46 protein-coding genes and 1 riboswitch (1 of these 47 running past the window's edge) are annotated in these 57,671 nt (G+C 51.8%); of the genes, 24 read left to right on the top strand and 22 right to left on the bottom strand.

Annotated elements, in window-relative coordinates:
- From hslU to priA, 5 genes are all read right to left on the bottom strand, one after another.
- Positions 1 to 938: the 5' portion of an HslU--HslV peptidase ATPase subunit gene (gene hslU / locus HEN21_RS13055; RefSeq protein ID WP_001293348.1), read on the bottom strand. The gene continues 394 nt to the left of window position 1, outside the view; 938 of the gene's 1,332 nt are visible here — the first part of the coding sequence; its start codon is at positions 936 to 938; its stop codon lies off the left edge, out of view.
- A gap of 9 nt (positions 939 to 947) precedes the next feature.
- On the bottom strand, positions 948 to 1,478 hold the full coding sequence (gene hslV / locus HEN21_RS13050) for an ATP-dependent protease subunit HslV (RefSeq protein WP_000208242.1): 531 nt from the start codon (positions 1,476 to 1,478) through the stop codon (positions 948 to 950).
- 92 nt (positions 1,479 to 1,570) lie between these two features.
- Positions 1,571 to 2,530 (bottom strand): cell division protein FtsN, encoded by a 960-nt coding sequence (gene ftsN, locus HEN21_RS13045; protein ID WP_000068842.1) that lies wholly within the window; start codon positions 2,528 to 2,530, stop codon positions 1,571 to 1,573.
- Between the two features lie 91 nt (positions 2,531 to 2,621).
- Positions 2,622 to 3,647 (bottom strand): DNA-binding transcriptional regulator CytR, encoded by a 1,026-nt coding sequence (cytR, locus tag HEN21_RS13040; RefSeq protein ID WP_000644886.1) that lies wholly within the window; start codon positions 3,645 to 3,647, stop codon positions 2,622 to 2,624.
- A gap of 155 nt (positions 3,648 to 3,802) precedes the next feature.
- A complete protein-coding gene (priA, locus tag HEN21_RS13035) occupies positions 3,803 to 6,001 on the bottom strand; it encodes a primosomal protein N' (RefSeq protein ID WP_176252161.1) in 2,199 nt (732 codons plus the stop codon).
- A gap of 203 nt (positions 6,002 to 6,204) precedes the next feature.
- Between priA and rpmE the strand changes: the two genes are divergently transcribed.
- Complete coding sequence (gene rpmE / locus HEN21_RS13030) at positions 6,205 to 6,417, top strand: 50S ribosomal protein L31 (RefSeq protein ID WP_000710770.1); 213 nt, start codon at positions 6,205 to 6,207, stop codon at positions 6,415 to 6,417.
- A 70-nt stretch (positions 6,418 to 6,487) separates the two neighbouring features.
- Here rpmE and pgtA read toward each other — a convergent pair whose 3' ends face one another.
- The 4 genes from pgtA to HEN21_RS13010 form a co-directional block, all read right to left on the bottom strand.
- Positions 6,488 to 7,768, bottom strand: coding sequence for a two-component system response regulator PgtA (gene pgtA, locus HEN21_RS13025; protein WP_000132857.1), 1,281 nt, complete (start codon positions 7,766 to 7,768; stop codon positions 6,488 to 6,490).
- Positions 7,769 to 7,770: 2 nt separating this feature from the next.
- Complete coding sequence (locus tag HEN21_RS23300) at positions 7,771 to 9,738, bottom strand: ATP-binding protein (protein WP_016231504.1); 1,968 nt, start codon at positions 9,736 to 9,738, stop codon at positions 7,771 to 7,773.
- Positions 9,735 to 10,967 carry an ABC transporter substrate-binding protein gene (locus tag HEN21_RS13015; RefSeq protein WP_176252160.1) on the bottom strand — a complete coding sequence of 411 codons (1,233 nt, stop codon included), beginning with the start codon at positions 10,965 to 10,967 and terminating at the stop codon, positions 9,735 to 9,737. Before HEN21_RS13015 ends, HEN21_RS23300 begins: the two co-directional genes overlap by 4 nt.
- Before the next feature lie 155 nt (positions 10,968 to 11,122).
- Entirely contained in the window at positions 11,123 to 11,377 is a 255-nt protein-coding gene (locus HEN21_RS13010; RefSeq protein ID WP_286135153.1) for a hypothetical protein, read from the bottom strand.
- A 373-nt stretch (positions 11,378 to 11,750) separates the two neighbouring features.
- Here HEN21_RS13010 and pgtP point away from each other — a divergent pair, with 373 nt between their 5' ends.
- Positions 11,751 to 13,136 carry a phosphoglycerate transporter PgtP gene (gene pgtP / locus HEN21_RS13005; protein WP_176252159.1) on the top strand — a complete coding sequence of 462 codons (1,386 nt, stop codon included), beginning with the start codon at positions 11,751 to 11,753 and terminating at the stop codon, positions 13,134 to 13,136.
- 34 nt (positions 13,137 to 13,170) lie between these two features.
- Here the strand turns inward: pgtP and HEN21_RS13000 are convergent, their stop codons facing one another.
- Positions 13,171 to 13,779 (bottom strand): YiiX family permuted papain-like enzyme, encoded by a 609-nt coding sequence (locus tag HEN21_RS13000; RefSeq protein WP_176252158.1) that lies wholly within the window; start codon positions 13,777 to 13,779, stop codon positions 13,171 to 13,173.
- Positions 13,780 to 13,975: 196 nt separating this feature from the next.
- Positions 13,976 to 14,293, bottom strand: coding sequence for a met regulon transcriptional regulator MetJ (gene metJ, locus HEN21_RS12995; protein ID WP_000852812.1), 318 nt, complete (start codon positions 14,291 to 14,293; stop codon positions 13,976 to 13,978).
- Between the two features lie 276 nt (positions 14,294 to 14,569).
- Here metJ and metB point away from each other — a divergent pair, with 276 nt between their 5' ends.
- On the top strand, positions 14,570 to 15,730 hold the full coding sequence (metB, locus tag HEN21_RS12990) for a cystathionine gamma-synthase (RefSeq protein ID WP_176252157.1): 1,161 nt from the start codon (positions 14,570 to 14,572) through the stop codon (positions 15,728 to 15,730).
- Positions 15,731 to 15,732: 2 nt separating this feature from the next.
- Positions 15,733 to 18,165: a bifunctional aspartate kinase/homoserine dehydrogenase II gene (gene metL, locus HEN21_RS12985; protein ID WP_176252156.1), complete on the top strand. Its 2,433-nt coding sequence runs from the start codon at positions 15,733 to 15,735 to the stop codon at positions 18,163 to 18,165.
- 91 nt (positions 18,166 to 18,256) lie between these two features.
- Here the strand turns inward: metL and HEN21_RS12980 are convergent, their stop codons facing one another.
- Positions 18,257 to 18,397 (bottom strand): hypothetical protein, encoded by a 141-nt coding sequence (locus HEN21_RS12980; RefSeq protein ID WP_000660583.1) that lies wholly within the window; start codon positions 18,395 to 18,397, stop codon positions 18,257 to 18,259.
- A gap of 75 nt (positions 18,398 to 18,472) precedes the next feature.
- Between HEN21_RS12980 and metF the strand changes: the two genes are divergently transcribed.
- The 3 genes from metF (at position 18,473) to yijE (ending at position 22,874) form a co-directional block, all read left to right on the top strand.
- Positions 18,473 to 19,363 (top strand): methylenetetrahydrofolate reductase, encoded by an 891-nt coding sequence (metF, locus tag HEN21_RS12975; protein ID WP_000007526.1) that lies wholly within the window; start codon positions 18,473 to 18,475, stop codon positions 19,361 to 19,363.
- A 328-nt stretch (positions 19,364 to 19,691) separates the two neighbouring features.
- Complete coding sequence (katG, locus tag HEN21_RS12970) at positions 19,692 to 21,872, top strand: catalase/peroxidase HPI (protein ID WP_176252155.1); 2,181 nt, start codon at positions 19,692 to 19,694, stop codon at positions 21,870 to 21,872.
- A gap of 96 nt (positions 21,873 to 21,968) precedes the next feature.
- Positions 21,969 to 22,874 (top strand): cystine transporter YijE, encoded by a 906-nt coding sequence (yijE, locus tag HEN21_RS12965; protein WP_176252154.1) that lies wholly within the window; start codon positions 21,969 to 21,971, stop codon positions 22,872 to 22,874.
- Positions 22,875 to 22,900: 26 nt separating this feature from the next.
- Here yijE and HEN21_RS12960 read toward each other — a convergent pair whose 3' ends face one another.
- From HEN21_RS12960 to ptsP, 4 genes are all read right to left on the bottom strand, one after another.
- Positions 22,901 to 23,518: a DUF1287 domain-containing protein gene (locus tag HEN21_RS12960; RefSeq protein ID WP_176252153.1), complete on the bottom strand. Its 618-nt coding sequence runs from the start codon at positions 23,516 to 23,518 to the stop codon at positions 22,901 to 22,903.
- A gap of 274 nt (positions 23,519 to 23,792) precedes the next feature.
- Complete coding sequence (gene gldA, locus HEN21_RS12955; protein ID WP_176252152.1) at positions 23,793 to 24,896, bottom strand: bifunctional L-1,2-propanediol dehydrogenase/glycerol dehydrogenase; 1,104 nt, start codon at positions 24,894 to 24,896, stop codon at positions 23,793 to 23,795.
- Positions 24,897 to 24,906: 10 nt separating this feature from the next.
- A complete protein-coding gene (gene fsa, locus HEN21_RS12950) occupies positions 24,907 to 25,569 on the bottom strand; it encodes a fructose-6-phosphate aldolase (protein ID WP_000424833.1) in 663 nt (220 codons plus the stop codon).
- An 11-nt stretch (positions 25,570 to 25,580) separates the two neighbouring features.
- Positions 25,581 to 28,082: a phosphoenolpyruvate--protein phosphotransferase gene (gene ptsP, locus HEN21_RS12945; protein WP_176252151.1), complete on the bottom strand. Its 2,502-nt coding sequence runs from the start codon at positions 28,080 to 28,082 to the stop codon at positions 25,581 to 25,583.
- A gap of 308 nt (positions 28,083 to 28,390) precedes the next feature.
- Here ptsP and HEN21_RS12940 point away from each other — a divergent pair, with 308 nt between their 5' ends.
- Genes HEN21_RS12940 through HEN21_RS12920 form a run of 5 tightly spaced genes read left to right on the top strand, consistent with a single transcriptional unit; the run spans position 28,391 to position 33,340 of the window.
- Entirely contained in the window at positions 28,391 to 29,470 is a 1,080-nt protein-coding gene (locus HEN21_RS12940; RefSeq protein WP_001004466.1) for a PTS fructose transporter subunit EIIC, read from the top strand.
- 14 nt (positions 29,471 to 29,484) lie between these two features.
- Positions 29,485 to 29,805: a PTS fructose-like transporter subunit IIB gene (locus HEN21_RS12935; protein ID WP_000161265.1), complete on the top strand. Its 321-nt coding sequence runs from the start codon at positions 29,485 to 29,487 to the stop codon at positions 29,803 to 29,805.
- 50 nt (positions 29,806 to 29,855) lie between these two features.
- Positions 29,856 to 32,153: a formate C-acetyltransferase gene (locus HEN21_RS12930; RefSeq protein ID WP_176252150.1), complete on the top strand. Its 2,298-nt coding sequence runs from the start codon at positions 29,856 to 29,858 to the stop codon at positions 32,151 to 32,153.
- Positions 32,119 to 32,997: a [formate-C-acetyltransferase]-activating enzyme gene (locus HEN21_RS12925; protein WP_000204107.1), complete on the top strand. Its 879-nt coding sequence runs from the start codon at positions 32,119 to 32,121 to the stop codon at positions 32,995 to 32,997. The genes HEN21_RS12930 and HEN21_RS12925 overlap by 35 nt, the downstream gene beginning before the upstream one ends.
- Before the next feature lies 1 nt (position 32,998).
- Positions 32,999 to 33,340, top strand: coding sequence for a PTS fructose-like transporter subunit IIB (locus HEN21_RS12920; RefSeq protein WP_176252149.1), 342 nt, complete (start codon positions 32,999 to 33,001; stop codon positions 33,338 to 33,340).
- Here the strand turns inward: HEN21_RS12920 and HEN21_RS12915 are convergent.
- From HEN21_RS12915 to argE, 4 genes are all read right to left on the bottom strand, one after another.
- Positions 33,327 to 34,178 carry an AraC family transcriptional regulator gene (locus tag HEN21_RS12915; RefSeq protein ID WP_000274606.1) on the bottom strand — a complete coding sequence of 284 codons (852 nt, stop codon included), beginning with the start codon at positions 34,176 to 34,178 and terminating at the stop codon, positions 33,327 to 33,329. The two genes, HEN21_RS12920 and HEN21_RS12915, sit on opposite strands and share 14 nt — an antisense overlap.
- Before the next feature lie 214 nt (positions 34,179 to 34,392).
- Complete coding sequence (locus HEN21_RS12910; RefSeq protein ID WP_000556330.1) at positions 34,393 to 36,126, bottom strand: phosphoethanolamine transferase CptA; 1,734 nt, start codon at positions 36,124 to 36,126, stop codon at positions 34,393 to 34,395.
- A gap of 180 nt (positions 36,127 to 36,306) precedes the next feature.
- A complete protein-coding gene (gene ppc / locus HEN21_RS12905; protein ID WP_176252148.1) occupies positions 36,307 to 38,958 on the bottom strand; it encodes a phosphoenolpyruvate carboxylase in 2,652 nt (883 codons plus the stop codon).
- Positions 38,959 to 39,308: 350 nt separating this feature from the next.
- Positions 39,309 to 40,460: an acetylornithine deacetylase gene (gene argE, locus HEN21_RS12900; RefSeq protein ID WP_032226759.1), complete on the bottom strand. Its 1,152-nt coding sequence runs from the start codon at positions 40,458 to 40,460 to the stop codon at positions 39,309 to 39,311.
- A gap of 153 nt (positions 40,461 to 40,613) precedes the next feature.
- Between argE and argC the strand changes: the two genes are divergently transcribed.
- The 6 genes from argC to oxyR all read left to right on the top strand — a co-directional run bounded on the left by argC (position 40,614) and on the right by oxyR (position 48,053).
- Positions 40,614 to 41,618: an N-acetyl-gamma-glutamyl-phosphate reductase gene (gene argC / locus HEN21_RS12895; RefSeq protein ID WP_000935357.1), complete on the top strand. Its 1,005-nt coding sequence runs from the start codon at positions 40,614 to 40,616 to the stop codon at positions 41,616 to 41,618.
- Between the two features lie 7 nt (positions 41,619 to 41,625).
- Entirely contained in the window at positions 41,626 to 42,402 is a 777-nt protein-coding gene (gene argB / locus HEN21_RS12890; protein WP_001362445.1) for an acetylglutamate kinase, read from the top strand.
- A gap of 60 nt (positions 42,403 to 42,462) precedes the next feature.
- Entirely contained in the window at positions 42,463 to 43,836 is a 1,374-nt protein-coding gene (gene argH, locus HEN21_RS12885) for an argininosuccinate lyase (RefSeq protein ID WP_176252147.1), read from the top strand.
- A 482-nt stretch (positions 43,837 to 44,318) separates the two neighbouring features.
- The gene (manD, locus tag HEN21_RS12880) at positions 44,319 to 45,533 is read left to right on the top strand and encodes a D-mannonate dehydratase ManD (protein ID WP_176242516.1); all 1,215 of its coding nucleotides are present in this window, start codon (positions 44,319 to 44,321) and stop codon (positions 45,531 to 45,533) included.
- Positions 45,534 to 45,599: 66 nt separating this feature from the next.
- A complete protein-coding gene (locus HEN21_RS12875) occupies positions 45,600 to 46,883 on the top strand; it encodes an MFS transporter (protein WP_000382176.1) in 1,284 nt (427 codons plus the stop codon).
- Between the two features lie 252 nt (positions 46,884 to 47,135).
- Positions 47,136 to 48,053 (top strand): DNA-binding transcriptional regulator OxyR, encoded by a 918-nt coding sequence (gene oxyR / locus HEN21_RS12870; RefSeq protein ID WP_001025945.1) that lies wholly within the window; start codon positions 47,136 to 47,138, stop codon positions 48,051 to 48,053.
- Here oxyR and sthA read toward each other — a convergent pair.
- Positions 48,036 to 49,436 (bottom strand): Si-specific NAD(P)(+) transhydrogenase, encoded by a 1,401-nt coding sequence (gene sthA / locus HEN21_RS12865; RefSeq protein WP_001120822.1) that lies wholly within the window; start codon positions 49,434 to 49,436, stop codon positions 48,036 to 48,038. The genes oxyR and sthA overlap by 18 nt on opposite strands.
- 329 nt (positions 49,437 to 49,765) lie before the next feature.
- Between sthA and HEN21_RS12860 the strand changes: the two genes are divergently transcribed.
- The 4 genes from HEN21_RS12860 to HEN21_RS12845 all read left to right on the top strand — a co-directional run bounded on the left by HEN21_RS12860 (position 49,766) and on the right by HEN21_RS12845 (position 53,404).
- Positions 49,766 to 50,932 carry a M20 aminoacylase family protein gene (locus tag HEN21_RS12860; RefSeq protein WP_176252614.1) on the top strand — a complete coding sequence of 389 codons (1,167 nt, stop codon included), beginning with the start codon at positions 49,766 to 49,768 and terminating at the stop codon, positions 50,930 to 50,932.
- A 42-nt stretch (positions 50,933 to 50,974) separates the two neighbouring features.
- Positions 50,975 to 52,291, top strand: a complete 1,317-nt coding sequence (locus tag HEN21_RS12855; protein WP_000125447.1) for a citrate-proton symporter — start codon at positions 50,975 to 50,977, stop codon at positions 52,289 to 52,291.
- Between the two features lie 103 nt (positions 52,292 to 52,394).
- Positions 52,395 to 53,045, top strand: coding sequence for an HTH-type transcriptional repressor FabR (gene fabR, locus HEN21_RS12850; protein ID WP_001309117.1), 651 nt, complete (start codon positions 52,395 to 52,397; stop codon positions 53,043 to 53,045).
- Positions 53,045 to 53,404: a YijD family membrane protein gene (locus HEN21_RS12845; protein ID WP_000806411.1), complete on the top strand. Its 360-nt coding sequence runs from the start codon at positions 53,045 to 53,047 to the stop codon at positions 53,402 to 53,404. The genes fabR and HEN21_RS12845 overlap by 1 nt, the downstream gene beginning before the upstream one ends.
- A 39-nt stretch (positions 53,405 to 53,443) precedes the next feature.
- Here the strand turns inward: HEN21_RS12845 and trmA are convergent, their stop codons facing one another.
- Positions 53,444 to 54,544, bottom strand: a complete 1,101-nt coding sequence (trmA, locus tag HEN21_RS12840; RefSeq protein WP_176252615.1) for a tRNA (uridine(54)-C5)-methyltransferase TrmA — start codon at positions 54,542 to 54,544, stop codon at positions 53,444 to 53,446.
- Positions 54,545 to 54,657: 113 nt separating this feature from the next.
- Positions 54,658 to 54,848: riboswitch (cobalamin riboswitch) on the top strand.
- Between the two features lie 65 nt (positions 54,849 to 54,913).
- Here trmA and btuB point away from each other — a divergent pair.
- Both btuB and murI read left to right on the top strand, forming a co-directional pair.
- Complete coding sequence (gene btuB, locus HEN21_RS12835; RefSeq protein ID WP_176252616.1) at positions 54,914 to 56,758, top strand: TonB-dependent vitamin B12 receptor BtuB; 1,845 nt, start codon at positions 54,914 to 54,916, stop codon at positions 56,756 to 56,758.
- Complete coding sequence (gene murI, locus HEN21_RS12830; protein WP_176252617.1) at positions 56,703 to 57,560, top strand: glutamate racemase; 858 nt, start codon at positions 56,703 to 56,705, stop codon at positions 57,558 to 57,560. Before btuB ends, murI begins: the two co-directional genes overlap by 56 nt.
- The last annotated feature ends 111 nt before the right edge of the window (positions 57,561 to 57,671 follow it).

Here is a 57,671-nt window from a genome sequence, read left to right as displayed (position 1 = left end):
GCTACCTGGAATGCACCAGAAGCGATAAACAGAATGTGGTCAGTTTTGACCATCCCGTGTTTGGTAGAAACGGTGCAACCTTCTACCAGCGGCAGCAGGTCACGCTGAACGCCTTCACGAGAAACATCCGGACCAGAAGACTCGCCGCGCTTACAGATTTTGTCGATTTCGTCGATAAACACGATCCCGTGCTGTTCAACGGCGTCGATAGCGTCTTGCTTCAGTTCTTCCGGGTTAACCAGTTTCGCCGCTTCTTCTTCAATCAGCAGCTTCATGGCGTCTTTGATTTTCAGCTTACGTGCTTTTTGCTTCTGACCGCCCAGGTTCTGGAACATGGACTGCAACTGGCTGGTCATCTCTTCCATTCCCGGAGGCGCCATAATTTCAACGCCCATCGGTGCTGCGGCAAGATCGATCTCGATTTCTTTGTCATCGAGCTGGCCTTCACGCAGTTTTTTGCGGAATGCCTGACGGGCAGCGGACGGCTCCTGCTGCTGTTCGGTCTGTCCCCAGTTGTTTTTAGCTGGTGGGATCAGCACGTCGAGAATGCGCTCTTCTGCCAGTTCTTCAGCGCGATAGCGGTTTTTCTCGATAGCTTGTACACGCACCATTTTCACGGCGGCATCGGTCAGATCGCGGATGATAGAATCGACTTCTTTACCCACATAACCGACTTCGGTGAATTTGGTCGCTTCAACTTTGATGAACGGCGCGTTTGCCAGTTTTGCCAGGCGACGGGCGATTTCAGTTTTACCGACGCCAGTCGGGCCGATCATCAGGATATTTTTCGGAGTCACTTCATGGCGCAGCTCTTCGTTGAGCTGCATACGACGCCAGCGGTTACGCAGTGCAATCGCCACGGAACGCTTGGCGTTATCCTGGCCAATGATGTGCTTATCAAGTTCGCTGACGATTTCGCGTGGGGTCATTTCAGACATGGGAGATCCTTACGCTTTGTAGCTTAATTCTTCGATGGTGTGGAAATGGTTGGTATAGATGCAAATGTCGCCTGCAATATCCAACGCCTTTTCAGCAATTTCACGGGCGCTAAGTTCAGTGTTTTCTAACAGCGCGCGCGCCGCAGCCTGGGCGTAAGGGCCGCCGGAGCCGATAGCAATAAGATCGTTTTCTGGCTGCACCACGTCACCGTTACCGGTGATGATAAGCGATGCAGTTTCATCCGCGACTGCCAGCAGTGCTTCAAGTTTGCGCAACATGCGATCGGTACGCCAGTCTTTTGCCAGCTCAACGGCGGCTTTGACCAGATGGCCCTGATGCATTTCCAGTTTACGTTCAAACAGTTCGAACAGCGTAAAAGCATCCGCAGTACCGCCTGCAAAGCCCGCGATGACTTTGTCGTTGTACAGACGGCGGACCTTTTTCACGTTGCCTTTCATTACGGTATTGCCCAACGTGGCCTGACCATCACCAGCGATGACCACATGGCCGTTACGGCGTACGCTTACTATAGTTGTCACGAGCTGACCCCTTGGTTACGAATACAGAGTACAAACCCCGTACAAAAGTACGGGGCATAATGCAATTATAGATGGGGGGGATTTTGAGGGTTTCAACCCCCGGCGGCGAGCCGAATGCAGTTTGTATGACCCGCCATCTTCAGGCGATTGAGGGTGCTGTCTGCGTTCTCTTTGCCTTTCACCGGGCCAATGACCACACGATTCCAGCCATTGTTGGTGGTAATTTTCGAGTCAAAACCTTCGAACGCCAGCTGAGCACGTACCGTCTCTGCCTGTTCTGCGCCTCTGAACGAACCGCACTGTACCATCCAGCGGCGTTCATCTTTTTTCTCTGCTGTCGGTTTTGGCGCGTCAGCTGCACGAGCAACTGGCGCAGCTTGCTGCGGCTTCGACTGCGCGGTAGTGTGCGCAGGGGTTTGCAGCAGATCCTGGTACGGCTGCTGAGTAGAAGCCGGTTTTGACTGGCGCGGCTGCGACTGAACCGGCGCGGCTTGCGACGTACGCGTCTGTTGTTGCCAGCTTTGTTCGGTCGTACGCGACTGCTGAGCCAGGCGTTGCTGTTCCGCTAACTGCTGCGCCTGACGCTGGCGTTGTAGCGTTTGCTGGCGCTGTTCTGGCGTTTGCTCATTCCACGGAACTTCAACTAACTGCGTTGGCTGCTGGCGCATATCGGCCTGCATTTGTTCAAGAAGCTGGCGCTGTTCTGGTGTCAGTTGCTCCGGCGTTTTTACTTCACCACCGGCAGAAGGTTCTGTTGGCGCACGCACACCCGGCTGGCGACTTTCCAGCTCTTTAATGTAGCGCCAGCGTTCTTCCGGTTTCGGAGGTAGTCCGTTTCCGGTCACTTTCTGGCTTTGCAGCGTCTCGGACTCTTCTTTCTTGTGATGCGTAATGAAGTACAGACCACCGATAAAGGTCACAAGAACGGCGGCAGCAATAGCGACCATTGCGGGAGAAACCGCAGGCAGATTTCGTTGCTTTTTCCGTGAGGTACTCTTTTTTCGCCGCGAAGGTGCCGGTTGGCTGCGGCGTACATAATCTCGTTGTGCCACTATCGTTTCGCTGTATTTATTCGTTCGTCAGCCCGCCATGTTACTTAAGCGGCGGGCCTTTGACCAGTCACGGAAGCCTTAAAGGTTTACTTTAAGTCAATGTGCGTGTCGATCCCCGGATAATAAGCTCGCAGTCCATTAAACGTGAGCCGCTGCCGACCGTTTGCCCCTGCATTTGGTCAAGCAATAACAACATTGCCTCCCGACCAATTTCATAGCGCGGCTGTGCGATGGTTGTCAGTGGCGGATCACAAAATTGCGTCAGGTCGATGTTATCAAAACCGATTATGGAAAGGTCATCAGGAATTTTCAGCCCCTGACGTTTCGCCTGCGAAAGCGCGCCAAGTGCCATCACATCGCTATGACAGAAAACAGCAGTTGGCGGTTGCGGAAGGTCAAGCAACTGCTGCATGGCTTTACTTCCGGCGTCGAAGGTGAAGTCGCCACGGGCGATATATTGTGGATCAACCATAATTCCGCAGCGACGCAGCGCCTGAACGTAACCTTGCAGGCGATAGTGACACAGCGGCATTTCTTCCGGACCAGCAATACAGCCGATCAATTTATGCCCCTGTTCATACAGGTAATTTACCGCATCAAATGCAGCAGTCAGGTTGTCGATATGAACTGTAGGCAGTTCCAGCTCCGGTGCAAATTCGTTCGCCATCACCATCGGCGGCAGATTACGCTGTTCCTCAATGCTGGCATCAAACGGCAGCCTTGAACCAAGCAGCAACATGCCATCAATTTGCTTAGTGATTATCAAATCGATAAAGGTTTTTTCCTGCTGGTTTTGATGTGCACAGTCGCCAATCAGTACCAGATATCCATGACTTGCTGCCGTAATTTCGATACCGCGAATAATTTCGCTAAAGAAGGGATCGCAGATATCCGGGACAATCACCAGAATGGTGCGGGACTCATTACGCTTGACGTTACGCCCCATCGGCTGCGGTAAATAACCCACTTCCCGGGCGGCTTTTTCAACCCGGTTACGAGTCGCCAGGGAGACCTTATCTGGATTCATTAACGCTCGGGAGACGGTCGCCGTAGAGACTTTTGCTTTCAGGGCGACGTCTTTCATGGTTGCGGCAGTTTCCTGCTTCTTCGCTTTCACACTCACTCCTCGCCTGGCACGTCAGGCGTACTACATCCGTGTTTACTTCACATCGGCAACATTTTTAGCAGATAGCGCGTGAAAACGGTTACAGAATTTTCATGAAAAGTGTGATGAATATTTAATTTTTCGATCCGCCTCGCATCGTTAGCGGTTTAACCCTCAATAGGATCGACATCCAGCACCCATTTCACTTTCCGTGAATCCGGTATTGTATTAATAAGCGCCAGTGTACCGTTAATGATGTGCTGTAAGCGCACGCGGGAAGGATGTTGCAGCAGGATTTGCCAGCGCCAGCGACCGCCGCGTTTAGGTGCCAGTGCCGGAACCGGACCGAGAACCCACAGTTTGTCATCCGCCAGCGGACTGGAGAGGATGAGATTTCGCAACTGTTGCAGGAACAGCGGCGCGTGCTGATTGTTATGATCCTCCGCGCGCACAATCACGTGGCTGGTCCACGGTGGTAGTTGCATCATTCGTCGTTCGGCCAGCGCCTGTTCCGCAAAGGCGTCGTAGCCTTTATAGAGCAACGTTTGCAAGAGAGGATGTTCCGGATGATGTGTTTGCAGCACCACTTCGCCCTGTTTACCCGCGCGCCCCGCACGACCGGCGACCTGGGTGTAAAGCTGGGCGAAACGTTCTGCGGAACGAAAATCGGCAGAAAACAGCGCGCCGTCCACGTCCAGTAACGCCACAAGTGTGACATCCGGAAAGTGGTGGCCTTTCGCCAGCATTTGTGTGCCAATCAAAATCCGCGCGCCGCCGCGATGCACTTCCGCCAGTTGCTGCTCCAGCGCGCCTTTGCGACTGGTAGTGTCACGATCAATACGTGAAATGGGTACACCAGGGAACATCGGGGCAAGCGTCTGCTCAAGCTGCTCGGTGCCCAGGCCCACGGGCACAAGATGCGTGGAGCCGCAGGAAGGGCACTGACGCGGCACTGGGCGCTGGCTGTCGCAGTGATGACAGCGCAGATGCTGCTGCGCCTGATGCAGCGTGTAGTAGTGATCGCAACGTGGGCATTCGGCTATCCAGCCACAGTCGTGGCACAGTAGCGCAGGCGCAAAGCCACGGCGGTTAAGAAAGAGAATGACCTGGTTATTGGCCTGTAAATGCTGGCGCATACGGGTGATTAACGCCGGAGCCAGCCCCGCCTGCACCTTCTGACCTTTTAAATCCAGCACGTGTTGAATTGCCGGACGCGCATTACCCGCCCGACGCGTCAGGCGCAGCAGACGATATTTTTTCTGCTGCACGTTGCATAACGTTTCAAGTGCCGGCGTTGCCGAACCGAGAATAATTGGGATTTGCTCGCTGTGCGCGCGATACACCGCCAGGTCGCGGGCATGGTAGCGCCAGCCTTCCTGTTGCTTGTAGGAGCTGTCATGTTCTTCGTCGATGACAATCACGCCGAGATTTTTAAACGGCGTAAACAGCGCGGAGCGGGTGCCGATGACAATCGCCGCCTCGCCATTTTTCGCTTTCAGCCACGCCGAAAGACGCTCGCTGTCGTTCAGACCGGAATGCAGAACTTCCACGGGCGCATTAAACCGTTCACGAAAACGGGCGATAGTTTGTGGTGTCAGGCCGATTTCCGGCACCATTACCAGCGCCTGTTTGCCCTGAGCGAGCACGTTTTCCAGCACGCTGAGATAAACTTCTGTTTTACCGGAGCCGGTGACGCCCGCCAGCAGCCAGGCGGAAAATGTATCTGCCGCGCTATGGATGGCACCAACGGCGGTGGCTTGTTCAGTATTTAGTCGCAACCGCTCGCCAGAAACGGCATAGTTCGTTCGCCAGTCAATAAATTCCGGTGTTTCGCTTGCCAGTTCGCACAAACCTTTTTTACGCAGCGCCTGCAACGCGGCATCATTAAATTCGAGCGTGGCAACCTGGTCGCGCCAGATTTTCCCTTGCCGCAATGCCGCCAGCGCCTGTTGTTGCTTTGGCGAACGTTTCAGGCTGTTAATATCCACCGCCTGACCTTGCTCGGTGGCAAACCAGTACCACATGGGCGCGTTCGCCGCAGGCCGCCCCTGGCGCAGTAAAATCGGCAAGGCATGAAACAACACATCGCCAATTGGATGATGATAGTAATCCGCCGCCCATAGCAGTAATCGCCAGACGGAGTGAGTAAACACCGGCTCAACGTCCAGCACTTCAACTACCGCTTTTAGCTCGTTGAGCGGCAGCTCGCTGACATCGCTAACTGACACCACAATCCCGATGCGTTCTTGCTGTTTACCAAACGGCACGCGCACGCGACACCCGGCTTTAACCGTCATGCCTTCAGGCAGCAGATAGTCAAAGGTTCGGGGAAGCGGAACGGGCAAGGCAACGTGAGCAACGGGCATAGCATCATCCTGACTTGAAATTCGGTGGAACAGTATACACATTGCCGTAGAGGAGTGCGGATCAGTTTGCATACGCTGGTTAATTTCTGTATGATTCGGCGCCTTTGATACGAAATGATCGTATTGAAACTATACTTTAAACATCGCGTGGTGTCTGGCGTTAGGGCTGGAAGAGCGACGCGGCCTTAAACCGAGGTTTTCCCATGAAAAAAGATATTCACCCGAAATACGAAGAAATTACTGCTAGCTGCTCTTGCGGTAACGTAATGAAAATCCGCTCCACCGTTGGTCATGACCTGAACCTCGACGTGTGCAGCAAGTGCCACCCGTTCTTCACTGGCAAACAGCGTGATGTTGCTACCGGTGGCCGTGTTGACCGCTTCAACAAGCGTTTCAGCATCCCGGGCAGCAAATAAGACCGGATTTCCGAAAAAAGCGCCGCACGGCGCTTTTTTTGTGCCTGAAAACCTACATTAGCAACATAACTCATTGAGTTTGTGTCTTTTTATCTTTCTTCTCATAGCGAAAATCCATTTTATCAATACCGTATTTTTTCATGCGTAAATACAGCTTTTTTCTGGGTATCTGAAAGTAATCGGCAACGTCGTTGATACGACCCTGATGGAAGTTGAGTGCATCAATAATTATTTGTCTTTCATAAGATTCTACGAGTTCATCCAGCGGGGCTGGATCCGTCTCCATCATCTGCAAACTGACCGAATCGTCCAGCATTAAAACGCCGACTGCCACCAGTTCTGCCGCATTCACCAATTCAATAATATTACCAGGCCAGGTACGCGCCATCAGTCGCTTATAAAAAGCTTTTCCCAACAGCGGCTGCTGGCGATTTAATCGTTTACAGGTGAGGGTCAGATAATGGTGAAAAATAGGTTCAATATCCCCCGGTCGCTGGCTGAGTGGTGGGCATTCAATGTGGGTGAGTGAAAAAAGAAAATACAATGCAGGAATAATTTTTTGTGCGGCAGCCAGTTCAGCCAGAGGGCTTTGATTAACAACAATCAGACGAAATGACCGATCCTGGGGTCTTTCCTGGTACTGGATCAAGGCGCGCTGATTTTCTGGCGTTAAATGCTCAAGTTCTTTTAATAACAGCGTGCCACCTTTTGCTTCTTTCACCCATTCTTCCAGGGGCTGCGGGCTATTGGCGCTGAGTGTGCGTTCAATTAAAGGCCTTTCCTTGCGAGAACTAAATTGATGAAGATAGTGGGCGGCTAATGTTCTTCCTGTGCCAGGTTCGCCGTAAAAGCAGACGGGAAGATCGGTTTCTGCCAGCGTTTCAAGCTGTTGACGTGTCTGGCGAATCCAACCACTGTTACCGATTAAGTGCCGATTAAACTGAGCGTGTCGCCATTTTTTTTGTTCCAGATAAGCCTCACGTTCAGCCAGTGCTTTTTCGATAAGTGAGAGAAATTGTTCCGGATTGATCGGCTTTTGCAGGAAATCCCACGCTCCCTTTTTTACTGCTTCAACTGCCATGGGGACATCGCCATGCCCGGTGATCATCAGAATGGGAAGATTAGGGTCAATCAGCATTATTTTTTCCAGTAGCGTAATGCCTGAAATATCCGGCATACAAACGTCGCACACCACGATGCCTTCCCACGTGTTTTGCAGTAATTGTAGAGCCTCAGAAGGGTTGCTACAGGTACATACGACATAACCCTCTTGTTGTAAGAGAGTGCTGTAGGCTTGCAGAACATCATTGTCGTCATCAATTAACAGAATTGTTGGGGTGGTGTCTGTCATGCTTAAAGTTTCCTGAAACGTAGAATAACCAGCGCATGGCGGTCGAGAGTTGACGCGATATATAACTCTCCCTGGCACTGGCGCATAATAGAATGGCTAATCGAAAGGCCAATACCCAAACCTACAGCTTTGTCCGTGGTAAAAGGCGTTAATAGTCGATCAGCCAGATGCACTGGCCAGCCTTTTCCATTATCAGCAATATATAGCGTTACAGTGGAGGCTTCTTCTTCAAAGCTGATGGTTATTGTGGGTGATTGCTCCAGAGTGGCTTCCAGGGCATTCGTAAACAAATTAACTAAAACTTGTTGAATCAAAACATCATCGCCATAAACGGCAGGGAAATTATCAGGGTAGTGAAGAGAGGCCTTCAGTGGTCGATGTTTCAATGCCAGAAGTTCCCAGGATGAATAAATTACCTGCTGTAAATTGATTGCACCGCCAGCCAGTTCACTATCTCGACGGCGGGCAAAGTTGCGCAATCTTTTAACGATGTTATCCATGCGCTCGACCAACGATCGCATTGTGACAATATAATTTTTCACCAAACCAACATCTTGTTGTTCCAGCGCGCGGTTGGCGCTGAAAAGATACATAGATAATGCATTAAGTGGTTGATTAATTTCATGTGCCAGTGTTGTCATTGTCTGCCCAACCACGGCCAGTTTTGCAGTTTGGATCAATTCACTTTGTGTTGTACGAAGGTTTTTTTCTGTCGCAATACGCTCGCATATTTCCTGTCCCAGTTGACGTTGCTGTTGATTAATTTTTTCAATAGTCTGGCGGAGCAGGTTGGCAATTCTCCCAAGTTCATCGTTGCCGGAGACCGGGATATCAGCATCGAGTTCACCATTGCTTAACTTGACAACGGCATCATTCAATAACTGAAATCGGCGGATCATTCTGGGACGAATGTAGAGGTAATTTACCAGAATGACGAATAGTAAGGCGGTAACCATAGCCGCCAAAATCAATAGCCCGCTGATTTGCATTATTTTTTCCAATCGGAGATTGAATGTTTGCAATTGTTGATGGCTATTACCTAATTGCGCTTCTAATTGAGCGCGTATTTGCGTAAATACACGCTCTTTATCCCCGATAGTACTCATGAGTGTTTGTTGAGCTTGTTGCCAGGCGGCCAGGGTTCCGGGTAGATAATTTTGCTGAGTACCCAACTCCCACAAGGAATAAACTGTCTGGTGTAATGTAATGGTACTGGAATAAGAAGATAACGACCGCACATTTTCGTCAATGCTGTGTTTCAAAAAATTCAAATACTGAATATGTTGTTTTAACGCGCCTATATCTCCGCTATGCGTGTTAAGCATCTCCTTTAGCGTACTGACGATTTGGGTTTCTATATGTGAAAGTTCGAAAACGAGCTGCAATTCTTTTTGAATGGTTTGCTGAGCATTTTGCAAACTCTGTTTTTCGGGTAGATCTTTTCGTTGGCTGAGTTGATTTAGCAACGACGATTGTTGCCAACTTAAATCCTGAGTAAGTGAGTTGAGTTCATTATTAAAGTCATCATGCAGCCAGTTAACTCTTGAGGATATAACGTCGAGTTTCCCTTTTTCCTGATTGTTGTTGTTCAATGCGTTATCGAGCTTGTTAAGCAGTCTGGCACTACTGGCGACCTGTTGGTTAAGCGCACGTTGATGTACTGAATCAAGATGAGGGTTAATAGCCTTAATTTTTTGTAGCCGTTGTTCAATCTGCTCCCTTACCTGAAGACGACTAGCGGTATTGGTTGTCTGTTGTAGCTCATTAAATTCGTTTACCAATGCGGTGAGGTTTTCTTCAAAAAGAAATGAAGCCTGAATCCTCGGGAAATAATCATCAAGCGCGTAGCGAACCTGAGAATTTTGTTCATACCAGGAATAGAGGCTGACTACGCTAACGAATAGCGTAAGAACGGCGCTAAAAACAAAGGCGAGCCGTAAGCTCGTCCCTATAGTATGTAGTTGTTTCACTTTAACGACTCAAGTTGTGTGTTCACCAATTGCTGCTGATGCAGGAAAAACTGCTGCCATGCCATGAGCTGAGCTTCACGAAAGCCTGATTGCAGTTCGAATTGCTGCAGGTACATGGCATTAACGGACTGCTCCGGGGTAACAGGAACTGCTGTTAATAATGCACGCACATCTGGCAATTTACGCTTAAGCCGATGTTCTGCGGCATATAATGATTTCCAACTGTTTTGAAGCTCGGTAAGGCGAAAAGTAATCGCATTATCAAATAACAGTTGCACAAGCTTTTGACGCTGCATAATCAACGGATAATCAAGGGAAGGGGTGGCAAATAATCGCAGTTGTTGATCCGCGAGTGGAGTACCGGAGGGTAGCGGATATACCGGATACTTTCCTGAATCAGAATCGCTTAATGCCTGTTGTCCTTCCTGGCTCAACAAAAAATTAATAAAACGCCCCGCCTCCTGTGGATGTTTACTACCGTTTGCGATGGCAATAAACATTGGTGCTGCGCGAGAGTTGGGGAAATAACTGAAACGTAAAGTTGAATTATTAAGCAGTACGTTAGCGTAATTGTCGATGACTGGACCAGCGTCTCCCAGCCCTGTACTGATCTTATTTGCTACGCCAAAGCTGCGTGATGAAATGGTAGCGAGATTACCGCCTATTTTCAGTAGAGTACCCCAACCATTACTCCATCCTTGTTGTTGCAGGAGATCTTCAATCATCAGATGTGTGGTATCTGAACGTGAAGGGCTGCTCATTAATAGTGTTCCTTGATAACGTGACCTGCTCAATTCCTTCCATGAAGTAGGTACTGGCTCATTTTTATCTTCCAGATGCGCCACATTAATCAGGATGCCATAGCCCGATACTGCAACCGCAACGGTGGTTGAACGAATAGATTCGGGTACTAACTTTCTGCTTGTTTCTATTTGATTATTAAATGGCTGGAGCAGATTTTTACTTTGCAACCGCTGTAGCAACATGGGAGATGAACTCAGTACCAGATCAATATTTTCACCCAATGGATTTTCTAGCAGGCGCTCAATGGATGCACTGGTTCGGTTAAGCGTTCGGATTTTGGTTGCCAGTGGTTGTTTTTGCCATTGACTGATAATGTGCTCCGTCGCTTCCGAAGAAAGCGTTGTAGCAATCACCAGCTCTTGCGCTGAGGTGACATTGACACATAAAACCCAACAGATTAATGCTCGCTGTATAATACGAATCATGTCAAAAATCCTATTAACGAGAGAAAAACTCTTACGCTGTAATTCATATCATTATCCGTTAGCTAATATACACAATGACTGTAAGACGCTGATGTCAGTATCGGAAATTTCATTAATTCAGATGTAACTAGCGTCACTATATCTGGAAGCGGTTATCAAAAAAAGATCAATATTGCACCTCTGAACATGTGTATCTTACGGAAATAGCGATTGTTACGGCTATTCCCGGTAATTAATTTCGACATTTGTGCTATCGGATTCAGGCCCTGACCGGATTCTATTGTTTCTTTGCGCCAGCCTTCAGAAGTCGGAAGAATGGCTTTAATTCGAGCGCAAATGTACTTGTCACGAGGGATAACATGAAAATGTTTAAGCCCTGCTTGTTGTTGAACGGTGATGGAAATTTTCATGTTGTGTAGCATGATCCTCCAACAGGGTAAAATCGAGCCTCTTCAATGATCACGTATATGGATACAAAATATGTGACTGACCTCAAAAACTGAAAAAATTAATAAAAGTAATTATTTTTTTATTGGGGCTGTTGTAACCCGTTAATGCTGAAATAATGGCTTCGTTCTATTTTGAGATATAAAAATGGGAAAGAAATGGAACATGACATTTGTATTTTTGAGTCAGTTTTGACTCATATGCCCTGTATTGTAACTTAAACTCACTTGCTTCACTATCTTCAAAACCAATGAAGCAAGGGCTTTTGCAATACTCATCAGAGAGTAGCAACTGGCATTGCTGTTTTAAATAACTCTATGAACTGGAAGGTGATATATGCTTTCTCTATTGAAACCTAAAGTGGCAACACATCAGGTTCCTGAAAGTGAAATAAAGAATACCTATAATCGTTATCGTATGCAGGCGCTATTTAGCGTGTTTATCGGTTATCTTTCGTATTATATTGTCAGGAATAACTTTGTTCTCTCCACACCTTATTTAAAGCAAGATCTTAATCTGTCTGCGACTCAAATAGGTCTACTTAGCAGTTGTATGCTGATCGCCTACGGTATTAGTAAAGGGGTAATGAGTAGTCTGGCAGATAAAGCGAACCCTAAAGTTTATATGGCTGTGGGGTTGGTTCTTTGTGCTCTCGTTAACGTGGCGCTTGGTTTTAGTTTTGCGTTCTGGATGTTTGCGGGACTTGTTATTTTAAATGGTCTCTTTCAAGGGATGGGGGTTGGTCCTTCGTTTATTACAATAGCCAACTGGTTCCCTCGTAAAGAACGAGGCATCGTCGGTGCGGTCTGGAATATTTCACACAATGTTGGGGGCGGTATTGTTGCTCCGATTGTTGGTGGTGCATTTGCTGTGCTGGGTACTGAACACTGGAAAATAGCAACATATGTTGTTCCAGCGATTGTCTCTGTTGTCATTGCTATCGTGGTACTGATGTCAGGTAAAGGTTCGCCCGTAAGTGAAGGTTTGCCGCCATTAAGCGAAATCGTCCCGGACGACATTAGCATTAAAGCAAAAGATGAGCGTGCGCCGGAAGATATGACTGCCTGGCAAATTTTTTGTACCTATGTGCTAAAAAACAAGAATGCATGGTTCGTCTCTTTCGTTGATGTTTTTGTCTATATGGTGCGTTTCGGAATTATCAGTTGGTTGCCTATTTACCTGTTAAGTGTGAAACATTTTACGAAGACTGAAATGAGCACGGCATTTTTAATCTTCGAATGGGCGGCGATTCCAACTACGTTATTTGCTGGCTGGTTGAGTGATAAATTATTTCATGGTCGCCGTATGCCACCCGCTATTATCAGTATGGTATTGATTTTCTTCTGCCTGCTGGGCTACTGGAAAAGTGACTCTCTGCTCTCTATTACCATTTTTGCTGCCTGCGTAGGCTGCCTTATTTATGTTCCGCAGTTCCTGGCTTCTGTTCAGACAATGGAAATTGTCCCCAGTTTTGCCGTGGGTTCTGCAGTCGGTTTGCGTGGTTTTATGAGCTATATTCTTGGCGCAACGCTTGGAACAAGTCTGTTTGGTGTTATGGTCGATCAGGTTGGTTGGGATGGCGGTTTTTATCTTCTGCTTGCTGGTGTTATCTGCTGCATTATTTTCTGTACGTTAACGCACTTTGGCGCGATCGCCATGGAACGACAGCGTCAAAATGACGTTGCTGAATTTTCGCAAGAGCTTCAGACCAGCAAAAGTTAGGTTTTAGGGGGCCAGTTATGATGCGATTGGCCCATTACCATGAAAACAGCGACCATTCTTTAGCAACGGTAGTGAGTTGCGGCGCATCGAAAACGGCTTGCGGTGAGACGACTGTTTCTTCAAGCGGGATATTTTTGCCGTAGCGTTCTTTGAGCTTTGCCTGAACCAGCGGGTTACTAAGATCGAACTCTTTTAGTTTTTGCTGCTCACCCACGCGCATTCCCAGCGCGTTCTGATAAACCTTCCACACCACTTCCGAACAGTACTGGCGATCGTCGCTCCACGAAAAACTGAAGTCATACGGTTTACCCAGATAACGTTTTGCCGTTTGCGCCAGTTTTTGCTGTTGTTCGGTTGTTAACCCACCTTCAACGCGGCGAACAATATATTTGCTATCTTCACCGTGGGCGATCCACTGCTTGAGCGGGGTGTATTTCACCGGGCCGACCGCTTCAAAGACGTAGGGCTTGTTGTTGCGCATCACCAACATACCGGTGTGGCTGTAATCGGAATCGGTCGCCAGTTGGATTGCTTTACTTTGCGATGAGCGAGAAATTTGAAAGATGATGTCGCCGGTTTGCGGTTGCCAGGCAAGGGCAGGCACAGAAACCAGCAGGCCGGGGAGCAGAAGCCTGTTTTTCATAGTTAAACGTCCATGTATAAAAAGCGGTGGGTTAGAGCAGAGCCGCTGACAACGTGCTCGTTGTTTATGCCGGATGCGGCGTGAACGCCTTATCCGGCCTACAAGTTCGTGCAAATTCAATAAATTGCAATATGACGTAGGCCTGATAAGCGTAGCGCATCAGGCGATTCCACTCTCCGCGCCGCTCTTTTCCGCTTTAGTATTCCCACGTCTCCGGGTTAATTCCCATCTCACGCATGATCTCTTTTGCCGCCTCCGGGATTTCGTCGCTGCGCTCTTTACGCAGATCGGCATCATCCGGCAGAGGTTGCCCGGTAAAGGCATGCAGAAACGCTTCGCACAGCAGCTCGCTGTTAGTAGCGTGACGCAGGTTGTTCACCTGACGACGCGTGCGTTCATCGGTGAGGATTTTTAACACCTTAAGAGGAATGGAAACCGTAATCTTTTTGACTTGTTCACTCTTCTTACCGTGCTCAGCGTATGGGCTGATATATTCGCCGCTCCATTCAGCCATGAGATACTTAATCCTCTTCGTCAATAAATTGAGACCAGACCACACAGTTTATAAGGGCACTGGTCATAAACCCGCATAGTTTACCGCACAGGCGCTACCGTGACATCGTGTAATGCGCCTGCCAGTGTGATAATGCATATAATTTTAACGGCAATTTCGGATTTGCTCAATCTATACGCAAAGAAGTTTAGATGTCCAGATGTATTGACGTCCATTAACACAATGTTTACTCTGGTGCCTGACATTTCACCAACAAAGCCCAGGAAACTTCATCACATGACGCGTAAACAGGCCACCATCGCAGTGCGTAGCGGGTTAAATGACGACGAACAGTATGGTTGCGTTGTCCCGCCTATCCATCTTTCCAGCACCTATAACTTTACCGGATTTAACGAACCACGCGCGCATGATTACTCGCGTCGCGGCAACCCAACGCGCGATGTGGTCCAGCGTGCGCTGGCAGAACTGGAAGGCGGTGCAGGTGCGGTGCTAACCAATACCGGCATGTCAGCTATTCACCTGGTCACGACCGTCTTTTTGAAACCCGGCGATCTGCTGGTTGCGCCGCACGACTGCTACGGCGGCAGCTATCGCCTGTTCGATAGCCTGGCAAAACGCGGTTGCTATCGCGTGTTGTTTGTTGATCAGGGTGATGAGCAGGCATTACGGGCGGCACTGGCAGAAAAACCTAAACTGGTGCTGGTAGAAAGCCCAAGTAATCCATTGTTACGCGTCGTGGATATTGCGAAAATCTGCCATCTGGCAAGGGAAGTCGGGGCGGTGAGCGTGGTGGATAACACCTTCTTAAGCCCGGCATTACAAAATCCACTGGCATTAGGTGCCGATCTGGTGTTGCATTCATGTACGAAATATCTGAACGGTCACTCTGATGTGGTGGCGGGCGTGGTGATTGCTAAAGATCCAGACGTGGTTACCGAACTGGCCTGGTGGGCAAACAATATTGGCGTAACGGGCGGCGCGTTTGACAGCTATCTGCTGCTGCGCGGTCTGCGTACTCTGGTGCCGCGTATGGAGCTGGCTCAGCGCAACGCGCAGGCGATTGTGAAATATCTGCAAACCCAGCCGTTGGTGAAAAAACTTTATCACCCATCGCTGCCGGAAAATCAGGGGCATGAAATTGCCGTGCGCCAGCAAAAAGGCTTTGGCGCAATGTTGAGCTTTGAACTGGATGGCGATGAGCAAACGCTGCGTCGTTTCCTGGGCGGGCTGTCGTTGTTTACGCTGGCGGAATCGTTAGGGGGAGTGGAAAGTTTAATCTCTCACGCCGCAACCATGACACATGCAGGCATGGCGTCAGAAGCGCGTGCTGCCGCCGGGATCTCCGAGACGCTGTTGCGTATCTCCACCGGTATTGAAGATGGCGAAGATTTAATTGCCGACCTGGAAAATGGCTTCCGGGCTGCAAACAAGGGGTAAAAATGAGTGTGATTGCGCAGGCAGGGGCGAAAGGTCGTCAACTGCATAAATTTGGTGGCAGTAGTCTGGCTGATGTGAAGTGTTATTTACGTGTCGCGGGCATTATGGCGGAGTACTCTCAGCCCGACGATATGATGGTGGTTTCCGCCGCCGGTAGCACCACTAACCAGTTGATTAACTGGTTGAAACTAAGCCAGACCGATCGTCTCTCTGCGCATCAGGTTCAACAAACGCTACGTCGTTATCAATGCGATCTGATTATCGGCCTGTTACCTGCCGAAGAAGCCGATAGCCTCATTAGCGCCTTTGTCAGCGATCTTGAACGCCTGGCGGCGCTGCTCGACAGCGGTATTAACGACGCGGTGTATGCGGAAGTGGTGGGCCACGGCGAAGTGTGGTCGGCGCGCCTGATGTCTGCGGTGCTTAACCAACAAGGACTGCCTGCGGCCTGGCTTGATGCCCGCGAGTTTTTACGTGCTGAACGCGCTGCGCAACCGCAGGTTGATGAAGGCCTTTCGTACCCGCTGCTGCAACAACTGCTGGTGCAGCATCCGGGCAAACGTCTGGTAGTGACCGGGTTTATCAGCCGTAACAACGCCGGTGAAACGGTGCTGCTGGGGCGTAACGGTTCCGACTATTCCGCCACCCAAATCGGTGCGCTGGCAGGCGTTTCCCGCGTAACTATCTGGAGCGACGTCGCCGGGGTATATAGCGCCGACCCGCGTAAAGTGAAAGATGCCTGCCTGCTGCCATTGCTGCGTCTTGATGAGGCCAGCGAACTGGCGCGTCTGGCGGCACCTGTCCTCCACGCCCGTACTTTACAGCCTGTATCCGGTAGTGAAATCGACTTGCAACTGCGCTGTAGCTACACGCCGGATCAAGGCTCTACACGCATTGAACGCGTGCTGGCTTCCGGTACAGGAGCGCGTATTGTCACCAGTCACGATGATGTCTGTTTGATTGAGTTTCAGGTGCCCGCCAGCCAGGACTTCAAACTGGCGCATAAAGAAATCGACCAGATCCTGAAACGCGCGCAGGTGCGTCCACTGGCGGTTGGCGTGCATAACGATCGCCAGTTGCTGCAATTTTGCTACACCTCGGAAGTGGCGGACAGTGCCCTGAAAATTCTCGACGAAGCGGGATTACCTGGCGAGCTGCGTCTGCGCCAGGGGCTGGCGCTGGTGGCGATGGTCGGGGCGGGCGTCACCCGTAACCCGCTGCATTGCCACCGTTTCTGGCAGCAACTGAAAGGCCAGCCGGTCGAATTTACCTGGCAGTCCGATGACGGTATCAGCCTGGTGGCAGTACTGCGTACCGGCCCGACCGAAAGCCTGATCCAGGGGCTGCATCAGTCCGTCTTCCGCGCGGAAAAACGCATTGGCCTGGTCCTGTTCGGCAAGGGCAATATCGGTTCCCGCTGGCTGGAACTGTTCGCTCGTGAGCAGAGTACGCTTTCGGCGCGTACCGGATTTGAATTTGTGCTGGCAGGCGTGGTGGACAGCCGCCGCAGCCTGTTGAGTTATGACGGGCTGGACGCCAGCCGCGCGTTAGCGTTCTTCAACGATGAAGCCGTCGAGCAGGATGAAGAGTCGTTGTTCCTGTGGATGCGTGCTCATCCGTATGATGATCTAGTGGTGCTGGACGTGACCGCCAGCCAGCAGCTTGCCGATCAATATCTCGATTTCGCCAGCCACGGTTTCCACGTTATCAGCGCCAACAAACTGGCGGGAGCGAGCGACAGCAATAAATATCGCCAGATCCACGACGCGTTCGAAAAAACCGGGCGTCACTGGCTGTATAACGCCACCGTCGGCGCAGGCTTGCCGATCAACCATACCGTGCGCGATCTGATCGACAGCGGCGATACCATTTTATCGATCAGCGGGATCTTCTCCGGCACGCTCTCCTGGCTGTTCCTGCAATTTGACGGTAGCGTGCCGTTTACCGAGCTGGTGGATCAGGCGTGGCAGCAAGGGTTAACTGAACCTGACCCGCGTGATGACCTTTCCGGCAAAGACGTGATGCGCAAACTGGTGATTCTGGCGCGTGAAGCGGGTTACAACATCGAACCGGATCAAGTGCGCGTGGAATCGCTGGTGCCTGTCCATTGCGAAGGCGGCAGCATCGACCATTTCTTTGAAAATGGCGATGAGCTGAACGAACAAATGGTACAACGGCTGGAAGCGGCCCGCGAAATGGGGCTGGTGCTGCGCTACGTGGCGCGTTTCGATGCCAACGGCAAAGCGCGTGTGGGCGTGGAAGCGGTGCGTGAAGATCATCCGCTGGCATCACTGCTACCGTGCGATAACGTCTTTGCCATCGAAAGCCGCTGGTATCGCGATAACCCGCTGGTGATCCGTGGGCCAGGCGCAGGGCGCGATGTCACCGCTGGGGCGATTCAGTCGGATATTAATCGGCTGGCGCAGTTGTTGTAATTTCAGGAGCCCAATAAGGCATAATGCACATGCTTATTGGGCTTAACATAATTTACCTAATTATCCTTGCGTTGTAAGCCGGATAAGGCGTTCACGCTGCATCCGGCAAGAAGCAATAAATCCGTCTGCCAGGTTTCTTGTAATTCCCATCCTGAATCTTTTTCATCTTCCCTGATTTTTCCTCACCATCATTGGTCATTTTTCGGTTGACGCCCTTCGGCTTTTCCTTCATCTTTACATCTGGACGTCTAAATGGATAGATGTTCACAACACAACATATAACGATAAGCGATTGATGAGGTAAGGTATGAGCTTTTTTCACGCCAGCCAGCGGGATGCCCTGAATCAGAGCCTGGCAGAAGTCCAGGGGCAGATTAACGTTTCGTTCGAGTTTTTCCCGCCGCGTACCAGTGAAATGGAGCAGACCCTGTGGAACTCCATTGATCGCCTTAGCAGCCTGAAACCGAAGTTTGTCTCGGTGACCTATGGCGCGAACTCTGGCGAGCGCGACCGTACACACAGCATTATTAAAGGCATTAAAGATCGCACTGGTCTCGAAGCTGCGCCGCATCTCACCTGCATTGATGCGACTCCCGATGAGCTGCGCACCATCGCTCGTGACTACTGGAATAACGGCATTCGCCATATTGTGGCGCTGCGTGGCGACCTGCCGCCGGGAAGCGGTAAGCCGGAAATGTATGCCTCTGACCTGGTGACGCTGTTAAAAGAAGTCGCTGATTTCGATATCTCCGTGGCGGCGTATCCGGAAGTTCACCCGGAAGCGAAAAGTGCCCAGGCAGATTTGCTTAACCTGAGACGTAAAGTCGATGCCGGTGCCAACCGTGCGATTACTCAGTTCTTCTTCGATGTCGAAAGCTACCTGCGTTTTCGCGATCGCTGCGTCTCGGCGGGTATCGATGTGGAAATTATTCCGGGCATTTTGCCGGTCTCTAACTTTAAACAGGCGAAGAAATTTGCCGACATGACTAACGTGCGTATTCCGGCGTGGATGGCGCAAATGTTTGACGGTCTGGATGACGATGCTGAAACCCGCAAGCTGGTGGGTGCGAATATCGCCATGGACATGGTGAAGATTTTAAGCCGGGAAGGGGTTAAAGATTTCCACTTCTATACGCTTAACCGCGCTGAAATGAGTTACGCGATTTGTCATACGCTGGGTGTTCGACCTGGTTTATAAATATTGTGGCTTTTGTGAAAATCACACAGTGATCACAAATTTTAAACAGAGCACAAAATGCTGCCTCGAAATGAGAGAGGGAAAATAAGGTAGTCAGCCTTGTTTTCTCCCTCCTCCCTTGAAGGATGCGAAGCTAGAACCCTTTTTTATAAAGTATTTGTCCTAAATCGGACATAATCAAAAAGGCTTAATTACGATCAATTTGATCTACATCTCTTTAACCAACAATATGTAAGATCTCAACTATCGCATCCGTGGATTAATTCAATTATAACTTCTCTCTAACGCTGTGTATCGTAACGGTAACACTGTAGAGGGGAGCACATTGATGAGCACGTCAGACGATATCCATAACACGACAGCCACCGGCAAATGCCCGTTCCATCAGGGCGGTCATGACCAGAGCGCAGGTGGGGGCACAACCACTCGCGACTGGTGGCCAAATCAACTCCGTGTTGACCTGTTAAACCAACATTCTAATCGTTCTAACCCACTGGGTGAGGACTTTGACTACCGCAAAGAATTCAGCAAATTAGATTACTACGGCCTGAAAAAAGATCTGAAAGCCCTGCTGACAGAATCTCAGCCGTGGTGGCCTGCCGACTGGGGCAGCTATGCGGGCTTATTTATTCGTATGGCCTGGCACGGCGCGGGGACTTACCGTTCCATCGACGGACGCGGCGGCGCAGGTCGTGGTCAGCAACGTTTTGCACCGCTGAACTCCTGGCCGGATAACGTTAGCCTCGATAAAGCGCGTCGCCTGTTGTGGCCAATCAAACAGAAATATGGTCAGAAAATCTCCTGGGCAGACCTGTTTATCCTCGCGGGTAACGTGGCGCTGGAAAATTCCGGCTTCCGTACCTTCGGTTTTGGTGCCGGTCGTGAAGACGTCTGGGAACCGGATCTCGACGTTAACTGGGGTGATGAAAAAGCCTGGCTGACCCACCGTCATCCGGAAGCACTGGCGAAAGCACCGCTGGGCGCAACCGAGATGGGGCTGATTTACGTTAACCCGGAAGGCCCGGATCACAGCGGCGAACCGCTTTCTGCGGCGGCAGCTATCCGCGCGACCTTTGGCAACATGGGGATGAACGACGAAGAAACCGTGGCGCTGATCGCGGGTGGACACACGCTGGGTAAAACCCACGGTGCCGGTCCGACATCTAACGTTGGTCCTGACCCGGAAGCTGCACCGATTGAAGAACAAGGTTTAGGCTGGTCGAGCACTTACGGCAGCGGCGTTGGCGCAGATGCCATTACCTCTGGTCTGGAAGTAGTCTGGACGCAGACGCCGACCCAGTGGAGCAACTATTTCTTCGAAAACCTGTTCAAATATGAGTGGGTACAGACCCGCAGCCCGGCTGGCGCAATCCAGTTCGAAGCGGTAGACGCACCGGAAATTATCCCGGATCCGTTTGATCCGTCGAAGAAACGTAAGCCGACGATGCTGGTGACTGACCTGACGCTGCGTTTTGATCCGGAGTTCGAGAAGATCTCTCGTCGTTTCCTCAACGATCCGCAGGCGTTCAACGAAGCCTTTGCCCGTGCCTGGTTCAAACTGACGCACAGGGATATGGGGCCGAAATCTCGCTACATCGGGCCGGAAGTGCCGAAAGAAGATCTGATCTGGCAAGATCCGCTGCCGCAGCCGATCTACAACCCGACCGAACAAGACATTATCGATCTGAAATTTGCGATTGCGGATTCTGGTCTGTCTGTCAGTGAGCTGGTATCGGTGGCCTGGGCGTCTGCTTCTACTTTCCGTGGTGGCGACAAACGCGGTGGCGCCAACGGTGCGCGTCTGGCATTAGCACCACAGCGCGACTGGGATGTGAACGCTGCAGCCGTTCGTGCTCTGCCAGTTCTGGAGAAAATCCAGAAAGAGTCTGGCAAAGCTTCGCTGGCGGATATCATCGTGCTGGCAGGTGTGGTTGGCGTAGAGAAAGCCGCAAGCGCCGCAGGGTTGAGCATTCATGTACCATTTGCGCCGGGTCGCGTCGATGCGCGTCAGGATCAGACCGACATTGAGATGTTCGAGCTGCTGGAGCCGATTGCTGACGGCTTCCGTAACTACCGCGCTCGTCTGGATGTTTCCACCACCGAGTCACTGCTGATTGATAAAGCACAGCAACTGACGCTGACCGCGCCGGAAATGACTGCGCTGGTGGGTGGGATGCGCGTACTGGGTGCCAACTTTGATGGCAGCAAAAACGGCGTCTTTACTGACCGCGTGGGCGTATTGAGCAATGACTTCTTTGTGAACTTGCTGGATATGCGTTACGAGTGGAAAGCGACCGACGAATCGAAAGAACTTTTCGAAGGCCGTGACCGTGAAACCGGCGAAGTGAAATACACTGCCAGCCGTGCGGATCTGGTATTTGGTTCTAACTCTGTCCTGCGCGCGGTGGCAGAAGTTTACGCCAGCAGCGATGCCCACGAGAAGTTTGTTAAAGACTTCGTGGCGGCATGGGTGAAAGTCATGAACCTCGACCGTTTCGACCTGCTGTAATCTGATCTCCTTCAGCGACTGCCTTTCAGGCAGTCGCTGAAGTTTCTTTACCGGCGTATAGTGTCGCTAACAAAACTACTACACGCTGGATCTCTCATGCCTACTACGGGAAAGAGCAACCCACTGGCAATCAGTGGCCTGGTTGTGCTCACACTTATCTGGAGTTATAGCTGGATTTTCATGAAGCAAGTTACCAGCTACATCGGTGCCTTCGACTTTACCGCCTTACGCTGCATTTTCGGCGCTCTCGTTCTGTTCATCGTCCTTTTATTACGTGGTCGTGGGATGCGCCCGACGCCGTTTAAATACACTTTAGCCATTGCCCTGTTACAAACCTGCGGGATGGTAGGGCTGGCGCAATGGGCACTGGTCAGCGGCGGTGCGGGAAAAGTGGCTATCCTGAGTTATACCATGCCGTTCTGGGTGGTGATTCTCGCGGCGTTGTTTCTCGGTGAACGACTGCGACGCGGGCAATATTTCGCGATTCTGATTGCTGCCGTTGGTTTATTGCTGGTGTTGCAGCCGTGGCAACTCGATTTCTCCTCAATGAAAAGCGCCATCCTGGCAATCCTCTCCGGCGTCAGTTGGGGGGCGAGCGCGATTGTTGCTAAACGCCTTTATGCCCGCCATCCGCGCGTGGATTTATTGTCATTAACATCCTGGCAGATGCTTTATGCGGCGCTGGTGATGAGTGTGGTCGCTTTACTGGTGCCGCAACGTGAAATTGACTGGCAGCCCACCGTGTTCTGGGCGCTGGTATACAGTGCGATTCTGGCGACGGCGCTGGCCTGGAGCTTATGGTTGTTCGTGCTGAAAAACTTACCCGCCAGTATCGCCAGCTTAAGCACACTGGCGGTTCCCGTTTGCGGGGTACTCTTTTCCTGGTGGCTGCTCGGTGAGAATCCCGGCGCGGTTGAAGGTAGCGGTATTGTGCTGATTGTGCTGGCACTGGCGCTGGTGAGCCGTAAGAAAAAAGAAGCCATCAACGTAAAAAGGATCTGAAGCGTATCTTTACTGGGTGCTATCGCTTATTTAGCAAAATACCGGTAGTGCCCGACAATCCGCCAGCTAAACAGCACGTCTTCTTCCTGCGCGCCTGCACCAATGTTATGAATCACCAGCGGTGTGCCGTCGCGGGCAAAACCATCTGAAACCACGCCAATATGCGCCAGCCCGTTATCTAATCGCCAGGAGACAATATCGCCCGCTTGATAGTCACTGGCGTTTTTGCTGGTGGGGCGTGTTTTATCATGGCGGGTAAACCAGGTTTCCAGGTTCGGCACCCGACGGTGATCGATGTTGCTGTCAGGGCGTTTTAACTGCCACTTTTGTGGATAATCGGCAAAATTCTTCGCCATATCTTCGTGCACCAGCTTCTGCAAATCGACCTTCTGGCTGCGCAGGGCGCGGATCACTACATCGGAGCATACGCCGCGCTCCTGCGGGACATCGCCGCCAGGATAGGTAAGCTGCACATATGCCGGATCGTAAAACAGCGTACTGCCAATTTGCTGTCGGGCGCCATCCGCGATGGCAAGGTTGGTGTTGGCCTGAATTTGTACCACGGTTGGTGGAACAGCGGGAGATTTTAAGGAGTGGCTGGTAAAGGCTGTCAGAAGGCTGACCAGCGCCAGTGAAGCTTTCATCTGTTTCGTCCGTGAAAATAAGAGTCACAGATTCGACCTTCCGGGCTGACGATTGTTCTGTGGAGAAAGTGTCCAGAAGCGGATAAAAAACTCCCGAACAACGTGGGAGTTTCAGATTACTGGCACAGAGTGCCGGATGCGGCGTGAACGCCTTACCCGGCCTACAAAAGCACGCAAATTCAATATATTGCAGGGATTGCGTAGGCCTGATAAGCGTAGCGCATCAGGCAATTTTGCGTTCAAACTCCCGGACAAGCCGGGAGTTTGGCATAGGTTATTCCCACTCTTGCAGGAAACGCTGACCGTACTGGTCGGCTACCAGCAGTGCGGCGTAAACCTGATCTGGCGTTGCGCCGCCTGGCATGTTGTGAATAGTTTCACCTTCCGCACAAGATGCTTCCGCTACAATCCGCATTTTCGCCGGAATATCTTCTTTAATATCTAGTTGCGCCAGGGTAATTGGCAGACCAACGGCATGACACAGCGCCGCGACGGTTTCGATTTCCTCAACCGGCGCGTTTTCCAGCACCAGCTGTGTCAGCGTACCAAACGCCACTTTTTCGCCGTGATAATAGTGATGCGCGTCCGGGATAGCGGTCAGGCCGTTATGCACAGCGTGTGCCGCAGCCAGACCACCGCTTTCAAAGCCCACGCCGCTCAAATAGGTGTTCGCTTCAATCACGCGCTCCAGCGCCGGAGTTACCACATGCTGTTCGGCGGCGAGCATCGCTTTTTCGCCTTCTTCCAGCAGGGTGTTGTAGCACAGTTCAGCCAGCGCCAGCGCCGCCTGGGTGCACTTACCGCCCGCCATGGTGGTCGCGCCACTGCGAGAGCAGGCACGTGCTTCAAACCAGGTTGCCAGCGCATCGCCGATACCCGCCGCTAACAGGCGTGCAGGTGCGCCAGCGACGATTTTGGTGTCGACAATGACGCGTTCCGGGTTGTTCGGCAGCAGCAGATAGCGGTCAAACTCACCATCATCAGTGTAGATAACAGACAGTGCGCTACACGGTGCGTCGGTAGAGGCTATGGTCGGCGCGATTGCTACCGGAACACCCATAAAGTACGCCAGTGCTTTGGCGGTATCGAGGGTTTTGCCGCCGCCGATACCGAGAATTGCGCCACACTGAGCGGTTTCCGCAATGCCGCGCAGACGGTCGATCTCATTTTGCGAACATTCACCGCCAAACGGCGCAATTTCTACTACCAGTCCAGCATCTTTAAAGCTTTTCTCGACAGTGGATTGAGCAAAGCCTAAAACAAATTTGTCACCCACCACTAACCAGCGTTCCGCCAGCGGCTTCAGGTATTCGCCCAGACGATTAATGACATCTGCGCCCTGGATGTATTTACCCGGTGATTGAATAATGCGGTCCATAATTGCTCCTTTAGAGATGAGTAGTGCCAAATGCGGCATTCCAGTCGTGTTCGAACTTCTCTATAGCTGACTCTACCGCAGGCGTGTTGAGCATTTGTTGCGCTACATCTAAGGGCAGGGTGATGGATTCACATCCTGCCAGCAAACAATCCAGCGCCTGACGCGGTGTTTTAAAGCTGGCAGCCAGCACCATGCTTTCTGGCGCGTGCATTTCCAGCAATGCTTGCAACTCCTGAACCGTGCGAATACCGTCACCGCCCTGGGCGTCTACGCGGTTAACATACGGAGCAACGTATTTGGCGCCTGCCAGCGCGGCTAATAACCCTTGTGCGGCGCTATATACAGCGGTGCCAAGCGTAGTAATACCTTCTTTTTTCAGTATTTTAATTGCTGCCAGACCTTCGGCGGTCACCGGGATTTTCACCACAATGCCCGGAATGGCGTCGCGCAGACGCTTCGCTTCTTCCACCATACCCTGCGCGTCACGGCTCATGGTCTGAGCAAACAGAATGCCCTCATCACCAATCGCTTTTTGCAGACGCGGCAGCACTTCCCAGATGGACTCCTTGCTGGCAGCGATAATGCTCGGGTTAGTTGTCACCCCGGCAATCGGGAATATGCGTGCCAGACGTTCAACTTCTGCGACGTTAGCGGTGTCCAGATACAGTTCCATGATGTTTCCTTTTAAAGTTCCAGTTCATGTTGCAGCAGGCTGGCGATAGCGTCGGCAGAGGCGGCGTTAACCAGCGCGTTACGGAATTCTTCGTGCATGATGCGGCGAGCGAGGCGCGAGAAAATACGCATGTGCTGATCGCCCGCAGCGTGTTTGTTCAGGGTTAACATAATGATGAATTGCGCTTCATCATCGCCCCAGCGTACCGGTGCTGCCAGACGCGCCACGCTGATGGTGGACTGCTCAATATGTTCCGATTTGCTGTGCGGAATAGCGAAACTAAAGCCCAGACCGGTAGAGAAAACGGCCTCGCGCGCCCACAAGTCGGCTTCCAGTTTACGCGGATAGCGGCAGCGGCCTGCCAGCAGCAGGTTATCGGTCATGCCTTTCAGCACTTCTTCTTTGCTGCGCCAGTCGCTTTCCAGCGTGATGCACTCAGCGGTGACCAGTGGTGCGTCCTGTTGTGTCATGCGGAATTGTGCCAGCAGGTGTTCCACTTCCAGCGAAGTACGGCAGGCCATCGCCTGGTTGAGTAACTGACGGCATTCACGGCTATCAAGTTGCGCCATCCGCGCTTTTGCTGCCGGAATTGACGGCGCGCTCATGCTGAGTTCATCTAGCCCTAAACCGACCAGCAGCGGCAGCACGGAACCTTTCGCCCCCAGTTCACCGCACAGACCGATCCATTTGCCCTGGCGATGCACCGCCTGCACGGCGTAATCGAGCGCCCGCAAGAATGCCGGATTCAGGCTGTTGTAGTGACGGGTGACTTTGGCGTTATCGCGATCCACTGCCAGCAGATATTGCGTCAGGTCATTACTACCAATACTAAAGAAATCAATCTCTTCGCAGCACTGATCGATGATGAACATCACCGACGGTACTTCCAGCATGATGCCGAGCTGGATCTTCTCATCAAACGGGATGTGTTCGCTACGCAGTTGCTGTTTAGCTTCTGCCAGTTTTTCTTTCACCCATAAGATCTCTTCCATTGAGGAGATCATCGGGATCATGATTTTCAGGCTGCCGTGAGCAGAGGCGCGCAGGATCGACCGTAGCTGCGTGGTAAACAGCGAGGCGTACTCTTCATAAATACGCACGGCGCGATAACCGAGGAACGGGTTAGCTTCTGCGGGAATGTTCAGATAATCAACGGGTTTGTCGCCGCCAATGTCCATGGTACGCACAATAATGCTGCGTCCGTTGGCGGACTCCAGCGCCTGACAAAAAATGTTGTACAGCTCGCTTTCGCCCGGTGCGCTGGTGCGGTCCATATAGAGCATTTCAGTGCGGAACAGGCCAACACCTTCCGCGCCATTGCCAAATGCGGCCTGCGCTTCCACGGAGTGGGCGATGTTAGCGGCAATTTCAATGCGGATACCGTCAGCGGTGCGGGCTTGCTGGGTCAGCCAGACACGTTGCTGCTCACGCAGGGCGTCCTGTACGCGGGCTTCTTGTTGATAATAACGCGCTACCGCGTCTGTCGGTTCGACCACAATCGCCCCGGCGTTGCCGTCGATATAAATCGTTTGTTGCTGCCACGGAGTGAGGGCATCAATATCCACACCAACCAGCGTCGGAATGTTGAACGAACGGGCAAGGATCACCGTATGTGAGGTGGTGCCGCCGCTTTTGAGCAACAATCCTTTGAGGTGATTTTTATCCAGTTCGAGGAACTGGCTGGGGGTCAGTTCATCAGCCATACAAATGGCGGGCTGCGTCAGTTTGCCCGGTGCCGGGAAGCGTTGCTCACCGTAGATTTGCTGGAGTAACTGGAAGCAGACGTCGCGTACGTCCAGGGCACGTTCTTGCAGGTAGCTGCTGCTGGAACGGGCGAACTCTTCGCAAAAGTGATTCGCACTGGCAACAATCGCTTCGGCGCAGCTTAATCCCTCGCTGACGCCCGCCAGTAGGTGTTGACGCAGCGAAGTGTCACCTGCCAGTGAGCGGTGTGCCTCCAGAATCGCGCTGGTGGCACCGTCGCTATCAAGCAGACGAAACTCAATGTTTTTCATCACCAGCGTCAGGCCGTTTTCCAGCGCGGATTGCTCGGCGTCAACGTCTTTGGCTGTGGGAAGATTACCCAGCGCGTTGAGATCTAAAGAAGAGATCGGCGTCAGAATGCCACCTGCGCTACCGCTGCACACGGTGCGGGCGCGGATAATTTGCGGATTCAGATTGGTCAGTGAAACCGGCAGTGGTTCCAGTTCGTCAGATTTTACTTCCGCCAGCGGTGCGTCGCAGTGGGGGAATTCATCGCGTAGCCATTGGCTTAAACGCTGGTGCGCTTCCTGTTCGTCGGCCCCGGAAATCAGTAACTGGCAGTTATCGCCCACCAGCGTATCGGTGCCAATCAGCGCAAGGGCGCTTTTGGCGTTGCCCTTGCGGTCAGTGCGCAGGTTATGCCACTCAATTTGTGATGAAAAAGTATTACACAGCGTTTCAACGTGGCTTGCCGGACGCGCATGTACGCCGTTAGGTAGCTCACAAATAAATTCCACAATCAGGGCCATTGCCTCTCTCCCGGTACGGTTTTCTGTTTACAGGATAAGAGCGCATGGCAACGGCCTGCCATGTGACAAAACTGCCAAAAGCTGGACAAATGTAATGTAACCGCTAATTTGCGACGCGTCTCACAAGACGCGCCACTCCGGCATGATTCCGAGTTAACGCAAGTTATGAGGCGGATCGCATTTTTGTACAGACATTACAAAAATCCAGTAAATGGCCTTTTTATCCACTGTTTGCCCTGCCTGTGATTGCCTATTGTTTCTGCCATCAAAAATATGGACATGGGCTTTACTAAGCCCGGGAGCGACTTATGAATGAGTTGGTGCAGATCCTGAAAAATACCCGTCAGCACTTAATGACGGGCGTTTCACACATGATTCCCTTCGTGGTATCGGGCGGTATTTTGCTGGCGGTTTCCGTCATGTTGTATGGCAAAGGCGCAGTGCCGGATGCCGTAGCCGATCCGAATCTGAAAAAACTGTTTGATATCGGCGTTGCGGGTTTGACGCTGATGGTGCCTTTCCTCGCGGCGTACATCGGTTACTCCATTGCTGAACGCTCTGCGCTGGCTCCGTGTGCTATCGGTGCCTGGGTCGGCAACAGTTTTGGCGCGGGCTTCTTTGGTGCGCTGATCGCCGGGATTATCGGCGGCATCGTGGTGCATTACCTGAAGAAAATTCCGGTGCATAAAGTTCTGCGTTCCGTCATGCCAATCTTCATCATCCCGATCGTCGGCACACTGATTACCGCTGGCGTCATGATGTGGGGGCTGGGCGAGCCAGTGGGTGCATTGACCAATAGTCTGACCCAGTGGCTTCAGGGGATGCAGCAGGGCAGCATTGTTATGCTGGCGGTGATCATGGGACTGATGCTGGCGTTCGATATGGGCGGTCCGGTTAACAAAGTGGCCTATGCGTTCATGCTGATTTGCGTTGCTCAGGGGGTTTATACCGTGGTGGCCATTGCCGCTGTGGGTATTTGTATCCCGCCGCTGGGTATGGGGCTGGCGACGCTGATTGGTCGTAAAAATTTCTCCGCTGAAGAGCGCGAAACCGGCAAAGCGGCGCTGGTGATGGGGTGCGTTGGCGTCACCGAAGGGGCGATTCCTTTCGCTGCTGCCGATCCGTTACGCGTGATCCCTTCCATCATGGTCGGTTCAGTTTGTGGCACGGTGACCGCAGCAATGGTCGGCGCGCAGTGCTATGCAGGTTGGGGTGGTCTGATTGTGCTGCCGGTGGTTGAAGGTAAGTTGGGTTATATCGCGGCAGTGGCTGTCGGGGCGGTTGTGACGGCAGTCTGCGTGAACGTACTGAAAAGTCTGGCGCGTAAAAATGGGTCTTCGACTGATGAGAAGGAAGACGACCTGGATCTGGATTTTGAAATTAATTAATTGAGGAACGAGCCATGACGAAAATTATTGCAGTAACCGCATGTCCTTCAGGTGTTGCCCATACCTATATGGCTGCAGAGGCGCTGGAAAGTGCCGCGAAAGCGAAAGGCTGGGAAGTGAAAGTAGAAACCCAGGGCTCGATCGGTCTGGAAAATGAACTGACTGCTGAAGACGTGGCGAGCGCCGATATGGTGATTCTGACCAAAGATATCGGCATCAAGTTTGAAGAGCGTTTTGCTGGCAAGACCATCGTGCGCGTCAACATCAGCGATGCAGTAAAACGCGCTGATGCCATCATGAGCAAAATTGAAGCTCACCTGGCGCAAACCGCTTAAGTTCTTATCCCGCCCGCAAGGGCGGGTTCGCTTTCCTACAGGAGTTCCTCATGACGAATCGTATCTCTCGCCTTAAAACTGCACTGTTTGCCAATACCCGTGAAATCTCGCTGGAGCGTGCGCTGCTTTATACCGCCAGCCATAAGCAAACCGAAGGCGAACCGGTGATTATTCGTCGGGCAAAAGCCACAGCGTATATCCTGGAACACGTTGAAATTTCGATTCGTGATGAAGAACTGATTGCCGGTAACCGCACCGTAAAACCTCGCGCCGGGATTATGTCGCCGGAAATGGACCCTTACTGGCTGCTGAAAGAGCTGGATCAATTCCCGACGCGACCGCAGGATCGCTTCGCCATTAGCGAAGAAGATAAACGTATCTACCGCGAAGAGTTGTTCCCGTACTGGGAAAAACGTTCGATGAAAGATTTCATCAACGGGCAGATGACGGATGAAGTAAAAGTCGCAACCAGCACGCAGATTTTCAGCATCAACCAGACGGATAAAGGCCAGGGGCACATCATTATTGATTACCCGCGCCTGCTGAATCACGGGCTGGGTGCACTGGTGGCGCAGATGCAGCAACATTGCCAGCAACAGCCGGATAATCACTTTTATCAGGCCGCGCTGTTACTGCTGGAAGCTTCACAAAAACACATTTTGCGTTATGCCGAACTGGCGGAAACGATGGCGGCAAACTGCACCGATGCCCAGCGTCGTGAAGAACTGCTGACTATTGCAGAGATCTCCCGTCATAACGCGCAACATAAGCCGCAGACGTTCTGGCAGGCGTGCCAGTTGTTCTGGTACATGAACATCATTCTGCAATACGAATCCAACGCCAGTTCGCTGTCGTTAGGGCGCTTTGACCAGTATATGTTGCCGTTCTATCAGGCATCATTAACCCAGGGCGAAGATCCGGCGTTCCTGAAAGAATTGCTCGAATCTTTATGGGTGAAGTGCAACGACATCGTGCTGTTACGCTCCACCAGCAGCGCGCGCTATTTTGCGGGATTCCCGACCGGCTATACCGCACTGCTCGGCGGTTTAACGGAAAACGGACGTAGCGCGGTGAACGTGCTTTCGTTCCTCTGCCTCGACGCCTATCAAAGCGTGCAATTACCGCAACCGAACCTTGGTGTGCGCACTAACGCCTTGATCGACACGCCGTTCCTGATGAAAACCGCAGAAACCATTCGCCTCGGCACTGGTATTCCACAAATCTTCAATGATGAAGTGGTGGTGCCAGCGTTCCTCAACCGAGGCGTTTCGCTGGAAGATGCGCGCGACTATTCCGTAGTGGGCTGCGTAGAGTTGTCTATTCCTGGCAGAACCTACGGCTTGCATGACATCGCAATGTTTAACCTGCTGAAAGTGATGGAAATCTGCCTGCATGAAAATGAAGGCAATGCTGCGCTGACTTATGACGGTTTACTGGAACAAATCCGCGCCAAGATCAGCCACTACATCACTCTGATGGTTGAAGGCAGCAATATTTGCGATATCGGCCATCGTGACTGGGCACCAGTGCCGCTGCTTTCGTCGTTTATCAGCGATTGTCTGGAAAAAGGCCGCGATATTACCGATGGCGGCGCGCGTTATAACTTCTCCGGCGTACAGGGGATCGGTATCGCTAACCTGAGCGATTCTCTCCATGCGTTGAAAGGGATGATTTTTGATCAACAGCGTTTAAGTTTTGACGAATTGCTGTCGGTATTAAAAGCCAACTTCGCAACGCCCGAAGGCGAAAAAATCCGCGCTCGCTTAATTAACCGCTTTGAGAAATACGGCAACGATATTGACGAGGTGGATAACATCAGCGCCGAACTGCTGCGCCATTACTGCAAAGAAGTGGAAAAATACCAGAACTCGCGCGGTGGCTACTTCACGCCGGGGTCGTATACCGTTTCTGCTCATGTCCCGTTGGGATCGGTGGTTGGCGCGACGCCAGACGGTCGTTTTGCCGGAGAGCAACTGGCAGACGGTGGCTTGTCGCCAATGCTGGGCCAGGACGCACAAGGGCCAACGGCGGTACTGAAGTCAGTCAGTAAGCTCGATAACACGCTGCTTTCTAACGGTACATTGCTGAACGTGAAATTCACTCCAGCGACCCTGGAAGGTGAAGCGGGATTACGCAAACTGGCCGACTTCTTACGGGCATTTACCCAGCTTAAGTTGCAGCATATTCAGTTTAACGTGGTGAATGCCGACACGTTGCGGGAAGCGCAACAACGCCCACAGGACTATGCCGGGCTGGTGGTGCGCGTTGCCGGATACAGCGCCTTCTTTGTCGAACTGTCGAAGGAGATCCAGGATGACATCATCCGCCGGACAGCGCATCAGCTGTAACGTTGTGGAAACGCGCCGCGATGACGTGGCGCGCATTTTCAACATTCAGCGTTATTCGCTGAATGACGGTGAAGGCATTCGCACGGTGGTCTTTTTTAAAGGCTGCCCGCATCTTTGCCCGTGGTGTGCTAATCCGGAGTCGATCTCCGGCAAAATCCAGACGGTACGCAGAGAGGCGAAATGTCTGCACTGCGCGAAATGTTTGCGTGATGCAGATGAATGCCCGTCTGGGGCGTTTGAACGGATTGGTCGCGATATCAGCCTTGACGCTCTGGAACGGGAAGTGATGAAAGATGACATTTTCTTTCGCACGTCTGGCGGTGGTGTCACGCTTTCTGGCGGCGAAGTGTTAATGCAGGCGGAATTTGCGACCCGTTTTTTACAGCGACTGCGGCTGTGGGGCGTCTCATGCGCTATCGAAACTGCCGGAGATGCGCCAGCCAGCAAGCTGCTACCGCTGGCGAAATTGTGCGATGAAGTGTTGTTCGATTTAAAAATTATGGACGCGACTCAGGCGCGGGATGTGGTGAAGATGAATCTGCCACGTGTGCTGGAGAACCTGCGTTTGCTGGTAAGCGAAGGTGTCAACGTGATCCCGCGTTTACCGCTGATCCCAGGTTTCACGCTCAGCCGGGAGAATATGCAGCAGGCGCTGGACGTGCTGATCCCGCTGAATATCAGGCAAATCCACCTGTTGCCGTTTCATCAGTACGGTGAACCGAAATACCGCCTGCTGGGGAAAACATGGTCGATGAAAGAGGTTTCTGCGCCGTCGTCAGCTGATGTGGCAACGATGCGCGAAATGGCAGAACGGGCCGGATTTCAGGTTACCGTGGGAGGTTAAAATGGCATACCTGGTGGCAGTAACCGCCTGCGTCAGTGGCGTGGCGCATACTTATATGGCGGCGGAACGGCTGGAAAAGTTGTGCCAGTTAGAGAAGTGGAGCGTCAGCATTGAAACTCAGGGCGCGCTGGGAACGGAGAATCGTTTAGCGGACGAGGATATCCGTCTGGCGGATGTTGCTCTGTTGATTACGGATATCGAGCTTGCCGGTGCCGAGCGATTTGAACATTGCCGCTATGTGCAATGCAGCATCTACGCATTCCTGCGTGAGCCGCAGCGGGTAATGAGCGCGGTGCGCAAAGTGCTTTCTGCGCCGCAGCAAACCCATCTTATTCTGGAGTAGTCGGTTTTTCTGTCAGTTGACTGTGATACTGCCGACGATACTCCGACGGCGAGCGTTCGGTGTTTTTACGAAACAGACGGCAGAAGTAGTTGCTGTCGACGAAGCCGCAGGCGTGCGCCACTTCTTTTACCTTCAGGTCATAGCCTTTCAACAACGTTTTTGCATGTTCCAGCCGTGTATGATTCAGGTATTCGTTAAAGCCCGTCGCACCCGTTTTTTGAAACAGGTGGGAGAGGTAATTGGGCGAAATATAGAATGCCTGCGCGACAGATTCACGGGTTAGCGCGGAGGCATAGCGTTCATCGATATAATCACGAATCGCTTCAAATAGTGCCTGGCTGCGTGAGGCGGTCTGGATTTGGCTGCCGAGCAAGTCGCGGCAGTGGCTAAGCAGACTCGCGACGATAAGCCTTGCCGTTTGCTGCTCCTGTGGCTGCATTTGCATTTCATTGAGCGTTTGCAACAAGAATGAACCAATGCGCGGGCCGCGTCGGGCGACGTGCTGCTTTGCCAGATTTTGGTATTGCTTTCCATCCCATTGCACGACGCTGAATCCGAGCTGCTGTTTGCCAAACAGCACGCTGAAGGTGGTGGCGGGTGTTTGCCATTGCGGGAAGTTCCAGCCGCCAGCGGGAACGTATAGTACATCGCCGGGAACTAACGTTGCGCCAGCACCGGTATCAACAAACTCACCTTCCAGCACAATTTCCAGCCGTGGAAAATCGACCCGATATGCGAGATCGGGAGCCGGACCGTTGGTGCAGGCAAAGTAAATCTGGCGCAGCGACAGCGGGCCGTTTATCAGGCGGGAGAGCAGATAGCTGACGTCGTGATACATGTTATTCCCTTAGGTATGTAGACGGGAAAACAGTAACTGGCATTATGAAAAAAGGCCACCTGAAAAGTGTGGCCTGATGAGAGTTCGATGTAAACATTGCGGCAGTTGTATTGCCGGATGCGGCGTAAACGCCTTATCTGACCTACCGCCGCAATCTGTAGGCCGGATAAGACGCGTCAAGCGTCGCATCCGGCAAATAGCACCTGACTGATAATTACTGATTACCCACCTGATCGCCATACGGCAGAGTGTCGTAATCGATCAGCGCGTTTTTCTTGTACGGGTTGCCAATCCAGCGAGTGGTTTCTTTGAACTGCGGGTTCACCACCGAACGGGTTGGATCGTAACCGTCGTAAGATAAGCCCGCCAAATCCGACCAGGTGTGGATCAGTTCTGCCAGGCTGTATTTACGATTGACATCCTGCGAGAAATCACGCGGATGAGTCGCCTGCCATTTTTCCGACGTCCACAGCAGGAACGGAATGGTGTACATGTGGCGCGTCGGATTATCTTCGTTACGCCCCTGGGTTTTGTGTGGCGGCGTGTCGTAAACCTCTTCACCGTGGTCAGAGAAATAAACCAGGAAACCGTTCGGATCGGTCGCTTTAAAGTCTTTAATCAGGCTTGCCACCACGTGATCGTTATACAGGTTAGCGTTGTCGTAATCGTTATACGACTCCAGCTCTTCTGCGCTTAATCCTGGTGGGACATGATCGGTATTGCCATCAAACTTGCCCTGATCTTCCGGGTAACGGTACTTGTATTTGATATGTGTACCCAGCAGATGAACGATGATCAGTTTCTTCGGCGCGGGGTCCTTCAGCACTTCCTGGAACGGCTTCAGCACGTTAGTGTCGTATTCACGTGCACTCTGCGTACGTTGCTGGTTCATGTAGTACTGCTTGTCGGTCTGGCGCGAAAATACCGTCAGCATGGTATTGCGGGCGGTCATCGTCTGCTGGTTGGTGATCCAGAAGGTTTTATAACCCGCCTGTTTCATCATGTTCATCAGCGACGGCTGCGTCAGATACAGATCCGGGTTCTTTTCGTTGGCGAAAGTCAGCGCCTGTTGCAGGATTTCAATGGTATACGGACGAGACGTAACCACGTTATTAAACACGGTCAGATTCGGATCGGTTTTATGCAGCGCATCCAGCTCCGGCGTGGTCTCGCGCGGATAACCGTACAGACTCATGCGTCCACGCTGGGTTGACTCGCCAATCACCAGTACCAGGGTGCGCGGTTCGTTACCCGATTCATCTTTGAAATTAGCCAGTGGCGGTAATGCATTATTTTCATTCAGCAGCTTCGTCAGCGAGTTAAGTTGCTGGCGATACTGATAATAACCGGTCAGAAATTGCCACGGTGCGGCAGGTTCCATGCGTGATGCCAGGTTATCCAACGTTTTCTCAAACGGCTTGTTTTTGATAAACGTATTCATGGCGATCGGATGCAGAATCAAACCATAAAGCAGGGCAAAAGAGACGATATAACGCCACGGCTTCGGAATATAGACCGGGCGCAGGCGTGTCCACAGCAGAACTGCCACCGCCGTATAGGCCAGCGCGATAAGCACAATCTTCAGGCTGAAATACTGGCTTAAATACTCGCTGGCTTCGTTGGTGTTGGTTTCAAACATCACAAACAGAACGCTCTGCGAGAACTCCTGACCGTAGATGACGTAGTAGCACAGCGCCGCCAGAGAGGCCGCCCACAGCACCACGCCGATCACTGCGGCAATAATTTTAATCCGCTTCGGAAAGAGGAATACCGGGATCAACCACAGCGAACTGAACAGCAGTGAGTCGCGAATGCCGTTGGTGCCGCTGTAGCCGCTGATGTAAATAATGGCCTGTAACAGGGTAGAGAAAAACCAAAAGTAGAGCAGTGCCCAACCCAGGGCTTTCCAGCTAAAAAGGGGGTTAGTCTGGACTTCAGTGGAATGCATAGTAAGAACCCGTTTTGGATAATAGCGCCGAATGTAAGGACAAAACCTTAAGGATATCTGAAGGGATATCCAGAATCTGGGTGAAATGCAGACAGAAATATATTGAAAACGAAGGTGTTAGAACAGAAGTATTTCAGAAAACCCTCGCGCTATTGCACGAGGGTTGAGAGAGGATGGGGGTTAGCCGGTATTACGCATACCTGCTGCAATTCCGGCAATAGTGACCATCAACGCTTGTTCGACGCGGGGATCCGGCTCCTGGCCTTCTTTTTCTGCCTGGCGGGAGCGGTGCAGCAACTCTGCCTGCAGTACGTTCAGCGGGTCAGTGTATATATTTCGTAGCTGAATAGACTCGGCAATCCACGGTAGATCGGCCATCAGATGAGAATCGTTGGCAATTGCCAGCACCACTTTGATGTCTTCTTCTTGCAGATTGCGTAACTCTTTACCTAACGGCCACAGCTCTTTGTCGACCAGGCGTTGGTCATAGTATTCCGCCAGCCACAGGTCTGCTTTGGCGAAGACCATTTCCAGCATTCCCAGACGCGTTGAGAAGAACGGCCAGTCGCGGCACATGGCTTCCAGCTCGCTCTGTTTGCCATCTTCGACCACTTTTTGCAGCGCAGTACCCGCGCCCAGCCAGGCTGGGAGCATCAGGCGGTTTTGCGTCCAGGCGAAGATCCACGGAATGGCGCGCAGTGACTCGACGCCGCCGGTCGGGCGACGTTTTGCCGGACGTGAACCCAACGGCAGTTTGCCCAGTTCCTGTTCTGGCGTGGCGGAGCGGAAGTATGGAACAAAGTCTTTGTTTTCACGCACATAACCACGGTATAGATCGCAGGAGATGACTGACAGTTCATCCATAATGTGACGCCAGCTCTCTTTCGGCTCTGGCGGTGGCAGCAGGTTGGCTTCCAGAATCGCCCCGGTGTACAGCGACAGGCTGCTGACCGTGATTTCCGGCAGACCGTACTTAAAGCGGATCATCTCGCCCTGTTCGGTCACGCGCAGGCCGCCTTTCAGGCTTCCTGGCGGTTGCGATAGCAGCGCCGCATGAGCCGGTGCGCCGCCGCGACCAATAGAACCACCGCGACCGTGGAACAGCGTCAGTTCAATACCTGCTTTTTCGCAGGTTTTGATTAACGCATCCTGTGCCTGATATTGCGCCCAGGAAGCCGCCATCACGCCCGCATCTTTTGCCGAGTCGGAATAGCCAATCATCACCATCTGTTTGCCCTGAATCAGGCCGCGATACCAGTCGATATTCAGCAACTGGGTCATGACATCGTTGGCGTTGTTCAGGTCATCGAGAGTTTCAAACAACGGAGCCACCGGCATTGCAAACCCGATACCCGCTTCTTTCAACAGCAGGTGGACAGCCAGTACGTCAGACGGCGTTTTCGCCATTGAGATCACGTAGGCGGCAATTGAACCTTGCGGTGCTTCGGCAATCACCTGACCGGTATCAAGCACTTCGCGCGTTTCGGCGCTCGGTTGCCAGTTGCGTGGCAGAAGCGGACGTTTGGAGTTCAGTTCGCGGATCAGGAACGCCTGTTTGTCGGCCTCTGACCAGCTTTCGTAGTCGCCGATGCCGAGGTAGCGGGTCAATTCACCCAGTGCTTCAGTATGACGGGTGCTCTCCTGACGGATATCAATACGCACCAGCGGTACACCGAAACATTTCACGCGGCGCAGAGTATCGAGCAGATCGCCGTTGGCGATAATGCCCATACCACACGCTTGCAGGGACTGGTAGCAAGCGTAGAGCGGCTCCCACAGTTCTTCGTTCTGCGTCAGCAGACCTTCCGGCTTCGGCAGTTCTTCACCTTTCAGGCGCGCTTCCAGCCATGCCTGGGTTGCCATCAGGCGGGAACGCAGGTTTTTCATCAGATAGCGATACGGTTCTGCGGCACCTTCTTCGCCGACCAGCGCCAGCAGTTCAGGGGTTGCTTCAACCATCGACAGTTCAGAAACCAGCACCTGAATATCTTTCAGGAACAGGTCGGTGGCTTTCCAGCGGCTGAGCAGAAGTACGTGACGGGTAATGTCTGCGGTGACGTTCGGGTTGCCGTCGCGGTCGCCGCCCATCCACGAGGTAAAACGCACCGGAACAAATTCGACGGGCAGTTTGTAGCCGAGATTCTCTTCCAGTTGTTCGTTTAGTTCGCGCAGGTAATTCGGTACGCCTTGCCACAGGCTGTTTTCTACTACGGCAAAGCCCCATTTGGCTTCATCTATCGGGCTTGGGCGCAGCTTACGGATTTCATCGGTATGCCATGACTGGGCGATCAACTGGCGCAGGCGGCGCATCAGTTGGTTGTGTTCGTAGTCAGCGATATCTTTGTTGTCGAGCTGTTTTAAGCACGCGTTCACTTCCACCATTTTGTGGATCAGTGTACGGCGGGTAATTTCGGTTGGGTGCGCAGTGAGAACCAGTTCCAGCGACAGTGATTCCACCGCTTTTTTGATGGTGTCTTCGCTCAGTTCCGGCTGGTTTTTCAGTTTACGCAGGGTGTGGGCGATCACTTCCGGGTTGCTGGCTGCCTCGCCTTTCGGTGAAATGCTGTGGTATTGCTCGGCGGTGTTGGCCAGGTTCAGGAACTGACTAAACGCACGCGCAACGGGCAGCAGCTCGTCGTTCGACAAATTTTGTAAGGTGGTGAGCAACTCCTGGCGGTTAGCATCATTGCCAGCGCGTGAAGATTTGGACAACTTACGGATAGTTTCTACGCGTTCAAGAATGTGTTCTCCCAACGCATCCTTGATGGTTTCTCCCAGCACTTTGCCGAGCATACTGACATTACTACGCAATGCGGAATATTGTTCGTTCATATAACCCCAGACACCCCATCTTATTGTTTGAAGCCCGGTATCCTTCACGTCGCATTGGCGCGAATATGCTCGGGCTTTGCTTTTCGTCGTCTTTTATAAAGCCACGTAAAAGCGGTGACGTCAAATGCTGCGAAATCGCTTCAGCAAACGAATAACTAGCAGGAATTTACGCCATTAAATTCACGATGATTTAAATAAGCGTAACTTATGGGAATGTTAAAAAATCACCATACATAACACCAAAGGTGTAGGTCGGATAAGATGCGCAAGCATCGCATCCGACATTATTGTGGCACTGGAGTTTGGTAACAGTGCCGGATGCGGCGCGAGCGCCTTATCCGGACTACGTTTTAATGCCAGCAGAAATGGTGAATGACCTGGGTGATCAGTTCGCGGGTGGGCTTGATAAACCGTGTCTCCAGATATTCATCAGGCTGATGGGCTTGATTGATGGAACCCGGCCCCAGTACCAGCGTCGGGCATAACGTCTGAATAAACGGTGCTTCGGTACAGTAGTTCACCACTTCGGTCTTTGCACCGAGTAATTTCTCAACCACTTCAACCAGTTGATGATTCGGCGGGCACTCGTAACCAGGGATCGGCGGATGCAGCTCTTCGACCGTCAAACGACCCGGCCAGCGTTCGCTCACCGGAGCCAGCGCGTCGTTGAGTAAACCATTAAGTTCATTGAGCGTCATGCCAGGCAACGGACGAATATCCATATGCAACTCGCAGCAAGCGCAAATACGGTTAGAGGCGTCGCCGCCGTGAATATGCCCAAGGTTGAGCGTGGGATATGGCACGGTAAACGCTTCGTAGTGATAACGCTCTTTCAGGTTATCGCGCAATTGCAAAATATGACCGATGGCGTCGTGCATCAGTTCGATAGCGTTAACTCCGCGCGACGGATCGCTGGAATGCCCCGACTGACCCAGAATGCGAATGGCATTGGAGATGTGGCCTTTATGCGCGCGTACCGGTTGTAGCGACGTCGGTTCGCCAATGATGGCGCAGTCCGGGCGCAGGGCGGTAGTTTCGGCAAAATAACGCGCTCCTGCCATACTGGTTTCTTCATCGGCAGTCGCCAGAATGTAGAGCGGTTTTGCAAGCTTCGTGACGTCGACATCGCGTAGCGCATCAAGGATAAACGCAAAAAAGCCTTTCATGTCGGCGGTGCCTAAGCCGTAAAGCTTGCCGTCATGCTCTGTCAGCGTAAACGGATCGCGCGTCCAGCGACCATCATCAAATGGCACCGTATCGGTATGACCCGCCAGCAGCAAGCCGCCAGCACCCTGTCCGCAACTGGCCAGCATATTAAATTTGTTGCGAGTTCCTGGCACGGGCTGCACTTCCACATTGAAGCCCAAATCTTTAAACCAGCCCGCCAGCAGAGTGATTAAATCTGCATTGCTTTGATCGAGTGCCTCTTCCGTGGCGCTTATTGAAGGTGTGGCAATCAGAGCACGGTAAATCTCGATAAATGGCGGTAATTTGTTTTTCATTGTTGACACACCTCTGGTCATGATAGTATCAATATTCATGCATTAATTGTGAATAAAAATACACTAACGTTGAGCGTAATAAAACCCACCAGCCGTAAGGTGAATGTTTTACGTTTAACCTGGCAACCAGACATAAGAAGGTGAATAGCCCCGATGTTGAATACGCTGATTGTGGGTGCCAGCGGCTACGCTGGCGCAGAGCTAGTGACCTATGTAAATCGCCATCCGCATATGAACATAACCGCTTTGACTGTTTCAGCGCAAAGCAATGATGCGGGAAAGTTAATCTCCGATTTGCATCCGCAGCTAAAAGGCATCGTTGATCTGCCGTTGCAGCCGATGTCGGATATCAGCGAGTTTAGCCCAGGGGTGGACGTGGTGTTTCTCGCCACCGCCCATGAAGTCAGCCACGATTTAGCACCGCAATTTCTTGAAGCGGGCTGCGTGGTGTTCGACCTTTCTGGCGCGTTTCGTGTTAACGACGCTGCCTTCTATGAAAAATATTACGGCTTTACCCATCAATACCCGGAACTGCTGGAACAGGCCGCTTATGGTCTGGCGGAGTGGTGTGGCAATAAATTAAAAGAAGCGAACTTGATTGCGGTGCCGGGCTGTTATCCGACGGCGGCACAACTGGCGCTGAAACCGTTGATTGATGCCGATCTTCTCGACCTCAGTCAGTGGCCGGTGATTAACGCCACCAGCGGTGTGAGCGGAGCGGGACGTAAGGCAGCGATTTCAAATAGCTTTTGTGAAGTTAGCCTGCAACCGTATGGTGTCTTTACCCATCGCCACCAGCCGGAGATCGCCACGCATCTCGGTGCTGACGTTATCTTCACCCCGCATCTGGGCAATTTCCCGCGCGGCATTCTCGAAACCATTACTTGCCGCCTGAAGCCTGGCGTGAACCAGGCGCAAGTGGCGCAAGCGTTACAGCGGGCGTATGCCCATCAACCGCTGGTGCGCCTGTATGACAAAGGCGTTCCGGCGCTAAAAAACGTCGTCGGGCTGCCGTTCTGCGATATCGGGTTTGCCGTTCAGGGCGAGCATCTGATTATTGTGGCGACCGAAGACAATTTATTGAAAGGTGCGGCGGCACAAGCGGTACAGTGCGCCAATATTCGTTTTGGCTATGCCCAAACGCAGTCTCTTATTTAAGGGTGCAATCATGAATCCATTAATTATCAAACTGGGCGGCGTATTGCTGGATAGTGAAGAGGCGCTGGAACGTCTGTTTAGCGCACTGGTGAATTATCGTGAGTCACATCAGCGTCCGCTGGTGATTGTCCACGGCGGCGGCTGCGTGGTGGATGAGCTGATGAAAGGGCTGAATCTGCCGGTGAAAAAGAAAAACGGCCTGCGGGTGACGCCTGCGGATCAGATAGACATTATCACCGGGGCGCTGGCGGGAACGGCAAATAAAACCCTGCTGGCGTGGGCGAAGAAACATCAGATTGCTGCCGTAGGTTTGTTTCTTGGTGACGGCGACAGCGTCAAAGTGACCCAGCTTGATGAAGAGTTAGGTCATGTTGGACTGGCGCAGCCAGGTTCGCCTAAGCTTATCAATACGTTGCTGGAAAACGGTTATCTCCCGGTGGTTAGCTCCATTGGCGTAACGGACGAAGGGCAACTGATGAACGTCAATGCTGACCAGGCGGCGACGGCGCTGGCGGCAACGCTGGGCGCGGATCTGATTTTGCTTTCCGACGTCAGCGGCATTCTCGACGGCAAAGGGCAACGTATTGCCGAAATGACCGCCGCGAAAGCAGAACAATTGATTGAGCAAGGCATTATTACTGACGGCATGATAGTGAAAGTGAACGCGGCGCTGGATGCTGCGCGCACGCTCGGCCGTCCGGTAGATATCGCCTCCTGGCGTCATGCGGAACAGCTTCCGGCACTGTTTAACGGTATGCCGATGGGTACGCGGATTTTAGCTTAAGTTTTGTTGGCCGGAGGCGCAGCTTTCCGGCATTGAATTTCAAAATAAGGAAACAGAGTTATGGCACTTTGGGGCGGGCGTTTTACCCAGGCAGCAGATCAACGGTTCAAACAATTCAACGACTCACTGCGCTTTGATTACCGTCTGGCGGAGCAGGATATTGTTGGCTCTGTGGCCTGGTCCAAAGCCCTGGTAACGGTAGGCGTGTTGACCGCAGAAGAGCAGGCGCAACTGGAAGAGGCGCTGAACGTGCTGCTGGAAGAGGTTCGCGCCAGGCCACAACAAATCCTTGAAAGCGACGCCGAAGATATCCATAGCTGGGTGGAAGGTAAACTGATCGACAAAGTGGGTCAGTTAGGCAAAAAACTGCATACCGGGCGTAGCCGTAATGATCAGGTGGCAACCGATCTGAAGTTGTGGTGCAAAGATACCGTTGGCGAGTTGCTGACGGCTAACCGGCAGCTGCAATCGGCGCTGGTGGAAACCGCGCAAAACAATCAGGATGCGGTAATGCCGGGTTACACGCACCTGCAACGCGCCCAGCCGGTAACTTTCGCGCACTGGTGCCTGGCCTATGTTGAGATGCTGGCGCGTGATGAAAGTCGTTTGCAGGATGCGCTTAAGCGTCTGGATGTCAGCCCGTTAGGCTGTGGCGCACTGGCGGGAACGGCCTATGAAATCGATCGTGAACAGTTAGCAGGCTGGCTGGGCTTTGCCTCGGCGACACGTAACAGTCTGGACAGCGTTTCTGACCGTGATCATGTGCTGGAGCTGCTTTCTGCTGCCGCCATCGGCATGGTGCATCTGTCGCGTTTTGCCGAAGATCTGATTTTCTTTAACACCGGCGAAGCGGGATTTGTGGAGCTTTCTGACCGCGTGACTTCCGGTTCATCATTAATGCCGCAGAAGAAAAATCCGGATGCGCTGGAGCTGATTCGCGGTAAATGCGGTCGGGTGCAGGGCGCGTTAACCGGCATGATGATGACGCTGAAAGGTTTGCCGCTGGCTTACAACAAAGATATGCAGGAAGACAAAGAAGGTCTGTTCGACGCGCTCGACACCTGGCTGGACTGCCTGCATATGGCGGCGCTGGTGCTGGACGGTATTCAGGTGAAACGCCCGCGTTGCCAGGAAGCGGCGCAGCAGGGTTACGCGAACGCCACTGAACTGGCGGATTACCTGGTGGCGAAAGGCGTGCCGTTCCGCGAGGCGCACCATATCGTGGGTGAGGCGGTGGTGGAAGCCATTCGTCAGGGCAAACCGCTGGAAGATCTGCCGCTCGCCGAGTTGCAGAAATTCAGCCAGGTGATTGGCGAAGATGTCTATCCGATTCTGTTGCTGCAATCGTGCCTCGACAAGCGCGCGGCAAAAGGCGGTGTTTCACCGCAGCAGGTGGCACAGGCGATTGCTTTTGCAAAGGCTCGGTTAGGGTAACGCTCCCCTGAGAATGGGGCGTTTGCCTGATGCGCTTTGTTTATCATGTCTACGTAGTGTTGCACTTTGTAGGCATGATAAGACGCGACAGCGTCGCATCAGGCAGTATTCTGTTGACCTTAAATTTAACGCCCAACCAGAACCATTATTTGTTACATGCCTTTTTATTCTTGCTTTACTCTCCCTATAAAAATCATTTTTAAATACACCAGGCGATACACAGTTTAATTAATTGAATATAATTAATTTCTATTGTTGTGTTTATTTTTAAAATTCATGGTGTTTATTATGTGATTATTTAACACGTTGTTTTAACGATGATGATTAATAGTGTAGGTCAAATTTGAGGGTGTTTTTGCTCCTCGGCGGAAATTTTTATTTTTAATGTGATCACGGTTGAATAATCCCCCTTTCTTTCTTGTATGGTAGTAGGCGTAAAATTAAGTTTGAAGCGTCTATTTACAACACAGGAGATTGCAATAATGAAAATTATTGCTGCGGACGTTTTTGTTACTTGCCCCGGGCGTAATTTCGTTACGCTTAAAATAACCACTGAAAGCGGACTTTGTGGGCTGGGAGATGCCACGTTAAATGGTCGCGAATTGTCGGTCGCTTCTTATCTGAAAGATCATCTTTGCCCACAATTAATTGGCCGCGATGCCAGCCGTATCGAAGATATCTGGCAATTCTTTTATAAAGGCGCTTACTGGCGACGTGGCCCCGTCACGATGTCGGCCATTTCTGCCATTGATGTGGCGTTGTGGGATATCAAAGCTAAAGCAGCCAATATGCCTTTGTATCAACTGCTTGGTGGCGCTTCTCGCGAGGGCGTGATGGTTTATTGCCACACCACCGGACGCACGATTGATGAAGTCCTTGAGGACTATGCGAAGCATCAGCAGATGGGCTTTAAGGCGATTCGTGTGCAGTGCGGTGTGCCTGGGATGCAAACCACCTATGGCCTGGCGAAGGGCAAAGGGCTGGCGTACGAACCGGCAACCAAAGGTCAGTGGCCGGAAGAGCAGTTGTGGTCGACGGAAAAATATCTCGATTTCACGCCGAAGTTATTCGAGGCGGTGCGCAATAAGTTCGGTTTTAACGAACATCTGTTGCATGACATGCACCATCGCCTTACCCCCATCGAAGCGGCGCGTTTTGGAAAGAGCATTGAGGATTACCGCCTGTTCTGGATGGAAGATCCAACGCCTGCCGAGAATCAGGAATGTTTCCGTTTGATTCGCCAGCATACCGTGACGCCGATTGCGGTCGGTGAAGTGTTTAACAGTATCTGGGACTGCAAGCAGTTAATCGAAGAGCAGTTAATTGACTATATTCGCACGACGATTACCCATGCAGGCGGCATTACCGGAATGCGGCGGATTGCTGATTTCGCATCGCTTTATCAGGTACGTACCGGTTCGCACGGTCCTTCTGATTTATCGCCCATTTGCCATGCGGCGGCGCTGCATTTTGACCTCTGGGTGCCAAACTTCGGCGTTCAGGAGTACATGGGCTATTCCGAACAAATGCTTGAAGTCTTCCCGCATAGCTGGCGCTTCGAGGAGGGGTATATGCACCCGGGCGACGCGCCTGGGCTGGGTATTTCTTTCGATGAGAAACTGGCGGCGAAATATCCGTATGACCCGGCGTATCTCCCCGTCGCACGACTGGAAGATGGCACATTGTGGAACTGGTAATAACGGTTCGCTTAATTATTTTCTGAATAATCACCAAATCGATTAATTCCGCTCAAGGAGCTAAAAATGGACGTTGATGTGTCAACCAGTGTTGCGGGTAATAAACCGCAACGGATTCGTCGTATTCAGACAGTGACGTTGGTTTTATTATTTATGGCGGGGATCGTTAATTTTCTCGACCGTTCGTCGTTGAGTGTGGCAGGAGAAGCAATTCGTGGCGAGTTAGGATTATCGGCGACAGAATTTGGCGTTTTGCTTTCTGCATTTTCTCTGTCTTATGGTTTTTCACAACTTCCTTCCGGTATTTTGCTAGACCGCTTTGGTCCACGAATAGTCTTGGGCGCAGGCTTAATATTCTGGTCATTAATGCAGGCATTAACAGGAATGGTTAATTCTTTTAGCCACTTTATTTTAATGCGTATTGGATTGGGTATTGGCGAAGCGCCGTTTATGCCTGCGGGAGTGAAATCTATTACCGACTGGTATGCGCAAAAAGAACGCGGCACGGCGCTGGGGATTTTTAACTCATCTACCGTTATCGGCCAGGCCATCGCGCCTCCTGCTCTTGTATTGATGCAACTGGCATGGGGCTGGCGGGCGATGTTCGTTATCATCGGCGTAGCGGGGATTCTGGTTGGGATCTGCTGGTACGCGTGGTATCGCAATCGGGCGCAGTTTGTCCTGACCGACGAAGAACGGACGTATCTCTCCGCACCGGTTAAACCGCGTCCACAGCTGCAATTTAGCGAGTGGCTGGCGCTGTTTAAGCACCGGACAACCTGGGGGATGATTTTAGGTTTCTCTGGCGTTAACTATACCGGTTGGCTCTACATCGCGTGGTTACCCGGCTATTTGCAGGCTGAGCAAGGTTTCAGTCTGGCGAAAACGGGCTGGGTGGCGGCGATTCCTTTCCTCGCGGCGGCGGTCGGGATGTGGGTTAACGGTATTGTTGTCGATCGACTGGCGAAAAAAGGCTACGACCTGGCGAAGACGCGTAAAACGGCTATTGTTTGCGGTTTGATGATGTCGGCATTAGGAACGTTGCTGGTAGTGCAATCTTCCTCGCCTGCGCAAGCGGTGGCGTTTATCTCAATGGCGCTGTTCTGTGTGCATTTTGCGGGAACATCTGCATGGGGACTGGTTCAGGTGATGGTGTCAGAAACAAAAGTGGCTTCCATCGCCGGGATTCAAAACTTTGGTAGTTTTGTCTTTGCTTCCTTTGCCCCGATAGTGACCGGCTGGGTGGTGGATACCACGCACTCATTTAATCTGGCGCTGGTTATCGCAGCCTGTGTGACCTTCACTGGCGCACTGTGTTACTTCTTTATCGTCAAAGATCGCATTGAGTAAGTCTGGCAGCCTGGCCCTCCGCTGGAGGGTCGGAATAAATAAAAAAAAAGCGGATCCTGGAGATCCGCAAAAGTTCACGTTGGCTTTAGTTATTCGAGTTGAGAAACTCTCGAAACGGGCAGTGACTTCAAGGGTTAAAGAGGTGCCGCTCCGTTTCTGTGAGCAATTATCAGTCAGAATGCTTGATAGGGATAATCGTTCGTTGCTATGCTACCTATCGCCATGAACTATCGTGGCGATGGAGGATGGATAATGAATATTCGTGATCTTGAGTACCTGGTGGCACTGGCCGAACACCGCCATTTTCGGCGAGCGGCAGATTCCTGCCACGTTAGCCAGCCGACGCTTAGCGGGCAAATTCGTAAGCTGGAAGATGAGCTGGGTGTGATGTTGCTGGAGCGGACCAGCCGTAAAGTGTTATTCACCCAGGCGGGAATGCTGCTGGTGGATCAGGCGCGTACCGTGCTGCGCGAGGTGAAAGTCCTTAAAGAGATGGCAAGCCAACAGGGCGAGACCATGTCCGGGCCGCTGCACATTGGTTTGATTCCTACGGTCGGGCCTTACCTGCTACCACATATTATCCCGATGCTGCACCAGACTTTCCCGAAGCTGGAAATGTATCTGCATGAAGCACAGACCCACCAGTTACTGACGCAGCTGGACAGTGGCAAACTCGACTGCGTGATCCTCGCGCTGGTAAAAGAGAGCGAAGCATTCATTGAAGTGCCGTTGTTTGATGAGCCAATGCTGCTGGCAATCTACGAAGATCATCCGTGGGCCAACCGCGAATGTGTACCAATGGCCGATCTGGCAGGGGAAAAACTGCTGATGCTGGAAGATGGTCACTGTCTGCGCGATCAGGCGATGGGCTTCTGCTTTGAAGCGGGGGCGGATGAAGATACACATTTCCGTGCGACCAGCCTGGAAACGCTGCGTAATATGGTGGCGGCAGGTAGCGGCATCACCTTGCTGCCTGCGCTGGCAGTGCCGCCGGAGCGTAAACGCGACGGCATTGTCTATCTGCCGTGCATTAAACCTGAACCGCGTCGCACTATTGGTCTGGTTTATCGTCCTGGCTCACCGCTGCGTAGTCGTTATGAACAGCTGGCAGAGGCCATCCGCGCAAAAATGGATGGCCATTTCGATAAAGCGTTAAAACAGGCGGTTTAAGCCGTTTAGTGCCGCTACCCGATAGGCTTCCGCCATCGTCGGGTAGTTAAAGGTGGTGTTAACGAAGTACTCAATGGTGTTGCCGCCACCTTTCTGTTCCATAATCGCCTGACCGATATGAATAATTTCGGCAGCGCGCTCGCCAAAGCAATGGATCCCCAGAATCTCTTTTGTTTCCCGATGGAACAAGATTTTTAGCGTACCCACGTTCATGCCAACGATTTGCGCTCGCGCCAGATGTTTGAACTGGGCGCGACCCACTTCATACGGCACTTTCATCGCGGTCAGCTGCTGTTCGGTTTTACCGACTGAGCTGATTTCCGGGATGGTGTAGATGCCGGTAGGGATATCTTCAATCAGATGCGCGGTGGCTTCACCTTTTACCAGCGCCTGCGCGGCGATGCGCCCCTGGTCGTAGGCCGCCGAAGCCAGGCTCGGATAACCAATCACGTCGCCCACTGCGTAAACGTGCGGCTGTGCGGTCTGATACATGCTGTTGACCTTAAGCTGTCCGCGACTGTCAGTTTCCAGCCCAATGTTCTGTAACGCCAGTGAATCGGTATTACCGGTGCGACCGTTGGCATAGAGCAGACAGTCTGCTTTCAGTTTCTTGCCTGACTTCAGGTGCATGATTACGCCGTCGTCGCAACCTTCAATCTTCTCGTACTCTTCGTTGTGACGAATGACCACACCGCTGTTCCAGAAGTGGTACGAGAGAGAATCTGACATCTCTTGATCAAGAAAAGCCAACAAACGATCGCGGGTGTTGATCAGATCCACTTTCACATCCATTCCACGGAAGATCGATGCGTATTCACAGCCGATCACTCCAGCACCGTAAATAAGCACGTGGCGCGGTTCGTGATGCATGCTAAGAATCGAATCGCTGTCGTAAATGCGTGGATGGGTAAAATCAACATCAGCTGGATGATATGGACGAGAACCGCAGGCAATAACAAATTTTTCTGCGGTCAGCGTTTCGACCGTACCGTCCGGGCAATCCAGCGCCAGCGTATGTTCGTCAACAAAGCGGGCGTTCCCCTGCAATATTTCGCAGTGATTACGTTCGTAAAATCCCTGACGCATACGTGTTTGTTGATTAATCACGTTATCGGCATGGTTAAGGATATCGGCAAAAGAAGAGCGGAGCAGTCGCGAATGGTCGCTGTAAAGTGGGTTTTGATTAAATTCTATAATGCGGCTGACGGCGTGACGGAGGGCTTTCGACGGGATGGTGCCCCAGTGGGTGCAACCGCCGCCAACATTTTGATAACGCTCGATAACTGCGACGCGCGCGCCTTGCTTAACCAGGCCCATTGCAGCGCCTTCGCCGCCGGGGCCGGAACCTATTACTATGGCATCGTAATCGTAGGAATGTGGCATGGTAGGGCTTACCTGTTCTTATACATAAAAGCAACAGAATGGTAACATTTTATCGCGAGTAAGCCAATTGATCCCCGTCATTTATCCGGCTATATCGTGAGCGGCCTTTGTGTTGTCTACCCCTTTTTCATTTCATTAATTCACTATTAATCGCTTTTTCTTGTGACTGGCAGTTTTATCTTGCTGAAGTGTGCTTTTTTGTTATTGTCTTTGTGAAATTTTCTTATAAAACAAATATATAAATATTTTATATTGATGGCGCATTTGTATTTATACCATCAATAAAATCCGTCAATTAGCCTGTTTATCTATAAATAAGGGAATAGCAGATGATCGAACACTATATTCGGGGGTTTGAGGAAGAACTGCGCGAGATCCGCCATCGGATCTATGAAAACCCGGAGCTGGGGTTACAGGAGTTTCAAACCAGCGCGTTGGTAGCAGAAAAGCTGCGACAGTGGGGCTATGAGGTAGAGCAAGGGCTGGCGACGACCGGCGTGGTTGCCACCTTAAAAGTGGGCGACGGAGAGAAAAGTATTGGTTTGCGGGCGGATATGGATGCGTTACCGATTTATGAAAATAGCGGCAAGCCCTGGTCCAGCAAACAACCTGGTTTAATGCACGCCTGCGGGCATGACGGGCATACCACCATACTGCTGGGGGCCGCGCGTTATTTTGCCGAAACCCGCCGTTTTAACGGCACGTTACGTCTCATCTTCCAGCCAGCCGAAGAGATGATCAACGGCGGTGAGATTATGGTTAAAGAGGGGCTTTTTGACCGTTTCCCCTGCGATGTGATTTTCGGTATGCACAACATGCCGGGTCTGCCGGTTGGCAAGTTTTACTTCCAGCCCGGGGCGCTGATGGCGTCAATGGATCAGTTCCACATTACGGTTCGTGGTTGTGGCGGACACGGTGCGATCCCCCACAAAGCCATCGACCCGGTGCTGGTCGCGGCACATATCACCACCGCATTACAAAGTATTGTGTCGCGCAATGTCGATCCACTGGAAGCGGCGGTAATTACCGTCGGCAGCATTGTTGCGGGTGAGGCTGCTAACGTCATTCCGGATAGTGCTGAGATGAAAATCAGCGTCCGCTCTCTTAGCCGTGAAACCCGGCAACTCCTTCTGTCCCGTATTCCTGCATTGGCGCAAGCCCAGGCCGTCAGCTTTGGCGCTACGGCTGATGTGACGCATGTTAACGGCACTCCGGTATTAGTGAATGATGAGGCGATGGCGCGCTTTGCCTGCCAGGTGGCCTGTGAAACGTTTGGTGAAGACAGGGCTGAGTTTGGCATCAAGCCGCTGATGGGCAGTGAAGATTTCTCTTTCATGCTGGAGGCCCAGCCAAAAGGCGCTTTCCTGTTGTTCGGTAATGGTGATGTCGGGGAAGGTTCCTGCATGGTGCATAACCCCGGATACGACTTCAACGATGCAAGTCTGGTGCCGGCAAGTAGCTACTGGGGCGCGCTGGTGGAAGCCTGGTTGCAATAAATAAAACAACACACAACAACACATTCTGGCAAGGAACATGGAATGACGGCGATCGTAAATGAATCGGTGGGCGTAAAGAAAAAGCCCAGCGGTAAGCGGGTGATTTTTGCTTCGGCGTTTGGCAATGCGCTCGAATTTTTTGATTTTGGCGTTTACAACTTTTTTGTGGTCTATATCAGTACACTTTTCTTTCCTCCCAGTGCCGATCATAACGTCGCGCTGTTACTGGCATTTGCGACTTTTGGCGTGAGCTTTTTTATGCGCCCGCTCGGTGGGATTATCGTTGGCGCCTGGGCCGATCGTTTCGGGCGTAAACCGGCGATGGTGTTCACTATTGCCCTGATGAGCCTCGGTACGTTGATGATCGGCATCGCGCCGACATATGCGACGGCGGGCTATTGGGGAACGGCAACGCTGGTGCTGGCGCGTCTGATCCAGGGCGTTGCGGCAGGTGGTGAAGTCGGCGCCTCAATGTCTTTGCTGGTTGAGTCTGCGCCGGCAAATCGTCGCGGCTTTTACAGTAGCTGGTCGCTGGCGACTCAGGGGCTGGCAACGACCTTTGGTGGTATCGTCGCTTTAGGTTTGAGTGCATGGTTGCCGTTTGCCACAGGTTCAGAGACCGTAATGGCGGAGTGGGGCTGGCGAGTGCCGTTTTTTATTGGCGTGTTATTAGCACCTATCGGTTGCTGGTTGCGTCTGAACCTGGAAAATGACGTACCTGAGCCAGTGCGCAATAAAAAAGCTGCTACCAGCGAAAGCGCGTTCTCTCTGCTCCTGCAACATAAGGCGACTATCGTTAACGGCGTTTTACTCGCTATTGGTAGCACGGTCGCAACCTATATCTCCCTCTTTTATTACGGCACCTGGGCGGCGAAGTATCTGGCGATGCCTCAACATTATTCTCATGCAGCGATGTTACTGGCGGGCGTTATTACGTTTGTGGGTGCGCTGCTGGTGGGGATGCTGTGTGATTCGGTCGGGCGTAAAAAGCTGATTTTAATCTCCCGTGTGATGGTGCTTCTCTGTAGCTGGCCTTCGTTCTGGCTGTTGGTGAATTACCCAAGCCCTGGCATGTTGCTGACGGTGGTTTTCGTGATGGTCAGCTTTACCACGCTTGGTGGTGTGCCGGTAATGTTGTTGATTTCCGAACTATTGCCGAAACGGATTCGGGCATTGGGCTTCGCGCTGGTTTATAGCATTGGTGTGGCAATTTTCGGTGGTTTTGCACAATATTTCGCCACGCAATCTATCGTGTTACTGGATAGCCTGACGGCTCCGGCGTGGTATCTGGGCGGAGGCACGTTGCTGTCGATGCTGGCGTTGTTGTTTGTGAAAGAACCAGCCAAAGAGCTTCAGTAAATATGTTTTATTGCCTTACCGTTCATTCACAACACTGGAGCAATCCAGTATGTTCATTCTCTGGTATAGTGCCAGCAGTACTTTTGGCAAGGATTCAGACATTGTGATGGGCGTAAGAGCGCAACAAAAAGAAAAAACCCGCCGTTCGCTGGTGGAAGCCGCATTTAGCCAATTAAGTGCTGAACGCAGCTTCGCCAGCCTGAGTTTGCGTGAAGTGGCGCGAGAAGCGGGCATTGCTCCCACCTCTTTTTACCGGCATTTCCGCGACGTAGACGAACTTGGTCTGACCATGGTTGATGAGAGCGGTTTAATGCTGCGCCAACTCATGCGCCAGGCGCGTCAGCGTATTGCCAAAGGCGGGAGTGTGATCCGCACCTCGGTCTCCACATTTATGGAGTTCATCGGTAATAATCCGAACGCCTTCCGGTTATTATTGCGGGAACGCTCCGGCACTTCCGCTGCGTTTCGTGCCGCTGTTGCGCGTGAAATTCAGCACTTCATTGCGGAACTTGCGGACTATCTGGAACTCGAAAACCATATGCCTCGTGCGTTTACTGAAGCGCAAGCCGAAGCAATGGTGACGATTGTCTTCAGTGCGGGTGCTGAGGCGTTGGACGTCGGCGTCGAACAACGTCGGCAATTAGAAGAGCGACTGGTACTGCAACTGCGAATGATTTCGAAAGGGGCTTATTACTGGTATCGCCGTGAACAAGAAAAAACCGCAATTATTCCGGGAAATGTGAAGGACGAGTAATGAAACAAGCAAATCAAGATAGAGGTACGCTGCTGCTGGCGCTGGTTGCAGGCTTATCGATCAATGGTACTTTTGCGGCGCTGTTTAGCTCCATTGTGCCATTTTCTGTATTCCCGATTATTTCCCTGGTGCTGACAGTTTACTGCCTGCATCAACGTTATCTTAATCGTACTATGCCAGTAGGCTTGCCGGGGCTGGCTGCCGCCTGTTTTATTCTCGGCGTTCTGCTGTACAGCACCGTGGTTCGTGCGGAATATCCGGATATCGGTTCTAACTTCTTCCCGGCTGTGTTGTCGGTCATTATGGTGTTCTGGATTGGCGCGAAGATGCGTAACCGTAAGCAGGAAGTTGCTGAGTAATCGGTAAGATGCCGGATGCTGGCGCATCCGGCATGGGTTTTACTTCGCCGTCAGTAACACGCCGCACTCCATATGGTGCGTGTAGGGGAACTGATCAAACAGAGCCAGACGTTCAACCTTGTGCGTCTGACTTAATGTTTCCAGATTCTTACATAACGTTTCCGGGTTGCAGGAAATGTACAAAATACGCGGATACGCCTGCACCATTTTCTCGGTTTCACTGTCCAGACCGCTGCGCGGCGGGTCGACAAAAATGGTTTCGCACTGATAACTCTTTAAATCGATACCCTGTAAACGGTTAAATTCGCGCACACCATTCATTGCCTGGGTAAATTCTTCCGCTGCCATACGAATAATTTGTACGTTATCAATATGGTTAGCGGCAATGTTGTATTGCGCAGCAGCGACCGACGGCTTAGCGATTTCGGTGGCTAATACTCGATCAAAATTGCGCGCCAGAGCTAATGAAAAATTACCGTTGCCGCAGTACAGCTCCAGTAAATCGCCTTTTGAGCCTTTGGTTACGTCCAGCGCCCATTCCAGCATCTGAATGCTCATCGCCGCGTTCGGCTGAGTGAAACTGTTCTCCACCTGACGGTAGATCATCTCTTTCCCTGCGACCGGCAGACGTTCGTCGATGTAATCTTGATCCAGCTCGATTTTGGTTTTCGTTGCCCGACCAATCAGATGCACATTCAGATTCTGCGCTCGCAGTGCATCGCGCAGGGCTTCCGCTTCCTGACGCCACTCATCATCCAGCTTTTTATGGTACAGCAGGGAAACCACCGCCTGATTACTCAACGTAGTGAGGTAATCAATCTGGAACAACTTGTGGCGCAGAACGGGATTATTACGCACACCCGCAATCATCGCCGTCATCAACTGGTTGATGAGTTCACTGGCAGCGGGGAAGCTATCCACGCGGATGCGGCTTTTGGTTTGTTGATCGAAAATGATGTGGTACAGGTCATCGCCATCGTGCCAGATGCGGAACTCCGCACGCATCCGGTAATGGCTGACCGGCGAGCGAAACACTTCCGGAACCAGGTCAGAAAACGGCGCCATCATACTTTGTAAACGTACCACTTTTTCGGCTAACTGCGCTTCATACTGTTCTGTTGGAAGGTGTTCGGGGGTCATGATGTATCCTGAAAATGAAATGTACGCGGCGATTGTAGGGATTGCTCATCAGATGTCCAGATCTTGATGTATTCCTATTTGTGAGCTACGTCTGGACAGCAACTTGTTACAACCTGTAGCATCCTCTCGCCGGTCCTGTGAGTTAATAGGGAATCCAGTGCGAATCTGGAGCTGACGCGCAGCGGTAAGGAAAGGTGCGATGATTGCGTAATGCGGACACTGCCATCCGGTGGGAAGTCATCATCTCTTTGTATCTTCAGATACCCCTCCAAGCCCGAAGACCTGCCGGCTAACGTCGCATCTGGTTCTCATCATCGCGTAATATTGATGAAACCTGCGGCATCCTTCTTCTATTGTGGATGCTTTACAATGATTAAAAAAGCTTCGCTGCTGACGGCGTGTTCTGTCACAGCCTTTTCCGCTTGGGCACAGGATACCAGCCCGGATACTCTAGTCGTTACTGCTAACCGTTTTGAACAGCCGCGCAGCACTGTGCTTGCTCCCACTACCGTTGTGACGCGTCAGGATATCGACCGCTGGCAATCGACCTCAGTCAATGATGTGCTGCGCCGTCTCCCGGGCGTGGATATCACCCAAAACGGCGGTTCAGGTCAGCTCTCATCTATTTTTATTCGCGGCACTAACGCCAGTCATGTGTTGGTGTTAATTGATGGTGTACGCCTGAATCTGGCAGGGGTGAGTGGTTCTGCTGACCTTAGCCAGTTCCCTATTGCGCTTGTCCAGCGTGTTGAATATATCCGTGGGCCGAGATCCGCCGTTTATGGTTCCGATGCAATAGGCGGGGTGGTGAATATCATCACGACACGCGATGAACCCGGAACGGAAATTTCAGCGGGATGGGGAAGCAATAGTTATCAGAACTACGATGTCTCTACGCAACAGCAGTTGGGGGATAAGACTCGGGTAACCTTGTTGGGCGATTACGCTTATACCCATGGTTATGATGTCGTCGCCTATGGCAATACCGGAACGCAAGCGCAGCCAGATAACGATGGTTTCTTAAGCAAAACGCTTTATGGAACGCTGGAGCATAACTTTACCGATGTGTGGAGCGGCTTTGTGCGCGGCTATGGCTATGATAATCGTACTAATTATGACGCGTATTATTCTCCAGGCTCGCCGCTGCTCGATACTCGCAAACTCTATAGCCAAAGCTGGGATGCCGGGCTGCGCTATAACGGCGAGCTGATTAAATCACAACTGATTACCAGTTACAGCCACAGCAAAGATTACAACTACGATCCGCATTATGGTCGTTATGATTCGTCCGCAACGCTTGATGAAATGAAGCAATATACCGTCCAGTGGGCAAATAACGTTACCGTTGGCCACGGTAATATTGGCGCGGGCGTTGACTGGCAGAAACAGACTACGACGCCAGGTACTGGTTATGTTGAGGATGGGTATGATCAACGTAACACCGGTCTCTATCTGACCGGATTGCAACAAGTCGGCGATTTTACCTTTGAAGGTGCTGCACGCAGCGACGATAACTCACAGTTTGGTCGTCATGGAACCTGGCAAACGAGTGCCGGTTGGGAATTCATCGAAGGTTATCGTTTTATCGCTTCTTATGGCACGTCGTACAAGGCACCTAATCTTGGGCAACTCTACGGCTTCTACGGTAATCCGGATCTAAATCCTGAGAAAAGCAAACAGTGGGAAGGGGCGTTTGAAGGCTTAACTGCTGGAGTGAACTGGCGTATTTCCGGATATCGTAACGATGTTAGTGACTTGATCGATTATGATGATCACACCCTGAAATACTACAACGAAGGGAAAGCGCGGATTAAGGGCGTCGAGGCGACCGCCAATTTTGATACCGGACCGCTGACGCATACGGTGAGTTATGATTATGTCGATGCGCGTAACGCGATTACCGACACGCCGTTGCTACGTCGCGCTAAACAGCAGGTGAAATATCAGCTCGACTGGCAACTGTATGACTTCGACTGGGGTATTACTTATCAGTATTTAGGCACTCGCTATGATAAGGATTACTCATCTTATCCTTATCAAACCGTTAAAATGGGCGGTGTGAGCTTGTGGGATCTTGCGGTTGCGTATCCGGTCACCTCTCATCTGACTGTTCGTGGTAAAATAGCCAACTTGTTCGACAAAGATTACGAGACAGTCTATGGCTACCAAACTGCAGGACGGGAATACACCTTGTCTGGCAGCTACACCTTCTGAACCACGTCCCACCGTGCTGGTGTTTGACTCCGGCGTCGGTGGGCTGTCGGTCTATGACGAGATCCGGCGTCTCTTACCGGATCTCCATTACATTTATGCTTTCGATAATGTCGCTTTCCCATATGGCGAAAAAAGCGAAGAGTTTATTGTTGAGCGCGTAGTGGAAATTGTCACTGCGGTGCAAGAGCGTTATCCCCTTGCGCTGGCTGTGGTGGCCTGCAACACCGCCAGCACCGTTTCACTTCCTGCTTTGCGCGAAAAGTTCGCTTTCCCGGTTGTCGGCGTCGTGCCGGCGATTAAACCCGCAGCGCGTTTGACCGCTAATGGTATTGTTGGATTGCTGGCAACACGCGGTACGGTGAAACGTTCTTATACCCATGAGCTGATTGCGCGTTTCGCTAATGAATGCCAGATAGAGATGCTGGGCTCGGCAGAAATGGTTGAACTGGCTGAAGCGAAGCTGCATGGCGAAGAAATTTCTCTGGATGCGCTAAAGCGTATCTTGCGCCCATGGTTAAGAATGAAAGAGCCACCAGATACCGTGGTTCTGGGTTGTACTCATTTCCCTCTATTACAAGATGAACTGTTACAGGTGCTGCCAGAGGGAACCCGGCTGGTAGATTCTGGCGCAGCAATTGCGCGCCGAACGGCCTGGTTGTTAGAATATGAAGCCCCGGAAGCAAAATCTGCCGATGCGAATGTTGCCTTTTGTATGGCAATGACGCCAGAAGCAGAACAATTATTGCCCGTTTTACAGCGTTATGGCTTCAAAACGCTCGAAAAATTGGCAGTTTTAGACTGATTTGGTTGAAACTTGCGCGGTTGGAAATTTATTTTAAATTTCCTCTTGTCAGGCCGGAATAACTCCCTATAATGCGCCACCACTGACACGGAACAACGGCAGACAAGCCGC

It is taken from the genome of Escherichia sp. 93.1518 (genome assembly GCF_013368915.2).
Classification (GTDB): domain Bacteria; phylum Pseudomonadota; class Gammaproteobacteria; order Enterobacterales; family Enterobacteriaceae; genus Escherichia; species Escherichia ruysiae.
This window is presented reverse-complemented; position numbering and strand designations above follow the sequence as displayed.

Bases quoted from the DNA above. Each gene is read 5' to 3' on its own strand.
- priA (WP_176252161.1), bottom strand. From the start codon at position 6,001: ATGCCCGTTGCTCACGTTGCCTTGCCCGTTCCGCTTCCCCGAACCTTT.
- rpmE (WP_000710770.1), top strand. From the start codon at position 6,205: ATGAAAAAAGATATTCACCCGAAATACGAAGAAATTACTGCTAGCTGC.
- pgtA (WP_000132857.1), bottom strand. From the start codon at position 7,768: ATGACAGACACCACCCCAACAATTCTGTTAATTGATGACGACAATGAT.
- HEN21_RS13015 (WP_176252160.1), bottom strand. From the start codon at position 10,967: ATGATTCGTATTATACAGCGAGCATTAATCTGTTGGGTTTTATGTGTC.
- HEN21_RS13010 (WP_286135153.1), bottom strand. From the start codon at position 11,377: ATGAAAATTTCCATCACCGTTCAACAACAAGCAGGGCTTAAACATTTT.
- pgtP (WP_176252159.1), top strand. From the start codon at position 11,751: ATGCTTTCTCTATTGAAACCTAAAGTGGCAACACATCAGGTTCCTGAA.
- HEN21_RS13000 (WP_176252158.1), bottom strand. From the start codon at position 13,779: ATGAAAAACAGGCTTCTGCTCCCCGGCCTGCTGGTTTCTGTGCCTGCC.
- metJ (WP_000852812.1), bottom strand. From the start codon at position 14,293: ATGGCTGAATGGAGCGGCGAATATATCAGCCCATACGCTGAGCACGGT.
- metB (WP_176252157.1), top strand. From the start codon at position 14,570: ATGACGCGTAAACAGGCCACCATCGCAGTGCGTAGCGGGTTAAATGAC.
- metL (WP_176252156.1), top strand. From the start codon at position 15,733: ATGAGTGTGATTGCGCAGGCAGGGGCGAAAGGTCGTCAACTGCATAAA.
- HEN21_RS12980 (WP_000660583.1), bottom strand. From the start codon at position 18,397: ATGAAGGAAAAGCCGAAGGGCGTCAACCGAAAAATGACCAATGATGGT.
- metF (WP_000007526.1), top strand. From the start codon at position 18,473: ATGAGCTTTTTTCACGCCAGCCAGCGGGATGCCCTGAATCAGAGCCTG.
- katG (WP_176252155.1), top strand. From the start codon at position 19,692: ATGAGCACGTCAGACGATATCCATAACACGACAGCCACCGGCAAATGC.
- yijE (WP_176252154.1), top strand. From the start codon at position 21,969: ATGCCTACTACGGGAAAGAGCAACCCACTGGCAATCAGTGGCCTGGTT.
- HEN21_RS12960 (WP_176252153.1), bottom strand. From the start codon at position 23,518: ATGAAAGCTTCACTGGCGCTGGTCAGCCTTCTGACAGCCTTTACCAGC.
- gldA (WP_176252152.1), bottom strand. From the start codon at position 24,896: ATGGACCGCATTATTCAATCACCGGGTAAATACATCCAGGGCGCAGAT.
- fsa (WP_000424833.1), bottom strand. From the start codon at position 25,569: ATGGAACTGTATCTGGACACCGCTAACGTCGCAGAAGTTGAACGTCTG.
- ptsP (WP_176252151.1), bottom strand. From the start codon at position 28,082: ATGGCCCTGATTGTGGAATTTATTTGTGAGCTACCTAACGGCGTACAT.
- HEN21_RS12940 (WP_001004466.1), top strand. From the start codon at position 28,391: ATGAATGAGTTGGTGCAGATCCTGAAAAATACCCGTCAGCACTTAATG.
- HEN21_RS12935 (WP_000161265.1), top strand. From the start codon at position 29,485: ATGACGAAAATTATTGCAGTAACCGCATGTCCTTCAGGTGTTGCCCAT.
- HEN21_RS12930 (WP_176252150.1), top strand. From the start codon at position 29,856: ATGACGAATCGTATCTCTCGCCTTAAAACTGCACTGTTTGCCAATACC.
- HEN21_RS12925 (WP_000204107.1), top strand. From the start codon at position 32,119: ATGACATCATCCGCCGGACAGCGCATCAGCTGTAACGTTGTGGAAACG.
- HEN21_RS12920 (WP_176252149.1), top strand. From the start codon at position 32,999: ATGGCATACCTGGTGGCAGTAACCGCCTGCGTCAGTGGCGTGGCGCAT.
- HEN21_RS12915 (WP_000274606.1), bottom strand. From the start codon at position 34,178: ATGTATCACGACGTCAGCTATCTGCTCTCCCGCCTGATAAACGGCCCG.
- HEN21_RS12910 (WP_000556330.1), bottom strand. From the start codon at position 36,126: ATGCATTCCACTGAAGTCCAGACTAACCCCCTTTTTAGCTGGAAAGCC.
- ppc (WP_176252148.1), bottom strand. From the start codon at position 38,958: ATGAACGAACAATATTCCGCATTGCGTAGTAATGTCAGTATGCTCGGC.
- argE (WP_032226759.1), bottom strand. From the start codon at position 40,460: ATGAAAAACAAATTACCGCCATTTATCGAGATTTACCGTGCTCTGATT.
- argC (WP_000935357.1), top strand. From the start codon at position 40,614: ATGTTGAATACGCTGATTGTGGGTGCCAGCGGCTACGCTGGCGCAGAG.
- argH (WP_176252147.1), top strand. From the start codon at position 42,463: ATGGCACTTTGGGGCGGGCGTTTTACCCAGGCAGCAGATCAACGGTTC.
- manD (WP_176242516.1), top strand. From the start codon at position 44,319: ATGAAAATTATTGCTGCGGACGTTTTTGTTACTTGCCCCGGGCGTAAT.
- HEN21_RS12875 (WP_000382176.1), top strand. From the start codon at position 45,600: ATGGACGTTGATGTGTCAACCAGTGTTGCGGGTAATAAACCGCAACGG.
- oxyR (WP_001025945.1), top strand. From the start codon at position 47,136: ATGAATATTCGTGATCTTGAGTACCTGGTGGCACTGGCCGAACACCGC.
- sthA (WP_001120822.1), bottom strand. From the start codon at position 49,436: ATGCCACATTCCTACGATTACGATGCCATAGTAATAGGTTCCGGCCCC.
- HEN21_RS12860 (WP_176252614.1), top strand. From the start codon at position 49,766: ATGATCGAACACTATATTCGGGGGTTTGAGGAAGAACTGCGCGAGATC.
- HEN21_RS12855 (WP_000125447.1), top strand. From the start codon at position 50,975: ATGACGGCGATCGTAAATGAATCGGTGGGCGTAAAGAAAAAGCCCAGC.
- HEN21_RS12845 (WP_000806411.1), top strand. From the start codon at position 53,045: ATGAAACAAGCAAATCAAGATAGAGGTACGCTGCTGCTGGCGCTGGTT.
- trmA (WP_176252615.1), bottom strand. From the start codon at position 54,544: ATGACCCCCGAACACCTTCCAACAGAACAGTATGAAGCGCAGTTAGCC.
- btuB (WP_176252616.1), top strand. From the start codon at position 54,914: ATGATTAAAAAAGCTTCGCTGCTGACGGCGTGTTCTGTCACAGCCTTT.
- murI (WP_176252617.1), top strand. From the start codon at position 56,703: ATGGCTACCAAACTGCAGGACGGGAATACACCTTGTCTGGCAGCTACA.